52 protein-coding genes and 1 pseudogene (2 of these 53 only partly in view) are annotated in these 57,671 nt (G+C 47.6%); 23 read left to right on the top strand and 30 right to left on the bottom strand.

Annotated features, from left to right (window positions below; all coding sequences use genetic code 11):
• From aroQ to JFT56_RS02760, 3 genes are all read left to right on the top strand, one after another.
• On the top strand, window positions 1–212 hold the end of the coding sequence (aroQ, locus tag JFT56_RS02770) for a type II 3-dehydroquinate dehydratase (protein WP_198782200.1). It extends 229 nt beyond the left edge of the window; 212 of the gene's 441 nt are visible here — the last part of the coding sequence; its start codon lies off the left edge, out of view; its stop codon occupies window positions 210–212.
• A gap of 38 nt (window positions 213–250) precedes the next feature.
• On the top strand, window positions 251–721 hold the full coding sequence (accB, locus tag JFT56_RS02765) for an acetyl-CoA carboxylase biotin carboxyl carrier protein (RefSeq protein WP_198782199.1): 471 nt from the start codon (window positions 251–253) through the stop codon (window positions 719–721).
• Between the two features lie 70 nt (window positions 722–791).
• A complete protein-coding gene (locus JFT56_RS02760; protein WP_198782198.1) occupies window positions 792–1,469 on the top strand; it encodes an SDR family NAD(P)-dependent oxidoreductase in 678 nt (225 codons plus the stop codon).
• A gap of 191 nt (window positions 1,470–1,660) precedes the next feature.
• On the opposite strand, the gene JFT56_RS02755 is transcribed toward JFT56_RS02760, so the two are convergent.
• Window positions 1,661–2,317 carry a hypothetical protein gene (locus JFT56_RS02755; RefSeq protein WP_198782197.1) on the bottom strand — a complete coding sequence of 219 codons (657 nt, stop codon included), beginning with the start codon at window positions 2,315–2,317 and terminating at the stop codon, window positions 1,661–1,663.
• 159 nt (window positions 2,318–2,476) lie between these two features.
• Here JFT56_RS02755 and ubiD point away from each other — a divergent pair, with 159 nt between their 5' ends.
• From ubiD to JFT56_RS02740, 3 genes and pseudogenes are all read left to right on the top strand, one after another.
• Window positions 2,477–3,958, top strand: a complete 1,482-nt coding sequence (gene ubiD / locus JFT56_RS02750; RefSeq protein ID WP_198782196.1) for a 4-hydroxy-3-polyprenylbenzoate decarboxylase — start codon at window positions 2,477–2,479, stop codon at window positions 3,956–3,958.
• A 114-nt stretch (window positions 3,959–4,072) separates the two neighbouring features.
• The gene (gene fre, locus JFT56_RS02745) at window positions 4,073–4,771 is read left to right on the top strand and encodes an NAD(P)H-flavin reductase (RefSeq protein ID WP_198782195.1); all 699 of its coding nucleotides are present in this window, start codon (window positions 4,073–4,075) and stop codon (window positions 4,769–4,771) included.
• A 728-nt stretch (window positions 4,772–5,499) separates the two neighbouring features.
• Window positions 5,500–5,637: pseudogene (locus JFT56_RS02740) on the top strand (IS110 family transposase); the annotation flags it as partial.
• 428 nt (window positions 5,638–6,065) lie between these two features.
• Here JFT56_RS02740 and JFT56_RS02735 read toward each other — a convergent pair.
• The 3 genes from JFT56_RS02735 to JFT56_RS02725 all read right to left on the bottom strand — a co-directional run bounded on the left by JFT56_RS02735 (window position 6,066) and on the right by JFT56_RS02725 (window position 9,807).
• The gene (locus tag JFT56_RS02735) at window positions 6,066–6,683 is read right to left on the bottom strand and encodes a hypothetical protein (RefSeq protein ID WP_198782194.1); all 618 of its coding nucleotides are present in this window, start codon (window positions 6,681–6,683) and stop codon (window positions 6,066–6,068) included.
• A 937-nt stretch (window positions 6,684–7,620) separates the two neighbouring features.
• Window positions 7,621–8,331 carry a single-stranded DNA-binding protein gene (gene ssb, locus JFT56_RS02730; protein ID WP_198782193.1) on the bottom strand — a complete coding sequence of 237 codons (711 nt, stop codon included), beginning with the start codon at window positions 8,329–8,331 and terminating at the stop codon, window positions 7,621–7,623.
• A gap of 108 nt (window positions 8,332–8,439) precedes the next feature.
• Window positions 8,440–9,807: an MFS transporter gene (locus tag JFT56_RS02725; RefSeq protein ID WP_198782192.1), complete on the bottom strand. Its 1,368-nt coding sequence runs from the start codon at window positions 9,805–9,807 to the stop codon at window positions 8,440–8,442.
• 357 nt (window positions 9,808–10,164) lie between these two features.
• Between JFT56_RS02725 and uvrA the strand changes: the two genes are divergently transcribed.
• The 4 genes from uvrA to JFT56_RS02705 all read left to right on the top strand — a co-directional run bounded on the left by uvrA (window position 10,165) and on the right by JFT56_RS02705 (window position 16,794).
• Window positions 10,165–13,035: an excinuclease ABC subunit UvrA gene (gene uvrA / locus JFT56_RS02720; protein WP_198782191.1), complete on the top strand. Its 2,871-nt coding sequence runs from the start codon at window positions 10,165–10,167 to the stop codon at window positions 13,033–13,035.
• Window positions 13,036–13,105: 70 nt separating this feature from the next.
• Window positions 13,106–14,152: a M28 family peptidase gene (locus JFT56_RS02715; RefSeq protein ID WP_198782190.1), complete on the top strand. Its 1,047-nt coding sequence runs from the start codon at window positions 13,106–13,108 to the stop codon at window positions 14,150–14,152.
• A gap of 194 nt (window positions 14,153–14,346) precedes the next feature.
• Window positions 14,347–16,266 (top strand): DEAD/DEAH box helicase, encoded by a 1,920-nt coding sequence (locus JFT56_RS02710; RefSeq protein ID WP_198782189.1) that lies wholly within the window; start codon window positions 14,347–14,349, stop codon window positions 16,264–16,266.
• 159 nt (window positions 16,267–16,425) lie between these two features.
• Window positions 16,426–16,794, top strand: coding sequence for a hypothetical protein (locus JFT56_RS02705; RefSeq protein WP_198782188.1), 369 nt, complete (start codon window positions 16,426–16,428; stop codon window positions 16,792–16,794).
• A 105-nt stretch (window positions 16,795–16,899) separates the two neighbouring features.
• On the opposite strand, the gene JFT56_RS02700 is transcribed toward JFT56_RS02705, so the two are convergent.
• Window positions 16,900–18,090, bottom strand: a complete 1,191-nt coding sequence (locus JFT56_RS02700; protein ID WP_198782187.1) for an MFS transporter — start codon at window positions 18,088–18,090, stop codon at window positions 16,900–16,902.
• Window positions 18,091–18,268: 178 nt separating this feature from the next.
• On the opposite strand from JFT56_RS02700, the gene JFT56_RS02695 reads away from it, so the two are divergent.
• Together JFT56_RS02695 and dkgB are read left to right on the top strand one after the other, a co-directional pair.
• Complete coding sequence (locus JFT56_RS02695) at window positions 18,269–19,150, top strand: LysR family transcriptional regulator (protein ID WP_198782186.1); 882 nt, start codon at window positions 18,269–18,271, stop codon at window positions 19,148–19,150.
• Window positions 19,151–19,293: 143 nt separating this feature from the next.
• Window positions 19,294–20,139 (top strand): 2,5-didehydrogluconate reductase DkgB, encoded by an 846-nt coding sequence (gene dkgB, locus JFT56_RS02690; protein WP_198782185.1) that lies wholly within the window; start codon window positions 19,294–19,296, stop codon window positions 20,137–20,139.
• Window positions 20,140–20,162: 23 nt separating this feature from the next.
• On the opposite strand, the gene JFT56_RS02685 is transcribed toward dkgB, so the two are convergent.
• Both JFT56_RS02685 and JFT56_RS02680 read right to left on the bottom strand, forming a co-directional pair.
• Window positions 20,163–20,777, bottom strand: coding sequence for an HAD family hydrolase (locus tag JFT56_RS02685; protein WP_198782184.1), 615 nt, complete (start codon window positions 20,775–20,777; stop codon window positions 20,163–20,165).
• Between the two features lie 30 nt (window positions 20,778–20,807).
• The gene (locus JFT56_RS02680) at window positions 20,808–21,782 is read right to left on the bottom strand and encodes a DMT family transporter (RefSeq protein WP_198782183.1); all 975 of its coding nucleotides are present in this window, start codon (window positions 21,780–21,782) and stop codon (window positions 20,808–20,810) included.
• Between the two features lie 271 nt (window positions 21,783–22,053).
• On the opposite strand from JFT56_RS02680, the gene JFT56_RS02675 reads away from it, so the two are divergent.
• Together JFT56_RS02675 and JFT56_RS02670 are read left to right on the top strand one after the other, a co-directional pair.
• Window positions 22,054–22,875 (top strand): hydratase, encoded by an 822-nt coding sequence (locus tag JFT56_RS02675; RefSeq protein ID WP_198782182.1) that lies wholly within the window; start codon window positions 22,054–22,056, stop codon window positions 22,873–22,875.
• 177 nt (window positions 22,876–23,052) lie between these two features.
• Window positions 23,053–24,165: an energy transducer TonB gene (locus JFT56_RS02670; protein ID WP_198782181.1), complete on the top strand. Its 1,113-nt coding sequence runs from the start codon at window positions 23,053–23,055 to the stop codon at window positions 24,163–24,165.
• Between the two features lie 4 nt (window positions 24,166–24,169).
• Here JFT56_RS02670 and JFT56_RS02665 read toward each other — a convergent pair whose 3' ends face one another.
• The 13 genes from JFT56_RS02665 to slyA form a co-directional block, all read right to left on the bottom strand.
• Complete coding sequence (locus tag JFT56_RS02665; protein ID WP_198783483.1) at window positions 24,170–24,466, bottom strand: cysteine-rich CWC family protein; 297 nt, start codon at window positions 24,464–24,466, stop codon at window positions 24,170–24,172.
• 29 nt (window positions 24,467–24,495) lie between these two features.
• The gene (locus tag JFT56_RS02660) at window positions 24,496–25,713 is read right to left on the bottom strand and encodes a class I SAM-dependent methyltransferase (RefSeq protein WP_198782180.1); all 1,218 of its coding nucleotides are present in this window, start codon (window positions 25,711–25,713) and stop codon (window positions 24,496–24,498) included.
• Between the two features lie 792 nt (window positions 25,714–26,505).
• The gene (locus tag JFT56_RS02655) at window positions 26,506–26,766 is read right to left on the bottom strand and encodes a PspC domain-containing protein (protein ID WP_198782179.1); all 261 of its coding nucleotides are present in this window, start codon (window positions 26,764–26,766) and stop codon (window positions 26,506–26,508) included.
• A gap of 244 nt (window positions 26,767–27,010) precedes the next feature.
• The gene (locus JFT56_RS02650; RefSeq protein WP_198782178.1) at window positions 27,011–27,211 is read right to left on the bottom strand and encodes a hypothetical protein; all 201 of its coding nucleotides are present in this window, start codon (window positions 27,209–27,211) and stop codon (window positions 27,011–27,013) included.
• Window positions 27,212–27,384: 173 nt separating this feature from the next.
• Complete coding sequence (locus tag JFT56_RS02645; protein WP_198782177.1) at window positions 27,385–27,996, bottom strand: hypothetical protein; 612 nt, start codon at window positions 27,994–27,996, stop codon at window positions 27,385–27,387.
• Between the two features lie 481 nt (window positions 27,997–28,477).
• On the bottom strand, window positions 28,478–28,825 hold the full coding sequence (locus JFT56_RS02640) for an Imm8 family immunity protein (protein WP_198782176.1): 348 nt from the start codon (window positions 28,823–28,825) through the stop codon (window positions 28,478–28,480).
• A gap of 111 nt (window positions 28,826–28,936) precedes the next feature.
• The gene (locus JFT56_RS02635) at window positions 28,937–29,224 is read right to left on the bottom strand and encodes a hypothetical protein (RefSeq protein ID WP_198782175.1); all 288 of its coding nucleotides are present in this window, start codon (window positions 29,222–29,224) and stop codon (window positions 28,937–28,939) included.
• An 84-nt stretch (window positions 29,225–29,308) separates the two neighbouring features.
• Window positions 29,309–29,722: a hypothetical protein gene (locus JFT56_RS02630; RefSeq protein WP_233095561.1), complete on the bottom strand. Its 414-nt coding sequence runs from the start codon at window positions 29,720–29,722 to the stop codon at window positions 29,309–29,311.
• Window positions 29,723–30,366: 644 nt separating this feature from the next.
• A complete protein-coding gene (locus JFT56_RS02625; protein WP_198782174.1) occupies window positions 30,367–31,434 on the bottom strand; it encodes a c-type cytochrome in 1,068 nt (355 codons plus the stop codon).
• A gap of 10 nt (window positions 31,435–31,444) precedes the next feature.
• The gene (locus JFT56_RS02620; RefSeq protein ID WP_420136010.1) at window positions 31,445–32,071 is read right to left on the bottom strand and encodes a c-type cytochrome; all 627 of its coding nucleotides are present in this window, start codon (window positions 32,069–32,071) and stop codon (window positions 31,445–31,447) included.
• A 149-nt stretch (window positions 32,072–32,220) separates the two neighbouring features.
• Complete coding sequence (locus JFT56_RS02615; RefSeq protein ID WP_198782173.1) at window positions 32,221–33,249, bottom strand: DUF2955 domain-containing protein; 1,029 nt, start codon at window positions 33,247–33,249, stop codon at window positions 32,221–32,223.
• A gap of 15 nt (window positions 33,250–33,264) precedes the next feature.
• Entirely contained in the window at window positions 33,265–34,323 is a 1,059-nt protein-coding gene (locus JFT56_RS02610) for an HlyD family secretion protein (protein ID WP_198782172.1), read from the bottom strand.
• A gap of 1 nt (window position 34,324) precedes the next feature.
• Entirely contained in the window at window positions 34,325–34,804 is a 480-nt protein-coding gene (gene slyA / locus JFT56_RS02605) for a transcriptional regulator SlyA (protein WP_198782171.1), read from the bottom strand.
• A 219-nt stretch (window positions 34,805–35,023) separates the two neighbouring features.
• Here slyA and JFT56_RS02600 point away from each other — a divergent pair, with 219 nt between their 5' ends.
• Window positions 35,024–36,928: a methyl-accepting chemotaxis protein gene (locus JFT56_RS02600; protein WP_198782170.1), complete on the top strand. Its 1,905-nt coding sequence runs from the start codon at window positions 35,024–35,026 to the stop codon at window positions 36,926–36,928.
• 72 nt (window positions 36,929–37,000) lie between these two features.
• Here JFT56_RS02600 and metF read toward each other — a convergent pair whose 3' ends face one another.
• The 3 genes from metF to metB form a co-directional block, all read right to left on the bottom strand.
• Entirely contained in the window at window positions 37,001–37,894 is an 894-nt protein-coding gene (metF, locus tag JFT56_RS02595) for a methylenetetrahydrofolate reductase (RefSeq protein WP_198782169.1), read from the bottom strand.
• Between the two features lie 236 nt (window positions 37,895–38,130).
• Window positions 38,131–40,524, bottom strand: coding sequence for a bifunctional aspartate kinase/homoserine dehydrogenase II (locus tag JFT56_RS02590; RefSeq protein ID WP_198782168.1), 2,394 nt, complete (start codon window positions 40,522–40,524; stop codon window positions 38,131–38,133).
• Window positions 40,525–40,535: 11 nt separating this feature from the next.
• On the bottom strand, window positions 40,536–41,699 hold the full coding sequence (gene metB, locus JFT56_RS02585; RefSeq protein WP_198782167.1) for a cystathionine gamma-synthase: 1,164 nt from the start codon (window positions 41,697–41,699) through the stop codon (window positions 40,536–40,538).
• Window positions 41,700–41,911: 212 nt separating this feature from the next.
• On the opposite strand from metB, the gene metJ reads away from it, so the two are divergent.
• Window positions 41,912–42,226, top strand: a complete 315-nt coding sequence (gene metJ, locus JFT56_RS02580) for a met regulon transcriptional regulator MetJ (protein WP_198782166.1) — start codon at window positions 41,912–41,914, stop codon at window positions 42,224–42,226.
• A 107-nt stretch (window positions 42,227–42,333) separates the two neighbouring features.
• Window positions 42,334–43,077, top strand: a complete 744-nt coding sequence (locus JFT56_RS02575) for a sulfite exporter TauE/SafE family protein (protein ID WP_198782165.1) — start codon at window positions 42,334–42,336, stop codon at window positions 43,075–43,077.
• A 91-nt stretch (window positions 43,078–43,168) separates the two neighbouring features.
• Here JFT56_RS02575 and nrfD read toward each other — a convergent pair whose 3' ends face one another.
• The 4 genes from nrfD to JFT56_RS02555 form a co-directional block, all read right to left on the bottom strand.
• A complete protein-coding gene (nrfD, locus tag JFT56_RS02570; protein WP_198782164.1) occupies window positions 43,169–44,116 on the bottom strand; it encodes an NrfD/PsrC family molybdoenzyme membrane anchor subunit in 948 nt (315 codons plus the stop codon).
• Between the two features lie 2 nt (window positions 44,117–44,118).
• Window positions 44,119–44,685, bottom strand: a complete 567-nt coding sequence (locus tag JFT56_RS02565) for a 4Fe-4S dicluster domain-containing protein (RefSeq protein WP_198782163.1) — start codon at window positions 44,683–44,685, stop codon at window positions 44,119–44,121.
• A gap of 12 nt (window positions 44,686–44,697) precedes the next feature.
• A complete protein-coding gene (phsA, locus tag JFT56_RS02560; protein WP_198782162.1) occupies window positions 44,698–46,980 on the bottom strand; it encodes a thiosulfate reductase PhsA in 2,283 nt (760 codons plus the stop codon).
• A 386-nt stretch (window positions 46,981–47,366) separates the two neighbouring features.
• Window positions 47,367–47,984, bottom strand: coding sequence for a pentapeptide repeat-containing protein (locus tag JFT56_RS02555; RefSeq protein WP_198782161.1), 618 nt, complete (start codon window positions 47,982–47,984; stop codon window positions 47,367–47,369).
• 520 nt (window positions 47,985–48,504) lie between these two features.
• On the opposite strand from JFT56_RS02555, the gene JFT56_RS02550 reads away from it, so the two are divergent.
• The 5 genes from JFT56_RS02550 (at window position 48,505) to JFT56_RS02530 (ending at window position 54,331) form a co-directional block, all read left to right on the top strand.
• Window positions 48,505–49,608, top strand: coding sequence for a phosphoribosylaminoimidazolesuccinocarboxamide synthase (locus JFT56_RS02550; protein WP_198782160.1), 1,104 nt, complete (start codon window positions 48,505–48,507; stop codon window positions 49,606–49,608).
• A 415-nt stretch (window positions 49,609–50,023) separates the two neighbouring features.
• Window positions 50,024–51,214 carry a hypothetical protein gene (locus JFT56_RS02545; RefSeq protein ID WP_198782159.1) on the top strand — a complete coding sequence of 397 codons (1,191 nt, stop codon included), beginning with the start codon at window positions 50,024–50,026 and terminating at the stop codon, window positions 51,212–51,214.
• 402 nt (window positions 51,215–51,616) lie between these two features.
• Window positions 51,617–52,594 (top strand): transposase, encoded by a 978-nt coding sequence (locus JFT56_RS02540; RefSeq protein ID WP_198782158.1) that lies wholly within the window; start codon window positions 51,617–51,619, stop codon window positions 52,592–52,594.
• 390 nt (window positions 52,595–52,984) lie between these two features.
• Window positions 52,985–53,392 (top strand): hypothetical protein, encoded by a 408-nt coding sequence (locus tag JFT56_RS02535; protein ID WP_198782157.1) that lies wholly within the window; start codon window positions 52,985–52,987, stop codon window positions 53,390–53,392.
• An 81-nt stretch (window positions 53,393–53,473) separates the two neighbouring features.
• Window positions 53,474–54,331, top strand: coding sequence for a hypothetical protein (locus JFT56_RS02530; protein ID WP_198782156.1), 858 nt, complete (start codon window positions 53,474–53,476; stop codon window positions 54,329–54,331).
• 49 nt (window positions 54,332–54,380) lie between these two features.
• Here JFT56_RS02530 and JFT56_RS02525 read toward each other — a convergent pair whose 3' ends face one another.
• The 3 genes from JFT56_RS02525 to JFT56_RS02515 form a co-directional block, all read right to left on the bottom strand.
• On the bottom strand, window positions 54,381–55,172 hold the full coding sequence (locus JFT56_RS02525; RefSeq protein ID WP_198782155.1) for a class I SAM-dependent DNA methyltransferase: 792 nt from the start codon (window positions 55,170–55,172) through the stop codon (window positions 54,381–54,383).
• A gap of 223 nt (window positions 55,173–55,395) precedes the next feature.
• Window positions 55,396–56,169, bottom strand: coding sequence for an EAL domain-containing protein (locus JFT56_RS02520; RefSeq protein WP_198782154.1), 774 nt, complete (start codon window positions 56,167–56,169; stop codon window positions 55,396–55,398).
• A gap of 204 nt (window positions 56,170–56,373) precedes the next feature.
• Window positions 56,374–57,090, bottom strand: a complete 717-nt coding sequence (locus tag JFT56_RS02515; protein ID WP_198782153.1) for an oxidative stress defense protein — start codon at window positions 57,088–57,090, stop codon at window positions 56,374–56,376.
• Window positions 57,091–57,462: 372 nt separating this feature from the next.
• Here JFT56_RS02515 and rimO point away from each other — a divergent pair, with 372 nt between their 5' ends.
• A protein-coding gene (rimO, locus tag JFT56_RS02510; RefSeq protein ID WP_198782152.1) for a 30S ribosomal protein S12 methylthiotransferase RimO crosses the window boundary here: on the top strand, window positions 57,463–57,671 show its start. Its footprint extends 1,210 nt past the window's final position; 209 of the gene's 1,419 nt are visible here — the first part of the coding sequence; its start codon is at window positions 57,463–57,465; its stop codon lies off the right edge, out of view.

Genomic DNA, 57,671 nt, shown 5'->3' with positions numbered 1-57,671 from the left:
TTACCCATACCAGCGTTGCCCTGCGTGATGCCCTGCTTGGGGTCGATATTCCCTTCTTTGAAGTGCATTTATCCAATGTGCACGCCCGCGAGCCCTTTCGCCATCATTCCTATTTATCCGATAAAGCCATTGGGGTCATTTGCGGCTTTGGGGCACAGGGCTATGAATTTGCGCTGGCAGCGGCCATAAAGCGCCTTAAGCAAACTGCTTAGGTTTTATCACTTTATCGTGCTTTCGAGGGCTGGGATTGATGGCAATGGATCTTCGTAAAATTAAGAAACTCATCGAATTAGTCAATGAATCTGGCATTGCAGAACTCGCCATTAGCGAGGGAAGTGATTCGATCCGCATCACCCGCTATCGCCCTGTGCCGCAGGAACAAGCCCTCGCAAGCGCCCAAGCCATGCCTACAGCACCTCGCCCTAGGGCCACTGAAATACCGCAGGCAATTGAAGGAACAGTACAAATCTCCCCTATGGTGGGCACCTTTTACGCCGCCGCAGAGGTAGACGAAGCGCCCCTTGTCAAGGTCGGCCAGAGAGTGAGCCAAGGTGAGGTGATTTGCATTATCGAAGCCATGGGCATGACAAACCCCATAGAAGCTGAGCGGGATGGTGTGATTCGTGCCATTTGGGTAAAAGACGGTGATGAAGTCGCATTCGATCAACCGCTCTTTACCATCGACTCACTGCCCAGCAGCGAGACCCAAAGCTCAACTTAGGTATTAAACTTAAGTATTGAACTAGGGCCCTAAACCTAGGAATAAACAGAGAAAGACTCACGAGGTCAATATGATACTCATTACTGGCGCAAGCAGTGGATTAGGCGCCGCATTAGCCGCACGCTATGCCAAAGAAAACACCCCACTGACACTCACGGGCCGCGATAGCAAGCGCCTACAAACAGTGGCCAATGCCTTAAGCCCCTTTTCAAGCCAAGGTATCACCGCGATCACCGCCGATTTAACCCGTGAGCAAAGCATTACAGCCCTCTTCGATGGCTTAACGCAAGCCCCAAAAACCGTGTTCCACTGCGCGGGCAGCGGCTACTTTGGTGCGATCGAAACCCAAAGGGCGAGCGATATCCAAAGCCTGCTAGATAACAATGTCACTTCGACAATCCTGTTAGTGCGCGAGTTAGTGCAACGCTATAAAGAGAGCCAGGTGACTGTGGTGATTGTGATGTCCACCGCCGCACTTGCCGCCAAGGCGGGAGAATCCACCTACTGCGCGGCCAAATGGGCGGTGAGAGGCTTTGTTGAATCGGTGCGTTTAGAGCTAAAAAATAGCCCCATGAAGTTAATTGCCGTGTATCCCGGCGGCATGGATACCGGTTTTTGGCCCAGTAGCGGTAAAACGCTAGATACCTCAGACTTTATGTCCGCCGATGAAGCCGCTGGCATGCTCAAACAAGCCCTTATCGCCACAGAGCATGGTTATATCGCCGATATCACCATACAACGTCGCTAGCAATAAATAGGGGGGCCTGATATGGCCCCCTTGTTCTAAATAACTGATCCTAATTATGCTACATAGCAGGGTATCGCACGCAGGCACGCCATTAACTCTTCCCTGAGGGCTCCACCGCGCCATCCATGGCGCAGAGGGCCTGCTTACCGATACCCTGCTAGCCCTAATAAGTGATCTACAATTCGAAATGGCTATTTAACGAGCTGTTCTTGATAGGTTTGGCTGTTCCAATCGTAGGCATAGAGCACGCCCTGCCACTCATATAGAGTACGGCCATCCTGCTGCACGATTCTGGCATTACTCGGTAAACTCGACACACTGCGAGCCCGCGGCACCTTAGGTGCAAGTGCCCCCGTCGCATTCGCTGTTTGGCCGTTTGCGCCGCTAGGCATACTCGACACCATACGGCCTTCATTCGGAGCATACTGCATACTCGTCGTCACCCGTACTGGGGCTGAAACGGCAACGGATTCCTCTTCATAGTCCATTGGAATCGATAGGCCGATGCTAGAGTAAGGTGAGTTCCAATAACCACGGGAACCCAAGCCATAGCCAAGATTCCACCCCGAATACCAGCGGCTACCCCAAGGGTAATACGGGCGATAGTAAGGACGATAATAAGGGCGATAGCCATTATAACTATGGGTATTGTTATAGTGGTTGTTGTACTGATTCGCACTATTATGTTCTGAGTAGCCACGCTGACTGGCAAAGGTTGCCGTTGGAGCCCCCAACACAAATATCCCCAGAGCCAAGGATAAAACTAAGCCCTTTAGCTGCCACCTATGGGCAACATATGGCTCACTTGGGGTGCACTTTTGTTGGGCAAACAGCTGGGAGATATGCATATAAACCTCGAGATACAGGGCGTAAGCGAGATAAACCGCGGCCTACTGCTGCTCATTTTACGCTTCAAAAGCTTGAAGATCACTGAATAGGTTAACCCTAAAACAGAAAAATGCTATAGTGCGCGCCACATGGATTTTCACCGCAGAGGCTATTTCCACATGAGTTTTAAGGATTTACGCAGCTTTATTGATCACTTAGAAGCCAATGGCGAACTCAAACGCATTAGCTACCCAGTTGATCCTCATTTAGAAATGACAGAGATCGCCGATCGCGTCCTGCGCGCCAAAGGCCCTGCACTCTTGTTTGAAAATCCCAAAGATCATCACATGCCAGTGTTGGCAAACCTGTTCGGCACTCCAAAACGTGTGGCTATGGCGCTCGGTAAAGACGACCCATTAGCCCTGCGCGAAGTGGGCGAACTACTGGCCTTTTTAAAGGAACCCGAACCACCACGGGGCTTTAAAGACGCGATCGCTAAGATCCCTATGTTCAAGCAAGCCTTGAATATGCCGCCAAAGACAGTGCGTAATCCGCCTTGCCAACAAATCATCAAAACCGGCGATGAAGTCGATTTAACCCAATTGCCTATTCAGCATTGCTGGCCGGGTGATGTTGCGCCACTGGTGACCTGGGGCTTAACCATCACCAAAGGGCCGCGTAAGAGTCGCCAGAATTTAGGCATTTATCGCCAACAGTTACTGGGTAAAAACAAGCTGATCATGCGCTGGTTATCCCACCGTGGCGGCGCGTTAGACTTTGCTGATTTTAAACAACAATTCCCCGGTGAGCGTTATCCGGTTGTGGTCGCACTTGGCGCCGATCCTGTGACCATTTTAGGCGCCGTCACCCCAGTCCCCGATTCCATGAGCGAATACGCTTTTGCCGGTTTGCTGCGCGGTGAACGCACCGAAGTCTGCAAGGCATTAAGCTGCGACTTAGAAGTGCCCGCCACCAGTGAAATCATCCTCGAAGGCTATATCGACCCTGAGGAACTGGCGGAAGAAGGCCCCTACGGCGATCACACGGGTTACTACAACGAAACCGATAAGTTTCCCGTGTTTACCGTTACCCACATCACGCAACGTAAAGATGCCATCTACCACAGCACTTACACTGGCCGTCCACCGGATGAGCCCGCCATGCTGGGGGTGGCATTAAACGAAGTGTTTGTGCCGATTTTGCGTAAGCAATACCCTGAGATCGTTGATTTTTATCTGCCGCCTGAGGGTTGTTCGTACCGCATGGCTGTGATCTCCATTCGCAAACAATATCCGGGGCACGCCAAACGGGTGATGATGGGCGCTTGGTCTTTCCTGCGCCAATTTATGTATACCAAGTTTATTGTCATCGTCGATGAGGATGTGAATTGCCGCGACTGGCAGGACGTGATCTGGGCGATCACCACCCGCATGGATCCTAAACGCGATACCGTGATGATCGAAAACACCCCGATCGACTACCTCGATTTTGCCTCTCCCGTCGCGGGCTTAGGCTCAAAAATGGGACTCGATGCCACCAATAAGTGGGAAGGTGAAACCAACCGTGAATGGGGCACGCCAATCGTGATGGACCCAAAGGTTAAACAAAAGATCGACTCAATTTGGGATGAGTTAGGCATAGACGACAGCCCAACCCTATAATTCAGCTTAAGCACATACTCAAGTACCCACTTAAGCCAAGAGAATAGGCCAATAATCGGCCGCTAAAGCGACACCTAAACACATAACGTTGATCAAAGGTGCAAAGGAAGTTTGATGAAAACCATACGCTGTAAGATAGAGAAAGTTAGCCCATTTAACGACGCCGTTTATCAAGTGTTGTTAAAGCCAGAAACCGCCTTCGATTTTCAAGCGGGACAATACTTATGTGTTGTTATGGGTGAAAAAGATAAACGCCCCTTCTCTATCGCGTCAGCGCCCAATGCCGAGTTTATTGAGTTACACATTGGCGCCGCCGTCAGCGAAAGCTACCCAATGCAAGTGGTCGAGCGTTTAAAAACCAGCAGCCATATCGATATCGAAGCCCCAGGCGGCGAAGCCCACCTACGTCACGAGAGCATCCGCCCTCGCCTGTTAATCGCCGGCGGCACTGGTTTCTCTTACATTAAGAGTATCGTCGAGCAGCAAATCGCCCTAGGTCAACAGGTTGAAACCACTCTGTATTGGGGTTGTCGCACCCAAGATGCCATGTATTTTGAGACCATCGCCCGCCAATGGCACGACGCTTACCCTTGGCTACACTTTGTCCCAGTCATCGAAGAAGCCCCCGCCAACTGGCAGGGTAAAACTGCCAATTTGTTAGCCCAAATCAAACAGGATTTTGTCAGCTTAAACGGCTACGACATCTATATCGCCGGCCGTTTCGATATGGTAGGTGCCGCAAGGGAAATCTTCCGTGAGATTGGCGTTGAGGAAGCGCATCTCTACGGAGATGCGTTCGCGTTTATCAAATAACGCGTTGATTTGTTTGTATTTATCAGTCTATATCGTTAGCCATCAGTCTAATACAGCCAGCCACTCATTCAGCGTCATTCCCGCAATGCTGTTAAGCGGGAATCCAGCTTTGAGCTAACTGGCTGTTGTTTAATCATTTAACCAACTGGCTTTAGCATCAAATTAAGCCATTAAATTTACACTAGCGAACACTAGGAATATCGAATTTAAAGCTTTCCAAACTTCGTTTGGATCAAAGTCGTGGGGCTTCACCCCCTGATTTTTTAATAAAGAGTCGACCAAGGAGGACTGCTCGTCCTATCAAAAACGTCCATGTTAAATCGCCAGCTCGATATCCCTATCTCGCGCTCAAAGCGGCCGTAGGCCTTCGCCCTTGGATTCTCCAAGACGCCCCTATCGGAGTTGAAAGCCCCTTGGGCATTAAGCGTCCTTATGCTATCGCGTCAGACGCTCGTCCCTGATTCGACTGACACTATCTCGGCATCCATGCCTCGCTCACGCAACGAACGCAAATGCCCTGCGGCAACTCCGAGGGGAGGTGTATTCTGTCACTTCGGCTTTGGCTGTTAATACCTATAACCATCAGCATTGCAAAATTTAACAATGGGTGTCTCGATAAATGCAGTACGGCAACTCCGAGGGATGGTGTATTCCATAAGATATGATGCTATCGGTAAATCATTAAGGCATAAAAGTTATGCCTGCCCGCTCTTTTTGTGCTCTTTTTGCTACAACGGCTTAAACAACGTCAACACACCTGCAAAGTGACGGTCGCCTTGGCAAATAAGATGGCTCGGATGGTGTTTGTGGTGATGAGCCGCGGACAAGTATTTGATATGAATAAGGCGTGTAAAATGGCGGCCTAAGGTCATAAATTTAAAGCATGAATAAAAAGTAGCTAACGTCCATCCAAGCACAACAGCGGTAATGGTATTAATGAGTTAAACGGTTTGTCTTACCCAAAACCTGACCGAGACAGTGGCCTTCGAGGTTATATGGCTGTCAAGGAGGGTAAGACGTCAATTTGGATCTCATTAGGGCGGAACTGACGCCGGCCCTTTATTTTTAACATCAGGTCGCAAGACCGCGAATCATTAACGACTGATACTCCGTTGTGAAAGGTGAATTATCGATTAACGTAAATGTAGTTTGAACAAAATAGGACATTCGCCTTGCTAAACCCGAGGTAACCATATATGTCCTAGCAAAATATGCTACTTACCTTCAAGCGAACAGTGACTAAAATTGTCTAATAGGCCAGACACTTAGGGGTTATTGCGTTCTACGAAATGATTTAATCAACAATGCTCTTTAATTCTATAGAAAGACTACCAATCGGTGACTTCTCTAGTTGTATGGTGTTTCCCCCCACAGGCATCACATTTACAGTATTCCCCACCATATATGTAGAAACCGAAGGAGATGTTTCAGCTACTGGCGCTTCAATTCCTAAATCTGCCGTTAAAACCAAAAGGTACCGAGCTTCGGCATTGGGTTTGAACACTCCTGCCATATGTGCATTTGAATCATCAAAAATATTTGCATCTATAAATTCCATTTTTAAAGAAAATGCTTCCAACAATTCAAATTTTTCGTTTAGCTCAAAAAATATTGGGTCGAAATATTGCCCAATAAACATACCATTAAAATAGCTCTTAATGTAAAAGTACTTTCCTGATGTATCTGGCAAACTAAAACCTTTGAAATAACTTTTATCTTTACCAAGGGCAAATACTGGCGATTTGTCATTTAGGTCAAATTTCTGATTCTTTAGACCAAAAGGAACGTAATCAATATCTGAGTATTTTGTGCAACAGGGCGTTTTGTTTTTTAAAGTATCATATTGCTGACTTAGTGGTGCTGCACATGAAGTCAAAAACAAAGAAAGAGAAAAAAACATCAATAATTTCATAGTAATTCCTAACATCTGAATATTTATGTGCTGTTTACAAGGCATAAATCGCTTGTTGGACTTAGCCTCTGCCACATCCGTGTCAATTGGTATAAATGATGCTATAGGAATTTGCTTTTTTGCGGTAGCGGTTTTTTATACAGTTTGGTGGGTAATCACTTGATATTGTTTTAGCTTTATCATTCTTTTAAGCTCGAGGAAAAGCGGGGACACCCACTACTCTTTTTTGCTTTTAATGACCAGGTAAAAGCGGGATACCCACAACTCTTTTTACTTTTAATAACTCAAAACTAAAAGAATACCATCCCCAGGGAAGTTGCTGTAGGTCGTTCAAAAGAGCCTTACCGAGCCCTCATTCTTAAATTGAACGACAGATATACTCAAGGATTAACGAGATTAAACACTTGCATGGAAGTGACCGTTGGCGGCATGGATGCCGCCGTCGAGCCCTCATGGATGAGTTAACGGCGTGTCACTGGAATGTAAGTGGTTAATCCTTTGCCGAATCATCTGTAAAATGATCTTTGCGAGAACAAAGATAGCGCTCACCGTCCTACCGAAACACCCATTCTTAAATTGAGCTACAGGTATACTCAAGGATTAACGAGATTAAGCACTTGCATGGAAGTGACCGTTGGCGGCATGGATGCCGCCGTCGAGTTCTCATGGATGACTCTTTTGTAAAACCAAAGTCGGCGTGTCACTGGAGTGCAAGTAGTTAATCCTTTGCTGAATTATCTGCAAAATGAGCTTTGCGAGAACAAAGATAGTGCTCACAACTCTTTTGCTTGCGATAGCTATCTCACATCCCCAAAAGCAAAAGCCCCGCAAATTATTGCAGGGCTTTGATAATGTTAGACAATAGCTGTATTTACACTTTACCGACTACGCGTATCTAAAATAACGGCTAAATCTACATTATTAGATTTACTGTAAATTAAAAGGGAATATCGTCATCCCAGCCATCATCCAAATCTGGAGTGAAGTTTTGCTGTGGCTGTGGTGCTGGACGTTGTGCTGGAGCTGCTGGCGCTTGATAAGCTGGTGCAGCCTGTGGCTTAGGCGCATAACCACCTTGCTGTGGCTGAGCGTGAGGCTGTGCCTGTTGCTGACCATAGGTTTGCTGGGCAGGTGCTGGCGCAGCATATTGTTGCTGAGCTGGCGCTTGGTAAGCAGGTGCCGCTTGAGGCGCTGGCGCATATTGATTTTGTGCAGGAGCCGCCTGTTGTGGTGCAGATTGGTAACCTGTGTTTTGTGGCATGCCGCCGCCCATTGGCGCGCCTTGTGCTTGACCACCTTGACCACGGCTACCTAGCATTTGCATGCTACCGCTTTGATCTATAACCACTTCAGTGCTATAGCGATCTTGACCGCTTTGGTCTTTCCACTTACGGGTTTGTAATTTACCTTCGAGGTAAACCTGTGAACCTTTACGTAAATATTCGCCGGTAATCTCAGCTAATTTACCGAACAGAACCACACGGTGCCATTCAGTACGCTCCTGCTGCTGACCCTGTTGGTCCTTCCACGATTCGCTGGTCGCCACTGTGATGTTAGCGACTGCGTTACCGTTTGGCATATAACGTACTTCTGGATCTTGTCCCAAATTGCCAACCAAAATTACCTTGTTAACACCACGACTGGCCATTGAAATCTCCTGCGATTCTTTAAATAATCTATTAATTCAGTATGTTGTTTATCTTTATCGCCATAGAGGAAAATCAGCTTCCCCAAAACCCACACGGCGGACCAGATATTATTGAGCAGAGCCTAACACAGCTCGTGCTTCTCTTAAATCGAAATGCTCGTCCACCTTAAGATAAGCCACTTTCTCGTCCAGCACGACTATGGCTTCAACCACGCCCATCAGTTGCGATAGCTGAGTCGCCATATCCCGCGCTTGCGCCTTGTCTTTCACTTCGGCTTCTAACGTGTAACTCTTTAACAGCACTGGGTTTTGCATGCCTAATGTCAGGAATAACCAAATAGACATTAAGATCACGGCAACAATAAAGACCCCGACAGCGCCCACAAGCTGGAATGCGCCGCCACCGAGCATACCACCACAAAAAGCCCCTAAAAACTGGCTGGTAGAATACACACCCATGGCCGAGCCCTTTTCGCCGACAGGGCAAAATTTGGCGATCAAACTGGGCAGTGAGGCTTCTAAATAGTTAAACCCTGTGAAGAACAGCACCACGGCAAAACTCAATACCCAGAGATTGCTCGCAAATGCGGCCATCGCCAGCAATGACACTATCATGATCACTAAAGCAATTTGGAACATCGCCTTAGTATTTTTGCGCTTAACCCCTATGATGATTAACGGCACCATCAAAATAAATGCGCCCACAAAGGCGGGGAAATACAGCATCCAATGCTTTTCTTTCACGAGTCCCGCATCCACCAGATCCAGCGGCAGTGCCACAAATACTGCGGTTAAGACTAAATGCAGGATAAAAATCCCAGCGTTAAGCCTAAATAATTGCGGCTCAAGGAACATACGTTTGAGCTTAGCGGGCGTCGCTAGAGTGTCTCCCTTCGGCGCCTGAGTGATGGGATTAGGCACTAAAAACTGGATCAACAGCATACCGACAATGGCAAATACCGCAGTTAACCAAAACAATCCAGTCAACCCAAGATGCTGCGCGACTATCGGCCCCATTAGCAAAGACAGGGCAAAAGATAACCCGATACACATGCCAATAATCGCCATGACTTTAGTACGCTGTTCATCGCGGGTTAAATCCGCGGCAAGCGCCAGCACAGCGGCGGCAATGGCTCCCATACCCTGCACGGCACGGCCAAAAACCACACCATAGATAGTCTCTGCGTTCGCGGCGATAACACTACCAATAGCAAACAACACTAAGCCACCGAGAATAATCGGCTTACGACCATATTTGTCAGATAAAATCCCCATAGGGATTTGCAGCACGGCTTGAGTCAGACCATAGGCGCCAATAGCAATACCCACCCACAGGGGCGAAAAGCCTTCGAGGTGCTGACCATAAAGCGCAAAGACGGGCATGATCATAAACAAGCCCATCATACGCAAACCAAATACACTGGCTAAAGAAAACGCGACTTTTTTCTCAGTACTCGAAAGTCCGTTGTTACCCATGATTTTGCCCTGGATTGAAGTCTTTTAAGGGGCGCATGTTACCACACCCAAAAGGATTTGCTCAAAAGGAAATCGTGGCCTAAGCCACAGTGTTGACACTGGTTATTAATTTCTAAAAATCTGCAATCGCCTACTAATATGTCGCGCCAAATATGCAAACCCAAACTAAGCCCAAGGGCTCACATGCAAAAAGCCCATGGCGCAAAGGGCAAAGCCATTGGGATAAGCTTGCACCAATTGAGGCGCACCGAGGAACGCTTATCGGACTCGGGGTGAGATCACAGAATCAACTAAACTCAGCGGCGGAACTGTGCGATACTTGTGCTCATTTTTTTAAGCATAAGACTTGAGCGATAGATGGATAAGATTGAAATACGCGGCGCACGCACCCACAATCTCAAAAATATCAACCTGACTATCCCAAGGGATAAACTGATTGTTATCACAGGGTTATCAGGTTCAGGCAAATCTTCCCTTGCATTTGATACTTTATACGCCGAAGGCCAGCGACGTTATGTCGAGTCCCTGTCAGCCTATGCTCGCCAATTTTTAAGTTTGATGGAAAAGCCCGATGTCGACCATATCGAAGGCTTAAGCCCGGCTATCTCCATCGAACAAAAATCCACCTCCCATAACCCACGCTCAACCGTGGGCACTATTACCGAAATCTACGACTACCTGCGCTTGCTATTTGCCCGCGTGGGTGAGCCGCGTTGCCCCACCCACGGCCAACCACTGGCGGCACAAACGGTTAGCCAGATGGTGGACAAAGTACTCGAAATGCCCCAAGACAGCCGTTTGATGCTATTAGCTCCGGTCGTCAATGGTCGCAAGGGTGAGCACGTTAAATTACTCGAAGGTTTAGCCGCGCAAGGCTATATCCGCGCCCGCATCGATGGGGAAGTCTGTGATTTAACCGATCCACCAACCTTAGATCTACACGTAAAACACACCATTGAAGTCGTAGTCGACCGCTTTAAGGTGCGCGACGATATTGCCCAGCGCCTCGCCGAATCCTTTGAAACCGCACTCGAGCTTTCCGGCGGGATTGCGGTCGTCGCCAGTATGGACGATGCCAACAATGGAGCTAAGCCGGAGGAACTGATCTTCTCCGCCAACTTCGCCTGCCCCCACTGTGGTTATTCGATGGCAGAGCTAGAGCCACGGATTTTCTCCTTTAACAATCCCGCCGGCGCCTGCCCAACCTGTGATGGTTTAGGGGTGCAGCAATTTTTCGACCCGGAACGTGTCATTACCAACACTGAACTGTCACTGGCGGGCGGTGCGATTCGCGGCTGGGATAGACGTAACTTCTATTACTTCCAGATGCTAAGCTCACTCGCCGAGCACTATAAGTTTGACGTCGAAGTGCCCTTCGAACAACTGAGCGATAATGTGCGCAAAATCGTACTTTATGGCTCGGGAAAAGACAGTATTGCCTTTAAATATATGAATGACCGCGGCGATGTGGTGGTGCGTAACCATCCCTTCGAAGGCATTCTCAACAATATGGACAGGCGCTACCGTGAGACAGAAAGCAACTCGGTTCGGGATGAATTAGCCAAGTTTATCAACACTCAAGCTTGTCAAAGCTGTGGCGGTTCCCGTCTGCGAGAAGAAGCGCGCCATGTGTTTATTGGCGACCTTAACCTACCTAAATTGACCACTTGGTCGATTGGTGAAGCCCTAGACTATTTCGATAAGCTCGAATTTAGCGGCCAAAAGGCACAAATTGCCGAAAAAATCCTTAAGGAAGTGCGCGACCGTTTAGGTTTCTTGGTCAATGTGGGGCTCAATTATTTAAGCCTGTCACGCTCCGCCGAAACCCTTTCGGGCGGTGAAGCCCAGCGTATCCGTCTCGCCAGCCAAATTGGCGCGGGATTGGTCGGGGTAATGTATGTGCTCGATGAACCTTCCATTGGTCTACACCAAAGGGATAACGAACGTCTGCTGCAGACGCTTATCCACCTGCGGGATTTAGGCAACACTGTGATTGTGGTCGAGCACGATGAAGATGCAATCCGCATGGCGGATCACGTGATCGATATCGGCCCCGGCGCTGGTGTACACGGCGGCGAAGTGATTTGCGACGGCCCGATTGAAAAAATTATCGCCTGTGAAGAATCAGTTACTGGGCAATATATTTCTGGCAAACGCAATATTCACATCGATATCCCCCGCACCCCCTTCGATGCGAGCCAAGTGATCGAACTCTTTGGCGCCCGCGGCAATAACCTGCGCAATGTGGATTTAACCATTCCCATTGGCCTATTCACCTGCGTGACGGGCGTGTCAGGCTCGGGGAAATCGACGCTAATCAACGATACCTTCTTTAAAATCGCCCACAGGGAATTGAACGGCGCGACCGTAGATGAACCCTCCCCATATGACCGCATTGTCGGTATGGATCAGTGCGATAAAGTCGTCGATATCGACCAGAGCCCGATTGGCCGCACGCCACGCTCAAACCCGGCAACCTACACGGGCATATTCACCCCGATCCGTGAAATTTTTGCCGGCACCCAAGAGTCGCGTACCCGTGGTTATCAGGTCGGCCGTTTCTCCTTTAACGTTAAAGGTGGACGCTGCGAGGCATGTCAGGGTGATGGCTTAATCAAGGTTGAAATGCACTTCCTCCCCGATGTGTATGTGCCCTGCGATGCCTGTAAGGGCAAACGCTATAACCGCGAAACCTTAGAAGTGCGCTATAAAGGTAAAAACATCCACGAAGTGCTGCAAATGACGGTTGAGGATGCGCGGGAATTTTTCGATGCCGTGCCTGCGATTGCCCGTAAATTGCAAACCCTGATGGATGTAGGTTTGTCCTATGTGCGGTTAGGCCAAAGTGCGACCACACTGTCGGGCGGTGAGGCTCAAAGGGTCAAACTCGCCAAGGAGCTCTCCAAACGGGATACGGGTAAAACCTTATATATCTTGGATGAACCGACCACGGGCTTACACTTTGCCGATATTCAACTGCTGCTCGACGTATTACATCGCCTGAAATCCCACGGCAATACTATAGTGGTGATTGAGCATAATCTGGATGTGATCAAAACTGCGGACTGGATTATCGACTTAGGCCCAGAGGGCGGCGGTGGCGGCGGGATGATTTTAGCCACAGGCACTCCCGAAGAAGTTGCCCAGCACCCAAGCTCCCACACGGCGCGTTTCCTAAAGCCGCTACTGGAGCGAGATGCCCAGCTTGCAAACGCAGCCAAGCAGTAAGCATGCGATACGCCCGAGGTGATCCGCAGGGGTCACTCAGGGCGTTAATTCAACATAGATAAGGATAAGGATGGATAAACTGGCACTAGCCTTCACATTCCTTTGCCTGCGCGCACCCACCTTGCGTGCTGAGCCGCGCCTACTCTGGGCGATTTGCTTGTTTGCCGCCTTAAATGGCTGCGCCACCCGTCCCCCCGAATCCTGTTCACGCCAAGATATTCGCCTCAATTGGGCCAATCCTGTGGCATTGGAACAAACAGTAAGAGTACTAAGCTCCGCTGAATTTGAAGGCCGCAAAACCCAAAGCCAAGGGGCCGCCAAAAGCCGCGACTATCTCAATCAGCAATTTAAAGACCTAGGCCTCACCCCTTGGGGGGAACGCTTTGAAATTCCCTTCGAATACCAAACGCTATTCACTCGGGAAACCGGGGCGAATATGGTAGCCATAGCCCCCGCCCAGAGCCCCACTACTGCATGGCGAATTATCGTGGCCCACTATGATCATTTGGGGATGAGTGGCGGCAAGATTTACCACGGCGCCGATGATAATGCCTCTGGGGTCGCCGCGATGCTCGCCATCGCCCAATATTGGCAGGCGCAGTTAACGCAACAAACAAAAGATGCAGCTATAACCCTGCCCAATATCAATCTGATGTTTGTGGCAACCGACGCCGAGGAGCCAGGGCTCTATGGCAGCATAGCCCTAGTGGAGCAGCTGAAAACACGTATGCCCGAGGCCAATATTCAATTGATGCTCAATTTGGATATGGTAAGCCACCCCGGACGCCCCTACGGCATTTACCTAGAAGGCAGCCGTAACTTCAATCAATTTCAAGCCTTTAAACCGCAACTGAATGCACACAATCGCCTGTGTATCAAACTCAGCCACCCAAGGCCTGTAGGCCGCAGTATCCAACATACCGATTGGCTAAGAGCCTCAGATCATTACCCCTTCCACAAGGCAAACATCCCTTGGTTGTATTTTGGGGTGCCGACCCATCCGCAATATCACACTCCCCAAGATACCGCCGATACGGTGGACTTTATTTTTCTCGCAGCGGTCACTGAGTCGGCCTTTGAATTAATACGATTAAATGGCGACTTTTTGAAAAATTAACAGGAAGTGGCGCGTTTCTTGCTCTGTTTTAGCGAAAAAAATGCAGAAAACAGGTTAAATAGCGTGACTCTGATTGGTAAAGTGGCGTCCATGCTGCTATAATCCGTCGTTCGCGGGAAATCGACACGGGGTTGATTTTCTGTCTGTGAAACTTTAGCGCCATTTCGCGCGCGCATCCACAAGGCTACAACCCAATGTCATCCGATGAAAGAACTTTCCGTGAACTCGGCCTATCCGAGAATTTGTTGCGTGCTCTTGACGAGCTAGGTTATGAAAAACCGACGCCAATCCAATCAGCCAGTATCGATCCCCTTATGGCTGGCAAAGATATTTTAGGTCAAGCGCAAACAGGTACAGGTAAAACTGGCGCCTTCGCGCTGCCGCTACTAAACAAAGTCACCAGCCAAACAACACCGCAAATTTTAGTATTAGCGCCAACGCGTGAATTAGCGGTTCAGGTTGCTGAAGCATTCAGTAGCTATGCCAAATTTATGAAGAATTTCCACGTACTGCCTATTTATGGTGGTCAAAGCATGCAACAACAGTTGAATGCCCTGAAACGTGGTCCACAGGTTATCGTTGGTACGCCAGGTCGTGTTATGGACCATATGCGTCGCGGTACCTTGAAACTCGACTCATTAAAAGCACTCGTGCTCGATGAAGCCGATGAAATGTTAAAAATGGGCTTCATCGATGATATCGAATGGATCCTTGAGCACACGCCAAGCGAGCGCCAACTGGCGTTGTTCTCTGCCACTATGCCAGAGCAAATTAAGCGCGTTGCTAACCAGCATTTACGTAGCCCTGTGCATGTGCGTATCGAGTCTAGCCAAACGACGGTTGAGTCAATTGAACAGCGTTTCGTACAAGTATCACAACACAATAAATTAGAAGCCCTAGTTCGCGTGTTAGAAGTTGAAAATACTGAAGGTATTATCATCTTCGTACGTACTCGTAACTCATGTGTTGAGTTAGCCGAGAAACTCGAAGCCCGCGGTTATGCATCATCACCACTGCACGGTGATATGAACCAGCAGGCCCGTGAGCGCGCGGTTGAGCAACTTAAACGTGGCAAGTTAGACATTCTGATCGCCACTGATGTTGCGGCCCGTGGTCTTGACGTTGAGCGTATTGGCCACGTCGTTAACTACGACATTCCGTATGATGCCGAAGCCTATGTTCACCGTATTGGCCGTACTGGCCGCGCCGGTCGTACTGGTATGGCAATTCTGTTTGTGACTAGCCGTGAAATGCGCATGCTGCGCACTATCGAGCGCTCAACCAACAGCCGCATTTCACCAATGAAGATCCCAAGCCCAGAGACAGTTGCAGAACGTCGTCTGTCACGCTTAGGTGAACAATTGGCTGAAACCATCAACGGCGATTTAGATTTTATGAAAGAAGCTGTTGCTCAATTATGCCAACAGTTAGAAGTTGATACCGATCTTCTGGCCGCAGCATTACTGCAGCAAGTTCAACAAGAACGTCCTTTGCAATTGCCAGCAATTCAAGAACGTGTTCGTGATGAACGCAGTGAGCGCACTGAACGTAGCGACCGCGGAAGTGATCGTAATGACCGTGGTGGTGACCGTGGTGAACGCAGAAGCCGCGAACCGCGTCCAATGCCAGCCAGCTTAGGCTCAGCTGAAGCGTTGAAAGACAACCCAGATTTAAAAATGTGCCGTTATGTTATCGACGTAGGTCGTGAAAATGGTGTGGGTGTGGGTAATATCGTTGGCGCTATCGCGAACGAAGCTAACATCGACAGCCGTTACATTGGCGCGATCCAACTGTACGATGCAGTGACCACTGTTGATCTGCCAGACGGCATGCCAAAAGACGTGTTGCAGCACCTGAAGAAAGTTCGTGTTTGTGGCAAGCCATTGAACATCCGCGAAGCTGGCGATCAAGTCTTTGTTGACTCAGGCCGTGGTGCTCGTTCAGAGCGTCCATCGGGTGACCGCAAACCACGTGGTGATCGTCCAATGGGTGATCGCCCTGCCGGTGACCGTAAGCCTCGCGCTGCCTCTGGTGACAAGCCATTTGCCGATCGCAAACCTCGCGCAGATAAACCTGCCGGTGAGCGTAAGCCACGTAAACCACGTGAAGAGTAATCTGACGATCTTCTAGCTTAGCTAGACACTAAAAAAGGAGCCTAGGCTCCTTTTTTGTTGGCTCAAATTTGCCTTTGTTGACCTCGGTTTGTTTGCCTTTACTCAGGATAAGGCTTAGTGTCTAATCCCCTAACTGTTTAACCCATTAAACACAATACAATGAAAAAAGCCTTCACCGCCGGACTGTTATCCGCCTTTATCGCCCCCGGCAGCGGCCATTTTTACCTCAAACATAAACGCACGGCACTGGTCTTTTTTGCCTTAGCTATCGTGAGTCTTGTGCTGTTGCTATCGCAGATCTATCAAGTGGCGCAAGTCATCGCCTTAGATATTCAAAACGGCATCTTACCGCTAGATATCGGCGTGATTTCTGCCGAAATCACCCATCAAACCCAGACCACAATCGCCAATGCCAATGAATTGCTCTATGGCTTTATCCTCTGCTGGCTAATAGCCTTATTAGATAGCGTACGCTTAGGGCTCAAACAAGATAAGCAAGATGCCCTCAGAGCAAAAAATGCGGCATAGCTATAAAACCACTTGGGCTCGAACCTAGAGATAAAAGAGTAAAATGGCTTTCATTGAAAGCCATTTTTTCTTTTATAACATTTTGTTAATAAATTAAATTTCTAATTATTGAGTGATTACAGGGCAATCGACTTGGCTTGATTGGGTATCTAAATAGCCACTCACACGGGTAAGTAGCAGCGCACTTAACACCACCAGCGCACCAATCCAAGGTGTGTGCATCAAGCCTAGGTTAGTTACTATTATCCCACCGCCCCACGCACCTAAGGCAATACCTACGTTAAAGGCGGCAATATTCAAACCCGAAGCCACATCAACCGCATCGGGCGCATAGGTCTCGGCGAGTTTCACCACATAAACCTGTAAACCCGGGACATTACCAAAGGCAAACGCGCCCCAGACTAAGATAGTCAACACAGCCGCAATCGGGTGGACCGCGGTAAAGTTAAACAGCAACAACACAGCGGCGAGGCCAGCAAAAATATAGCTCAGGGCTTTTACTGGGCCCATTTTATCGGCCATCTTTCCGCCCCAGATATTACCAAAGGCCACAGAGACACCATAAACCAACATGATGGCGCCAATAGCACTGGCATCAAAACCTGTAACTTGCTGCAAAATCGGCGCTAGGTAAGTGAACGCCACAAAAGTGCCACCGTAACCCACGGCGGTAATCGCAAACACTAATAGCAATCTCGGCTCGGCCAGCACTTTAGCTTGAGTGAGTATTCGCGCCGCCTTAGCTTGCTTTAAGCTATTAGGCACTAAAAATGCGCTGCCGACTAAGGCGATAAACCCAAGTAAGGCAACGGCTAAAAAGGTCGATTGCCAACCAAAGGTCTGGCCGATATACGTGCCTAATGGTACGCCGGTGACTAAGGCAACGGTTAAGCCCGTAAACATAATGGCAATCGCGCTCGCAGCTTTTTCTTTGGGGACTAAGCCAGTGGCGATCGTCGAGCCAATCGAGAAGAACACCCCATGGGCGAGTCCCGTCAGGAGCCGCGCGGCTATTAAGGTTTCATAACTCGGCGCCTGCCACGCCAACAAGTTACCCGCCACAAACAGCGACATCACCGACAGCAACACGGTTTTACGATTCCAGTTACCCGTTAATGCCGTCAGCACAGGTGCGCCAATGGCCACACCTAGGGCATACAAACTCACCAATAATCCCGCCGAGGGCAGTGAGACATTTAAATCCTGCGCCATAGTTGGGATCAACCCCACTATGACAAATTCAGTGGTTCCAATGGCAAAGGCGCTAAGCGTCAATGCGAGTAAAGCTAAGGGCATGATAGTGTCCATCCAGTTAAGTTAATGGGTCAGTGGGCGAGTTTTTGATACGCTAAAACTCGCCTCAACTTCAGATGGGGCTATCATGGCGGCAAAGGTTATTGCTAAAAAGAGTGATTCTTACAAATGATTTTTGCTATAAATGAAGTTAATCATAGTTAAACTTGGGGACGACTGAGTGCTTACACGGTCCGATGATTTGCAGATTTTACTCACAGTTGTGGATACAGGAGGGTTTTCGGCGGCTGCCGAGGCGCTGGATATTCAAGTGGCACGGGTATCGCGGGCGGTCACTCGCCTTGAAAGCCAACTGCAAGTCACACTACTCAACCGCACCACACGCCGAGTCGAACTCACTAACGAGGGACGACAATTTGTCGATACGGTGCGCATTGGTTTACAAACCCTGCAGCAGGCCGAAGAGGATCTTATCGGCCGCGGTGAACGCCCTAAAGGTCGGTTAAGGGTCGATGCCGCGAGCCCCTTCGTGCTGCATCAAATCGTGCCCTTAGTACAAGAATTTAAACAGGCCTATCCCGATATCGAGCTTGAACTCACCTCCAATGAAGGCTTTGTCGATTTGATAGAGAAACGCACCGATGTGGCGATCCGTATCGGCAAGCTGACCGACTCGACTCTGCACGCCAGACCGCTGGGTAAGAGTAAGCTGTATATCGTGGCCTCAAGCACATACTTAGCCCAGCGCGGACTGCCGAAAAACAGTAGCGATCTCACCCACCACTGCCTTATCGGCTTTACGGGTTCGAAAGTGCTCAATCAATGGCCCTTAAAAGGTATAGACCAAATCACGCCTAATGTGCGCGCCAGCAACGGCGAAACCGTGCGCCAATTAACCTTATCGGGCAATGGCATAGCTTGTCTGTCGGGCTTTATGGTCAAGGACGATATTGCCGCGGGGCGATTGGTCCCCTTGCTTGAAAGTGAACACGTGACCCACGTGGGGCGGGAGCAAGTGAATGCCGTCTATTATAAAACCTCGACCGTTGCGCGGCGGATCTCGGCTTTTATCGATTTTATCCAGCCCAGATTGAGCCTTTAAACTCGCGCAATTCCATGGGCTATCAGTCAAGTGCTCCAAGCATTATTGTGATATTGGCAAATATGATTTGTGCTTTATCGACTTTATTGGCAAAGCTTGATGGGCGAAAGTAGCGTCATCAAGCATTTAATATTGGAAACATTATGACTCAAGCACACACAGATGCGGCGGCATTTCGCCCTTTGACTATACCTATGCCAATGCTCGGCACTGGCACCTTTAGACTCAAAGACCAAGGGGCATTCGATGCAGTATTGATGGCACTCGAAGAAGGCTCACGCCATATTGATACAGCACAAATTTATGCTAATGAAGCCGCCGTTGGCGAAGCGATTAAGGCTTCAGGCATTCCCCGTGATGAACTCTTTATCACCACTAAAGTCTGGACAGAAAACCTAGCCGCAAACCGTTTCGAAGCCAGTGTTATCGACAGCTTAACGGCGCTACAAACTCAGTATGTCGATCTGCTATTAATCCATTGGCCGCTTAAGGGCGAACAAGTGCCTATGGCAGATTATCTCATGTCATTAAAAGCCATGCTGGATAAAGGTTTCACCCGCCGTATTGGAGTATCGAATTTCACTAACGCCCAGTTATCCCAAGCGATTGAAATATTAGGTGAAGGGGGGATTTTCACTAATCAAGTAGAAGTGCATCCATACCTAGTTAACGCCAAAGTGACTGAGTTTTGTAAGCAGCACAATATCTTAGTCACGGGCTACATGCCTTTTGCCTACGGCGCTGTATTACAAGATGAGTTAATTACTGAGATTGCTAAAAAACACGGCGTCACTACGGCTCAAATCATACTCGCTTGGTTAAGACAGCAAGGGTTCGCTACGATTCCCTCATCAACCAAACGTGAGAATGTTCGCAGCAACCTAGCTGCGGCAAAACTCAGGTTATCGGCCGCGGAAATCGAGGCGATCAGCGGGTTAGATCGCAATCATAGGGTGGCTAATCCAGACTTTGCCCCAAACTGGGACTAAGCTCTAGCACAGACGAATAGAGCCTAATCACCCATTGTCCAGGCTTGGATAAAGCTGTGGTAGCAAGTGACGAGCATATCGGCGCCCTTGGCATAATCGGGGATATCCTCAGGACAATAGAGGGCGCAGTGACTACCCGCATTGCGCGCAGTTTGCAGATCGAACAGGTAATCGCCCACATACAAGATATCTGCGGGCGCTAACTGCCACTGCAGGCAAATAAGGTGAATACCTTCGGGATGCGGTTTAGGCTCGGCATCGTAACGGGTCAGCACCAGCGCGATATCGATGCCGAGCTTATCGATAGTGATCTTTGCCGCCTCCGGCATATTGCGGGTCAAAATCGCCAAGGGCAGTGACTTAGCTCGCAGACATTCGATAAGCTCCCTCGCGCCATCAATCCAACGGGCATTGAGCGAGCTTTGTCTCTCGTACTCATGGACGATTTCCAGCGCCTGAGCCTGTGCTTCACCGATACTCAGACTATCGACATGGGCCAAGATATCCGTGCCAGAACTAATCCCCAACTCACGCCTTAGCCCTGCAAAATCAGGATTGGAATGTGCAAGCGTGCCGTCGAGATCGAAGATCACACCACGAATATCGCTCAGTTTGATATTGGTTAATCGAGTGATCACTGGCCATTCCCATAGGTAAAAATAGCGGTTTTAAATAGCCTGTAAGCGCTTCGCCTGACGATTACGGTACATTGGCAGCAATTGCACCACCATCACAGACACAATAATCACGCCAATCCCCAGCAAAGATAAACTATCTAATTCATCGGCATGGAACACTTCAGGCCACCATCCAAGGCTCACCACCAGTGCAGTGGCGCTAAAACTAAATACCGGCGTTAACGCTAACATGGCGCTCACTTGCGCCGTCGGCCAGTACTTCATCGACTGACCAAAACAGCCATAGGCGATCAAGGTATTGGCGGCGCAAAACAGGGCTATCTGCCAATCGAAACTGTCCATTTTGGCGAATTGGCTAAAGTCGCTAAAGGGCGCCATCGCAAAAATACCTAGGCCATAAATAACCAAGAGTACGTTGGCGGGGGATAAACGGTTCAATAGTGACTTTTGCAACAGGGCATAAGTAGTCCATGACAGGGCCGAGAACTGAATAATCATCACCCCAATCCAAACCTGATGATTACTCGCGGCCGAAAAATCCAAATAAGGATGGAAGAACATCAACATACCTAAGGCTAAGGTCGCAAAACAGCTGAGCTGCACCGCATTAAGCCGTTCCTTAAAAAACAGCACGCCACCGAAGGCGAGGAAAAAGGGCGAGGTTTGGAAGTTAAGCTGGGCGGCACCAGGGGCAAGATAGTCGAGGGAATAAACGAATGACACATAATTAAGCATCAAAAATAATCCAGCAAGACAAAGTCTTAGCCAGACTTTGGCATCGAGTGCCGCAAATTGTTTAAGGCTGCCCGCACTCCATTGGATCAGTATGCTGACCACTAGTGCGACCAGAAAACGAAACCAAGTTAGCGTCACAGGGTCGATAAAAGCGCCCGAGAGTTTTAAGGCGATTGGCAACATGCCCCAAAATAACACGGCAACAGAAATAAATAGCAGACCAAGTTGAGCATGGTTATTTGCCAAGTGGCCGTTATGGCTCTGGTTCACGGATAAGTCCCAGTAATACTGCAGAAAGGATCGCCATTCTGGCACCGAGTAAGGCCAAGATCTAGCCTAGGCGGTGATTAAAGCCTTTGATGGATTGGATACTTTAGCTGACACCTATTTACCACTCACTCGGCATAGGCGCAGCGCAGATATGCCTACAACTCAGTTTTTATAGAGCCAGTTTTATAAAGCCATTTTTAAGACAAAACGGTATATTTAGCCTACTTCGCCCCTAAGGCCATTTTGAGTCGCTATTTTTGTAGGATAAACCATGTCTAACTCAATGAATATTGAACAAGATCAATCCATTATTAATGACGCAGCCAAAGCGTTAGCCGAAAGACGCACCTCTGGCGCGGCGGGGGATTTACTGGCCGAAACATTAAGACCCAAGTGCTTTGAGCAGGCATTTGCTATCCAACAAACTGTGGCTGAAATATTTAAGACGACCCATAACAACCCTATTGCAGGTTGGAAATGCCTATTACCTACGGCCGATAAAACCGTTGTCGCCCCGATTTATCAACAAGATGTGTATCATCAAACCCCAGAGTGCCCACTCTATCCATCGACTAAAGGGCTCGCTCGAGTCGAACCCGAACTCGCCTTCGAGATAGGTGTCGATTTATCCCCGAGAACGGCCCCCTATACCGAAGCGGAAATCGATGCGGCCCTGGGTCAGACTCGCCTTGCACTCGAGTTAATTAAGAGTCGCTACCACACCCCAAGCGAAGCAAACCATTTTGATGCCCTCGCCGATGGCTTAGTCAATCAAGGGCTGTGGCTAGGGCCAGAACTTAATCCGCAGGAAGATTTAGAGACGAGCCGTTTTGAACTCAGCGTTGATATTGCCAATGGCGAGCACCAACAAAGCGGCACACTACAAAAATCCGCCATTCATCCCAATGGTTTCCCCAAAGCTGGGCTCTACTGGCTAGTTAACTTTTTATCCGCCCAAGGCATTGGTCTAACGCAAGGGCAATATGTGATCACAGGCTCCTATGCGGGCGTGCTCGACCTGCCACTGGCGCAAAATTGCCATTTTGAATACGGCGCGCTAGGGCTGTTTGACGTGACTTTTACTGCCAAATAATCCGGTCATTAAACGATAAAAACCAATAAAGTTAGCGACCCAGTTACGGCTGGGCTCGCTTGTTTTCCATCTAAGTGCTTAGCATCCCTTTCGCATCATTAACAAAAGCCCAGCCAACTTGTTTCATAACTGACATCTATGTATCATCTAAACTCGTTAATAATAAGGATATATAGAATGTCGCACGGAAAAATGCTGCCCATCGCCTGTCTTTTTGCCCTCACCTTAGGCTCTTCTCTTAATGTGCACGCCTCAGAAAATAGCTTTGCCAAAGCCTATAGCGACTATCAAGCCGCCGTAGAAAAAGGCGATGCTGCTAATATTGAAGCGAGCGCAAAAAATGCTTATCAGCTGGGCGAAACTCAATATGCCAAAGACAGTGTCGACTTAGCGAACCTTGCCTTAAACTGGGCCAGCGCCATAGAAACGCAGGTCGCACCTAATCCATTTGTGGAACAAAATCTGTCACAAACGGCTAAGGCACATGAGTTATACCAACTTGCACTCGCCAACTATAAGGCCCATTACGGCAAAGAAGCCATCGAGCTTATCGACCCTTTACTCGGCGCAGCGCAAACCGCCGTTGAAGCCAAAGCAGCAAAGGGCTATTTGCTTGATGCGATTGATCTCGCAGAAAAATCCGATAAAAAGAAACTGATCGCCGATGTGAAAATGGCCGCTTTTAATCGTTTATCCAATACAGAGCTATACACTCGAAGTGTAAGAAATTATGCCTTTGATGCATATGATATTTATAAAGAGATTTTGCCAGAGAATGCCATAGACAGAGTCAAGGCAACCTATATTGTTGGCGCCGTTGAATTTGCGGAAAAACATGATAAAAAAGCCGAACCTTTACTACAAGAAGTGGTTAAACAGTTCGAGGTACTTAATTACAGCCATCCCTATGCCTTGAGTGCCCACGCTTATTTAGTGGAACTCTATGAGCGTCAAGGTAAAAGAGAATTAGCTACAGCCCACTGTATTGCCATAGGTAGTATGCAACCCTGGACCGACGAACAAGAGCAAAAGCCACTTTTCCGTCAATATCCTAACTATCCAATGTCCTACGTCCAACAACGTAAAAGTGGCTGGGTTCAGCTTAAATTTACCGTTGATGAGCAAGGCTTTGTGAAAAATCCTGAAATTATTGCCTCTAAGGGCGGCGCTTTATTTGAAAAAGAAAGTATTGAGACTCTCAATAAATGGCGATACGCACCTAAGTTTGAAAATGGTAAAGCCGTTGCAGCGCAAACTAGTGTGCAGCTGGATTACACTATAGAGAATTAATCCATTATTTAACTTCATAACCTAGCCCATCGCTCACACTCGATGGGCTTTTTTCATCCTGCGCGCCAAGTTGGCTCAGACTAAGCCCCTGCTTAAGTTGGCTTAAACAAGCTTGGCAAATACACGCATCGCTAGACGGTAACATGCGGCTAAATGCTCCTTGCTGCGAACCTGATGTTTGCGCTTGCAACGCCGCCAAAGGTGGAAAGCTTTGCTGCGCGCACCAACAATCCTCAATGCCCTTACCTAGAATCACCGCACATTGATTCGCGCCTTGGCACAAAGGGCAAATTTGCTCCATCAAACCTTGTCTCGTACAGTTAATAGCACTTAAGTGCGATGGGGAATGAAGATAACTTCTTTTTGTAGCAAGCTGTCTATTAATTCATAGGCATGCTCCCTGCTGGCGCCATGCTGCGCCAGCACACTAAGCATATCTGCCCCACTAAAATGGCTACTTTGCTCACTAAGCAGAAGAAGCACAGCGCCTAGGATAGGATCCGTTTCCATAACGGCTTCACGCCCCCTCACCTTATAGGTGACAGACTCGATACGTTGGGCGTTGTTTAAATTCCGTTTGGTGACCTGAAATGAAACCTCGGGATTGACCGCAAATTCGCTAGCCTCAATCGCGGCTGCGGCTATGGGAGCGCGCGGCTGATTGGTGTTTTTACAGAGAATAAATTCGAGTTTAGGTATTTCAAATAGACGCTCTATTATCTGGTACTGCTCAAAGTCACTTAATGCTTTGAGCCTAGCCCTTAATTCAGGATTTTTAATGCGCTTGTCTACAGACCAGACATCGGGCTCGACCCAGCGGACAAACTTCATGCCTGCGTTTTCAATAAACTGCCATAAACCAGCCACATCAAAACTGGTCTCTTTGACATTTAAGCAAGTATCGACAAACTCGACATCTCGATTTAGGTGAGTGGATGACCAGTAATTATTCTTAAAGAGACTGTCTTCTGCGGCCTCGGCCAGTAAACGCCCCGGCACTATTCGCTCAGAAATCTGTGTCTGTCTGGGACTTAAAATATCGATGCAATCAATCAATCGATAGAGTGCCTGCCTGCCATAGGTGCCATAGAGCATGATTGACATCACTCCATGGGGAGCCAATATCTCAGCCAAGTTATTAAGCCCTAGCTGTGGATCCGCCGTGTGGTGCAATACCCCCGCAGAATGAATCACATCGAAACCGCCCTCAGGCACAGTGATATCCGTAAGATCCATTAAATCGGCCTGACGAAACGTGAGATTGTTTAGCCCCCGCTGCTCGGCATTGAGGCTAGCCTCTTTAAGGCCCACAGTATTGATATCAATAGCAGTAAAGGTCACTTCAGGTTGCAATGTTGCGGCGGCCAATACCGCAGGTCCCCGACCACAACCGGCCTCAAGGACATGATATGGCCGACTATGACGAGGGCCTTGCTCGACATAACTGAGCAGCAGGCGAATATCGAATCCCGCCGTCATATTGGGTAACCCCGATGGATAAGGGTATTGCTCATACATCTGCTGCACACTTTGAGTCACAGGATCCATTCGGCCTCTCCTTCTATTTTGCATACTGTGTGGTCTACGCTAACCCTTGGACCGGATTTAAGCTTAGATGCGACATTCATTTCTAGGGTTAAACGCGGCTACCATTTACTAGCCTAGGTTTGCGTACTGCTAGCTAACATTGTGCTTGGTGGCTACAAGATAACGGTTAGACCTGTACCTGTCTATCAAACATAATATTAACAATTATAAAAGCTTACAGCAGCTGCCGCCCAACCTCTCTGGATACACTTCTTTTAAAACCAAAGTCGGCCACTCATTCGGAACTTAACAAGAACGGAACTTAACGAATCACCATTGCTGGCTGTTAGTTTTTATCTTTGAACCTACAATTTGCGCTAATGCTCGAAAGGTAAGCCATGGTGATTTACCATATACCTCGACACTATAGTCATCGCTGTCATTATGGTATTTATCCAATTTAACAATGGATGTCGCAATAAAGTTCGGAAAACTCCTCTCTCAGAAAAACCTAAGCATTAACGAGCTGCTCGTAATTATCACTTCTTAAAGTACCAATAACCGCAGTAAATCCAACCACCAGGCGGAAATACAAAATTGAGTAGGAATGCATAAATGCTGACCAACGGTATGTTGTTTGCTTTGCCCCGTGCAAACCTTACTGTGAAAAATATAACTACTAGAGCTAAAACGAAGAAAATTTGTCCCCAGAGAGTTGCGTTTAAATCCATTAGAAAATTCCTTTTTTAAATTAGTACTTAACGACAGTCCCGCTGTGCCCGCCTGAGCTAGCAAAGTAACTTAAGCAACGAGTTAGCTGCCAACACCTTGCCTCTGTTTCGATTTACGCCTAAGTTGGCGGGCTACTGCTTGGCTAGTTGGATATTTGGGTAGCACCAGCCATAAAACAATATAGGCAAGAACCGGAATAGCAAAGAAAAAACTGGTAATAAGAAATGCTACACGGAGACCGTTTTTACGCAGCCCATAATATTCTGCTAGGCCAGAACACACCCCTGCAATAATTCCTGTTTCACCGCGTGTGAGTGTATTGGTGTTATCGATATTTTGCATACCTTCTCCCTTTGGTTGCTAATGCCCCGCGCATGCGCGCGAACTTGTGAGCGTCGCAGGGACTGCTGGCCCCGAATGACGCAGATTGTTAGGCGTGTGCACGAATCAGCGCCTCTAGCTCTTGTACATGCCGTGACCTAGCTATGCCTTCGCCGCCAGCTGTGGCACAAGAAGCGCACCACTCTGCACGGCCGAGAGCGAACTGAAGCATTGCCTTACCAACCTCTGGAACTGCTTGGTCTACTTAGTACTGCAAAGCGACAGCGGCATAATCACGATCTAGAGGCCAACCTAAATTATTGGCCTCTGGTTCAAGCGCACCGAGCAGAGCTTGTGTATTCTCAATAGTACTGGACAAGGCTATTTGAGCCACGAGACGGTCAACAGTCTCTGTGCTGCTACCTTGTTTACTCAAGGCTTCCCGGTAGTATCGGAGCTCATCCATTTTTTAACTCCTAACGTTTGGTTAAGCTGCGGGCTTTAGCCCATCCCAGAAGAAATTTATGCCTGCCCGATCTTTCTTCCATGCAAGTACTTGATCTCGTTAATTCCCGAGTATACCTGTCGCTAAATTTAACTATGGATGTCTCAATAAAGTCCTCAATAAAGTCCAATTTGTTAACCGCCGCCAGCCTCCATGACGGCGCTCCCTATAACAGCGCTCCCTATAACGGCAACTCCTATAAAGGCAGCTGGAACCACAACAACTGAATCGATGACGATTGTTGCGGGCGTAGCAATTATTTTACCCGCAGTTTCTGTAAAAGTAGGGGGTTGAGCAACAGCAATACTTTGGCTTTCTGCAAGCTTTTCCAATGGCAGGTCACCTTCTACAAGATATCGTTTTCCTTTAACTTTTTTAGTAAGTCTAAACCGTTTTAAGAATTCGTCTTTTTTAAAACCGAGAGACAAGAGTTGAGCTTCTAATTCTGAAGACGGTTTATCGCCCAGAAGAGTTAATGAAATAGCACCCTCAATAGTATTGTCTTTATTTAATTTGAAATCATTGAATGTGGGGTAAAAATCTACTTTTCTTGACAAAACAAGCGTCTCTCCGAAATTTTTATCTATGTCAAAAAGATAGGCTGAGTTCGAAGTGGTCACAAACAACTCATCTGTGTCACTTTTGACATAAAAGCCATCAACCAACTCCTGCTTGTAGGAGGGTATCCATAAGGAAGTCGTGCATCCTGAGATGAATAGAATTATTGATATTAAAAGTGCTTTCATAAAATTTTCCTTTTTCTTACAAAGCTTATTAAAGGCTTTACGGCAGCTAACAGTGTATTACCAGCACTTCTAATAAAACCCGAATTGTAACGAGTGATATTTTGAAATGGCACGAATAAATAATTCAAATTTGCCAGCAACTTAGCATCGAACCAGGTGAGTTATCAATATTTTTCATACTGAAAAATGAGGCGTTACGTACCGAGAAACATTTCAGTGCGGTATGTAATGTGGCATGTGGCAAGGTAGAACTGGCACTACTCTTTCAGGATGAACATCCCACACATTGACTACAAAGTTCACCTTTCCCGGCGAAGTTGCTGAGGGGAACGTTGAAGACTCTTTATTGAAGATTCCCAGCTCTTTAGACGAAAGATGGGGCAGACATAACTCTTTTGGGATTAACAACCAATACCGAGACTACAGAAGTTCCCCCTCCCCTCGGAGTTGCAAAGTTCTGTGCCTGTCAGATGTCCGACGACTATGCCCCTATATATGGTTGATAATTGTCGAACTCCCAGTACATAAGCTGAGATAATTGCTTGCTAATACCAACCCAGCTTGTACCTTGGCATTGCTCAAGAATTGCCTCTACAGCGGCAAGAACCTTTGGCCAACTGTACTCATTAAGAATGATTGCGTGCTTTGCTGAGTCTTTGCCTTGTAGATTATTTGGCGTGACGACACGAACTTGAAAATTGTCTCCACCTTTGCAGTCAGGACCAATTGTGAAATTCACCCAAACATCCACATCACAAAAGTCATCCGGCAGCCACTTATCAATTGGATCATGATCAGTGCAATCGTAGCTAGTGATGATTGGTTTCATCTTTTCTCTCTGAGCGCATAGCGCTTTGCTTTGGGGCCGTAGTGTAGGCGCGGAGGTCCCAGCCGTGCAGCGGCGACAACAGCAACTTGTTATAAGGCACATGCACCATAGCTATTTCTTTGGGTTCATTTTCTTTGCCCGGTCGTAGCAAGCACCACATAATAAAGTTACACCAGCGAATTCCTCGGATTCATCATTCCATTCTCCGCCAGTGCTATTAACTTTATCCTCGCAAGCACTACACCATGAATCTGGCCGCTGATCGTCTGGCTCTGGTTCAGCAGACCAAAAACCTCTGGGCTGGCCATCTCGAAGACTTTGCACAATATGTTGACATACATACGTCGCTTGTTGCTTTCCATGAGTGCAGCATTCAACAAATTGTTCTTCTTCGCTCATATCTCGAATGCCTTATGACGCCTCAATAACCGGGCGCGCGCTTTTTACGCATCCGGCGCCGAAGGCGCGAAGTTGATTGATTTGTTATGTTTTATAGCCATGGAATACGATACCGCTTTCTGTCTCTGTTATTGGGAAGCTACCGACTTTCTCCAAAGCTGCGAGGAACGCGTCAATATTTAGTGAGCGCTTCTGCAGAGGAGCATTTTCGTATGCGCGATATGAGTATGCATATGGAATTAGTATGGACTCGATATGCTTATACTCTACAGGCCCTCCGGCACCCTCAACTGGATCATCGATCGCTGACTCCCAGACTTGTTGCAATGATGGTGCGTGACCATAAAGGATATTCTCGGTGTCAGTGAAACGGTACTCAATGCCTGAGAGTTCTGAACCATGCTCCGCCATGACAGTAAAGAGTTTACGCCATTTGTGGTTTGACATTAATGCTGAGGAATATTTCTTCCTCAAAGCTTGATCTTTATGTGCGTCCATACTCTCTCGGAAACATAACAGTGTATTACCCACTCTTCTAATAAAACCCAACTCTAATAGAGTTGGACATTGGAATGATAAGAATAAATAATTCAATTATGCCAATAAGTTAGCATCAATCTCAGTGTGCTATCAACATTTTTCATCCAGAAACAAGTTTAATAAGCCACCCATGACTAAATTCTCTGTGTACTTTAGATCAACAGATCACACTAATGCTCGAAAGGCGAGTCATGGTGATTAGCGAGGCGACCGTCCGCCCCATGGCCGCTTTTTGGCATCCATGCCATCGAGGCATTTGTGAATCCTTTCACATCAGACGGGGTGGCCCTGCATCAACGGATGATGGACTTGAACAACATCCATATTTAACAGCCAGTTCGCCATCCATGGCTCTCGTTCATAATCGTAGAAACCCTAGATTTCTATTCACCGTGTCGACGAGCCAATGCCATGACAAGCCGATACTAGCGGGCTAAACCACTAAATATTAATACCCTGAAATCACAGAGCGCCCAGTACAATTGACCAACACATGTTTGACCAATAAAAAAGCCAGCAAGACTGTAGGCTTACTGGCTTTTCTGCTTTATTTATTAACTCGCTTTATTTCACCGCGAGAACAGTGAATCTCAGCGACTCAACTAGGACTTCTTAGGAAAAATCGGGTAGGCCTGAGTGCCTAACACTTTGCCATCGACCTCGACACCATAGTAATCGCTGTCATTATGGTATTTTTCCTGCGCCTGCTTCACATCACCCTTGTTACGAGGGTCCTGTGGGCGTTCGTGGGAGTTGATGTAAGCCGCTACATCCCAAGCCTGTTGGTTCGTTAGCTGCATACTCTTACCGAAGGGCATGTTTTCATAGATAAAAAATGCGGCGGTATTGACCCTGTGCATTCCTGCACCCCAGTTATAACTTTGAGGTCCCCACAAAGGCGGCAGAGCATACACACCCGCAATGGCTTGACCTTGACCATCAACACCGTGGCAGGTTTGGCAATGGGCGACATACACGGCTTTGCCACGTTCGGGTGAATAGGCTTGTTCGGGTTTAGGGATCTCAGGGTAAGCTCGGCCCGGCAGATTAGCACGCTGCTCAACTGTCATTGCCTTAGCCAAGGTTTCTGGGAGAGGGAAATCCTCCCGTTTACCACCTTTAACAAGCTCAGCATCGCTTAACTCTGGTACTGGACCATTAAGATTGGCTTCATCCATCAAGCCACCCATGCCTAACCAATAAGCGTAGGCAGAAAGCGCCACTAACTCAGGACTCCCCGCTGGCGGAGCTTTACCATTCATCGAATAGTTAAAGCAACCTTGGATGCGTTCTTCAAAGCTACTGACTTTATTGTCTTTTTTACGAAAGGCCGGATAAGCAAAATAAGCGCCCCAGAGGGGTGATGCATTGGCTTTACGGCCCGCATCCATATGGCAGTTAGCGCAGTTAAGCTCGTTACCCACATACTTATCACGCAACTGCTGGGTATTCACAAACAGTTGATAACCTAAACGCACTTTGTCACCAAAGGCACCTTCGGGGATAGCGCTCAAAGGCCTAGGGGTGAGATAGGTTTGATCGGCAACTTTAGGGAAAGCAGGCAGCGGAGCTTGCTTATCTGGGCGCTCTTGCACTGGCTCCGTTTCAGCTTGCGCCTGCACGGTTAACGGCCCCAGCGCGGCCAGTAATAACATTGCGGAATATTTCATGGCCAGCTCCTTATTTCAAATTAGCAAAGTAGTTCGCTAAGGCATCAACCTCGGCGGCGGTCAGCTTGTTGGCAACACTTGCCATCATGCCATCGACATCCCCCTTACGGGTGCCAGCCTGCCATGCCAATAATTGCGTTTTGATGTAACTCGCCTGTTGACCCGCTAAACGGGGGAATAGGCCGCCACCCAGCGCCGAAGGACCATGGCAGGTCACGCAGGCGGGTAAACCACGGGACCAATCACCTTGGTAGGCTAAACGGGCGGTATCATCGCTAAAAGTAACCTGCTCACCGCGGATAACGGGCTTGACGTCAGCGGTTGGCTTAGTGGAGAAATAACTGGCGACTTGTTCGATACCATCACCTTGAAGCATCATCGCCATCGGCATCATGGTCGCATTTTGGCGAACGCCCGCCTGAAAATGCTGCAATTGCGTCGTGATATAGTCTTTTGATAATCCGGCTAATCGAGGGCCGAGAGGTTCAATTCCCTGCCCCTCCACTCCGTGGCAAGTCACACAGATTTGTGCCGGTTGTGGGATTGCGGTTGCTTCTGCGGCGAGGGCAACCGATGCCATAGCGTAACCGCTTAATAGTGTTAAGCCTGTGGCTAATGTTTTAATTTTAATATTCATTTTCTATCCTTGAAGAGAGTTAGGCTCTAAGCATAGGAGGTTTTATTAAGTTAAGTGCTCACACGCCTAGCTGACGCTAAACGAATCCCGAGTACCTTACTACTCGAAGGGCCGAGGGACAAGCATTAAAAAAATCTAATATTAGTTTGTTAATAACCAAACCTTGTCGATTCAAAACTATTCAATAACTTATGGATCAAGTAACAGAGGAATAAGGTGCCGACTATCGCCACAAAAATACTGCTCACCCGATAAAGCGCGCTAAAAATTAAGTCATTACCCGGAGTCAGATATTGGCCAAATAGGATGCCGAGTGTGGTCATAGCCCCAAAACCGACACCAGAGCCATTGGCTTCCCTGACATGGGCTTGGCTAAAAATCATCAGCCCAATCCACAGCAGAGGCACGATTAATATCAATAAGCCTGACCAATCATAGAGCAGCAACTGCACTAATACCCCAAACGCCACCCCCAGCAGAGTCCCTATGGCACGCTTACGGGCATAGTCGAGTGCTCCATTCCAATGCATTGGGAATAGCAGCAACAGGGTCGTTGCCTGCGCCGACATCGAATCCCGCAGATCAAATATTTGAAACACCAAGAAGGATAAGGTCGCAATACTGGCACCGAGCAAAGCTTCGTGACGCATCCGATGTGGCGCCTTAGGCCCAGGTTTGTAAGCGGCCCTTGGCTCGACATCGGGCCAGAGTACCGTCATAGCGTAGGCGATAACCACCGACAGTGCGGTCGCCCAAAAATTACTGAAGATTAAATCGTTTAAATCAACCCCGGGATAACTGGCAAAGTGCAGCATGATACTTAAGCTGAGCACACCGTTGGCGCCAAAGAGGAACAAACTGCCGCGGGACATGGCCGCAAACCGATATAAAAACAGCAAAAACACTATGGGAGTCATCAAGCCGGGATGGCTGCCAAATAAACCGCCGAGCAACCCAACCTCTAATCCAGCCATCGCCGATGAGGCCAATAACTGGCGCATGGCGTGGCCACTCATCACAGGCACTAACCCGAGTAATAACATAGGGGTGACAGTGAAAAATACCCCGTTACTCCAACCAAAAATCTTACACAGGGTAAAACCTATCGTCCCCCCTGTCGCAATGCGTAAGCACTGGCGTAAGTCATTGGCCGTCAATGGGCTATGGCGTAGTAACATGCTCTTCGCCCTATATTAATAGATGTAATGCAACAGGCTAATCACCTTAATCTGCACCTTAGCGAGCAAGCCAAATAGGCTGTTCTCTGGTAGCAATTGCACTGTGGCGCGCGCGCCTGCGGGTAGGTCTTTCATCCCATCGCCATCTAAAATTAAGTGCAATCTGAGTCTTTGGGCATCACGGACCCAACGATCCGACTCCTGTGGCGCCGCTAAACGACCATTGGCATCAAATTGCCCCGCACTCACCCCAGCATCGACACTGCTCACCGTCGCTCGGTATAAACGGCCGGGGTCACCATCGAAGGCGATCAACGCGGTTGAAGAGGCATTAACACCCCTTAGGCTTTTTTCACGAAAATCGGCAATAATATCAAATTTATCAGAGACTAATGCGAGTAAAGGTTGGCCAACAGCGGCAAAACTTCCAACTTCGAGCTGCAGGTTGGTCACTATCCCATCCTGATCGGCACGAATTTGGGTATAGGATAAATTCAGCTCCGCTTGCTCTAATTGGTTGTTAGCCTGGCGCACCTTGAGGTTATTTTCACCATAAACGCCACGGCTAACCTTAAGTTTTTCGAGGCGGGCATTGGCCGCGAGTAGATTCGCTTCTGCCGCATCGGCATCACTATCGGCCTGATCCCGCTGTTGCAGCGATACGCCGTGGGTGGCATATAGGGCATCGAGGCGCTTTGCTTCTCGGCGTTTTTGTTCCGCAGTGGTTCGGCTGGCATTCACATCCGCCTTGGCCGCTAAGAGTGAAGCATCTAACTCGGCATTGTCTTGGCGAACTTGCTCTAGGGCCAATTTAGCCTGTGATACGGCCAACTCATAGGGGGTTGGATCGACTTGAAACAGCAAGTCTCCCTTGGCAACGGCTTGGTTATTCGTCACGGCTATGGTCTGGATTTTCCCGCTGATCTGCGGCGTCACTTTAGTGACAACTCGAGTCGCCATGGCTTGCGGCGTTAATGGCATCACAGTGTCGGCAAACATAAAATAGCCAAATACCAATGCAAAACCGAGCATGGCAATTTTGACTAAGCGGGCAAATTGTTGATCCGGTGTCATCTTATTTCTCGCTAAAGGTTTCGGTCGTTTTAGTCAGTTTGGCTAAGGCGTTATCACTGATCAGACTAATAATGCGCTCAAATTCGCTGAGTTCGCTGGCACTGATCCCTGAGAGCAACTCGCGCCGCACTTGAATAATTCGCGCTTCCATTTGCTTTAACACAGCCAAACCCGCGGGCGTCAGGCTCACAATTCTGGCCCGCTTGTCCTTGGCGCAGCAATGGCGCTCAACCAAACCTTGCTCCTCCATTTGACCTAAAGTCCGCATTAAAGAAGCCAGTTCAATCTCCAGCGCATCGGCCAACACTTTTTGGCTGATATTGTCGCCAAGGCGCAGCAGCTTCCACAGTGCCGTCCACCTAGGGTGGGTCAATCCCAGAGGCGCAAGTTCAGTATCTGCGACCGTACGCCACAGTCGATGGAGACGCCCTAAATGTTCCGCGAGGGATAACTCCTTTAAACGCTCTAATTCTGTTTGCATCACGCTCACCAGTTTACTTAGCCTGCTAAGCATTATACTTAGTTAGCAGGCTAAGTAAATATTTTCTGATCCAAAAAGATCTGTGCACACTGCCACGAAATCCGCAAAAAACTGAAAAACAACTAAAAAAGGTTCACGCGCTCGCAAATATAAAAACTGGTATATCTATACTATTTAAAAAGATAATCAGGCAGACATACGGATACTGGGAGGTTCGCTGTGAAGAATTTAAACATTAGCACTCGGATAGTGTTAGGCATTAGCCTACTGCTATTTGCGGTGATGAGCTTTATCATGCCGCTGGTGCTATCGGAATTCAGCCGCCAAATAAGGGAATCTGAACAACGAGAATTGCATAAGCTCTACGAAACCGCCGTGGCGAATATCGTCTCATCGGGACAAAGAGCGCAGGCAATGGCAACCTTAATCTCATTAACACCTGAGATCCAAAGCAATTTTGCCGAGCGCGACCGTGAAGCACTACAACAACGCACCCAAGCGTTATTTACACGCCTAAAACAAGATTTTGCCGTGCAGCAATTTCAGTTTCACACCCCACCTGCTACCTCTTTTTTGCGCCTGCATCGCCCTGAAAAATTTGGCGATGACCTCACCGCGATCCGTAAAACCATTGTCGAAACTAACACCCAAAAACACCCCCTCAGCGGCTTAGAATACGGTGTTGAAGGCTTAGGCATCCGCGGTCTCGTGCCGATGAATTACCAAGGGCAACATACGGGTTCGGTGGAGTTTGGCATGTCATTTGGCCAGCCCTTCTTCGATAATTTTAAAAATGCCTACCAAGCTGAGATAACTCTTTTGCTCCCTAAGGACGGCAACTTTGTTCCCTTTGGCGGCACCTTTACCACAGACACCCACGCTTCTAGCGAACTCAATAAGGTGATGCAAGGTACTGAAGTGATTCGCACAATCGATTTAGACGGCAAAAGCTACGCCCTGTATCGCCACGGGATGAAAGACTACTCGGGCAAAACCTTTGGTGTGCTAGATATTGCATTGGACAGAAGCCACTCTGAACAAGCTATGTCCGATATTCGTTTAAAACTTATTTTAATAGGCTTTATTGCCTTCTTAATCGGTACCGCGATTGCCTGGTTTATCGCCAAGAGCATTACCCGTCCAATTGCCGAAACAACCAATGCACTCAATGACATTGCCGAAGGTGAAGGCGATTTAACCCGCCGGATTGAAGTCAAGAGTAAAGACGAAATCGCGCAGCTTGCACTCGCCTTTAATCGCTTTGCAGAGAAGATCCACGCGACTGTCGCTCAAGTATCTGACTCAACTAGCTTACTGGCGACATCGGCCGAAGAAATGTCCGCCATTACCCATGAAACCCAGCAAATGGCAAAACGGCAACACCTTGAGACAGAACAAGTGGCAACCGCGATGAATGAAATGGCGGCAACGGTGCAAGAAGTTGCCCATAATGCGACTGATGCCGCCGATGCCGCAACCCATGCCAGCGAATCGACTGAACATGGCAAGTTGCTGGTTGAAAAGGTCATTTCGACCATTAGCCTACTTGCGGATGAAATAGCCCATGCCGCCACAGCTATCAACGAACTGGAGCGCAATACCGCGCAGATTGACTCGGTATTAGTAGTGATCCGCAATATTGCCGACCAAACTAACTTACTCGCCCTCAATGCCGCCATTGAGGCCGCCCGTGCGGGGGAACAAGGCCGTGGTTTTGCAGTGGTGGCGGATGAAGTGCGGACACTCGCGAGTCGTACTCAAACCTCAACCACCGAAATTCAGCAGATGATTGAAACGCTGCAACATAGCGCCAAATCGACCGTCAGCACCATGAATACCAGTACCGCCACCACGCAAAACTGTGTTTCGCTGGTACACGAGGCGGGTGAAGCGCTCGAGGCCATTACCCAAGCAGTGTCCACCATTAGCCAAATGAACATTCAAATTGCCAGCGCCGCCAACGAGCAGTGCGCTGTCTCGGCAGAAATTAATAAAAACATCAATAATATTAATGATATTACGACCAATGCCACCGAGAGTGCCGTGCAAACCGCACGGGCGGGAGACGAGTTAGCACAGCTGTCGATGCGCTTAACCACACTCCTTGCTCAGTTTAGGATTTAGGAATTAAGGTTGAGGGTTGAGCAAAACAAAACACCGCTATCTTAGCGGCGTTTTTATGGGAGTTTGATTCGGTTATACCACCTTTGGGCGCACCCCTAAGGTGTGGCAAATCGCATAGGTCAATTCGGCGCGGTTTAAGGTGTAGAAGTGGAAATCCTTCACCCCTTCACGGGATAACACCTTCACCATATCGATAGCCACGTTGGCCCCAACTAACTGGCGGGTTCCGGCATCGTTTTCTAGGCCATCGAATTGCTTATGTAGCCAGCTCGGCAAACTCACATTGGTCATGCCCGCGAAGCGTTTTAGCTGGGTAAAGTTAGTTACGGGCAGAATGCCGGGCACAATTTCCACATCGATACCGGCGGCAACGCAGCGGTCACGAAAACGCAGGTAAGACTCGACATCGAAGAAGAATTGAGTAATCGCACGGCTCGCGCCCGCATCGATTTTACGTTTAAGGTTGATCAAATCCGCCTGTGCATTAGCAGCATCTGGGTGCACTTCTGGATAAGCGGCAACCGAAATATCAAAGTCCGCCACCGAGCGCAGCAGGCGCACTAAATCCACCGCAAATCGAGTTGGCTTTGGGCTACCCGCGGGTAAGTCACCACGCAGTGCCACTATGTCACGGATGCCCGATTTCCAATAATGTTTCGCCAGTTCTAATAGCTCTTCATCGCTGGCATCCACTAAGGTTAAGTGCGGCGCGGCAACGAGGTCGGTTTCCTGCTGGATACGTTCAATCACGCCGTGGGTGCGGTCGCGCACACCTGAGTTAGCGCCATAGGTCACAGACACAAACTTTGGATTCAGCGGCTCTAAACGACGGATAGAATTCCACAGTATCTGTTCCATTTCGGGGGTCGATGGCGGAAAAAACTCAAAAGAAACATTAATATCGCCATTAAGCTCAGACAAACTCTGGTTTAGCGAATGTGAATGTTGTGCGTGATGAAAAGCCATGTGTATTTCCTCAACCGCCCTTGGCACGACTAACCGCCCATGGCACGACTCTATAGTTCAGTGGTTCTAATCAAATGGACGTTTGGACGTCTATATGTCCATATACTAGAGAAACTGAGGTGTAAGTCAAGCCAAAAAATCCCCATTTTGGGTAATTTCTGCCCCATAGATGAGTCTATTTATTCTAGACAATAAAAAAGGACTCGAATGAGTCCTTTAAGCTTTTGAATTTAAATCTATTCTTGTAATAGATCGCGGCAGATCTGAGTCAGATCCGACTGCACCGCCGCCGCTGTCACTTCGCGTCCTGCACCCGGACCACGGATAATCAAAGGGTTACCTTGATAGAAGGCAGAGCGGATCACAAACACGTTATCCCCCGGGGTTAAATTAGCATAGGGATGATCGATATCAATCCACTGCAAACCCACCTCGGCTTTAAGGACTGCGCCGCTATTATCCAAGGAGGCGACATATCTCAGCACCTTATTTTGCTCCGCCGCCGCACCATATTGCTGCTGTAATTCATCGTCTAATTCAGCGATCCGCCCAAGGAATTGCTCCAGAGGAATATCCGCTAAGTGAGCAGGCACTAATGAGCGCAGCTCAATATCTTCAAGCTCAATTTCTAGACCGATCTCGCGGGCCAGAATCAACAACTTGCGCTGCATATCGCGACCAGAAAGATCGTCGCGGGGATCGGGTTCAGTAATACCTAAGCCTCTGGCTTCAATCACTAATTCGGAGAAGGGCTTGCTAGTATCGTATTTCTCAAATAACCAGCACAGGGTGCCGGAGAAAATCCCGCCGACGGCTTCAACGCTATCACCGCTGTTACGCAAATCATTTAGCGCATGTTGGATAGGCAAACCCGCGCCGCAGCTAGCATTGTAACGCCAAAATAAACGACGATTACCCAGTTGCTGTTTTAACTCACGGTAGAAAGGCAGTGGCCCCGAGCCTGCGAGTTTATTCGCGCTCACCACATGGATGCCGCGCTCGAATAGTTCAGGGTATTGCAGGGTTAAACTGGCGCTGGCACTGATATCTAAGGCCACCAGCTCATCACAGTTAACTTGTTCTAATTTCTCGAATAAATGTTCATATTGCCAAGGGGTTGCTTGCGTATCGAACTCAGCCTGCCAATTGGCTAAATTAATGCCGGCGGATTTGATCAACGCCTTGCTCGAGCTAACTAACCCCACTAACTCAACCTTAGCCTCCAATTCATGATCAAGGGAGGGCGATACCGACTTAAACAGATTGACCCAAGCCTCACCAATATTGCCCACACCGAGCAGCAGGACGCCAATGCGTTTACGCGGACCCGCGCAGCGGCGGTGCACCTTTTGGGTTAACAGATTCACCTGCGACTGGGGCACTAGCGTTACTAAACTTAAATCGCCACTAAACAAAGGTTTAGCATCGCGGCTCAGTAAACGGGCAAAACCGCGACGGTAGTGTTCGGCATCGGCGCTGACTAACGCGACTAGGCCGAGATCGGTATTAATCTGCTGATCGCTTATGCCTAGCTCTTCAGCCTCGGCATCGAGCAATCTTTGAACTTGTTTTTGATTTTCAGCGGTATAGGCAAGCTCAACCCTTTGGTGAGCCGATACCCAGTGGGCCAATGGCGTTAAACCCGCGGCGATCAATAGATCTAATAAACGGCTTAACTCACCCGTGAGTTTAAAGCCAAACAGGACGACCGCATTGAGGTTAGTCACCACGGGCGCACTCGCCGACGAACTGTGGGGCGCGATTAAGGTAAAGTCGGTGTGAGACGCATAACTTGAACGCACCGCTAAGCTCACTTCGGTATTGAATAACGGCTGCAAAGTGCGCGAATGCAATACTGGCGAGCCTAAACGCGCTAGGCGATCGGCTTCGGCAAGTGACATGCTTTTCAGTAATTTAGCATCGTTGATCTTATTCGGATCGGCATTGAACACCCCTTCCACATCGGTCCAAATGGTCACGCGCTCGATATCGGCGAGGCTAGCAATTAAGCTGGCGCTAAAATCTGAACCATTACGACCGAGTAACAAGGTATCGCCACGCTCGTTAGCGCAGATAAAACCAGTGATCACTAAGCGTTCATTGGGATGGGCGGCCAATAGGGCTTGCACCTTAGCGCGGGATTCCTGCACCCGAATTTGCGGCACAGCGGCTTCATCGGCCACTAAAATTGAACAGGCATCCACATGGCTTGCCGCCACGCCAGATTCACGCAGCAGCGCCGCCATTAAACGTGCCGACCAACGCTCGCCAAAGCTCACCACCTGGTTAACTTGGTAATCATTACGCTCGTCTAAGGACAATAAACTGATGAGCTGCGCTTTATCTGTGGCCAAACGCTCACGCAGATCCCGGGCCTGTTCGTTCGACAATAACTGCTCAATCAAGCCCTGCTGGTAACTGATCAGCACTTGCAATTCTTCCTGCCAAAGTTCGCAAGCATCACGCAGCGCTAATAATTTATACAGGAAATTGGTGCTCTTACCCGCCGCAGAAACCACCACGAGATCATCACTATGACCGTGGGTTAACAGGATATGGGCGACTCGGCGATAACAATCGGCATCCGCTAAACTGGAGCCACCAAATTTATGTAAATGACAACGTGCCATCTGGTAATCCTCTACTGACAAGCCGCTGCGGCGGCTAATCCGGCTTGAATATCTGCAACTAAGTCGTCGGCATCTTCAATACCAACCGACAAACGTAACAGGGTATCTTTTATGCCCGCCTCACTGCGCGCCTGCGGCTCCATCGCCCTGTGGGTCATAGTGGCGGGCACGGCCACTAAACTTTCGACGCCACCTAAACTCTCGGCTACGCTAAATAATCTCAGTGCCGCTAAAAAGGCCACAACCTCGGCCTCGCCGCCCTTAAGCTCAAAACTTAGCATAGCGCCAAAGCCCTTCTGCTGTTTGGCGGCAATGGTGTGCCCTGGGTGATCCGCAAGCCCAGGGTAGTAGACTTTGCTCACTTGGCGGCTTTGGGTTAACACCTCAAGAATGCGCTGGGCATTGGCTTGATGCTCGCGAATGCGCACCGCTAGCGTACGTAGGCCGCGCAGGGTCAGATAACTGTCGAAGGCCGACCCCGTTAAGCCTAGAGTGTTCGACCACCAATGTAAGCTTTCGCCGATTTGTGCATCTTTAGCAACCACAGCGCCGCCGACCACATCGCTGTGACCATTAATATATTTAGTGGTGGAATGGATAACGATATCTGCACCTAACAATAGGGGTTGTTGCAATATCGGCGATAAAAAAGTGTTATCGACCACCACCAGCGCGCCGACACTATGGCTCGCCTTAGCGATAGCCTCAATATCCACCACTCGCAATAGCGGGTTAGACGGGGTTTCGAGCCACACCATCTTAGGATTCTGCGCAATAGCGGCGGCTAACGCTTGGCTATCGGTTTGATCGACCACCAGCAATTTAAATTGGCCTTTTTTCGCGAGGTTGGTGAATAAACGGTAGGAACCGCCGTAGCAATCATGGGGCACAACCAAGAGATCATCTGGGCCGAGCAAGGTAGTCACTAAGGTGATAGCCGCCATGCCCGTGCAGGTCACCACGGCGGTGGCACCTTGCTCTAACTTGGCCAGTGCTTCGCCTAAAATGCAGCGCGTTGGGTTACCTGAACGGCTGTAATCAAACTCACGGGGATTTTTATGACCATCGAAGGCGTAATTAGTCGACAAATAAATCGGTGGCACAACGGCACCATATTGGGTATCGCTCTCGATCCCCTGACGCACGGCCAGTGTGGCTAATTGACGCTCTGTCATAGGTGAACTCCTAAATTCGGTAGACCAGTAGAGATGTCTGGACGTCTAAATGTACCTAAGCCCGTCCCTATCGTCAATAGGCGTTAAGACGTTTAGACGTCTAAACATAAAGAAATCTGTTTGCAATCCCCAAGAAATAGTAGCAATAATTTGACTGTTGTTTGTAAGGGTTTAAAATCTGCCCCGAATTTAGCGTTATAACAGGTGAGTCAATGACTGAATGGAATGGGGAATACATTAGCCCCTATGCTGAACATGGCAAGAAGAATGAACAAGTAAAAAAAATTACTGTGTCTATTCCGCTCAAGGTGCTTAAGGTCCTCACGGACGAACGTACTCGTCGTCAGGTCAATAATTTGCGTCACGCCACCAACAGCGAGCTGTTGTGTGAGGCATTCTTGCATGCCTATACAGGCCAGCCTTTGCCTGATGATGCCGACCTCTCAAAGGACTGCCCCGACAGTATTCCAGCAGAAGCTAAACGCCTGATGGACGAAATGGGGATAGAGTGGGAAGACATGGAATAACGCTCAGGCGTCCATAATCCTGCTGTAACTAATTATTAGGGATCGTTAATGCTCATCCAGTGTGGTGGGCTAATGTAACGATCCCTATTTTGTTTTGATGGAATCCTATGTTTTCCTTGATAGATCCACAAACGCTTGCCATCGCGTCTGTGATTGTGTTTTTAGGGGCCCTCACCCAGAGTCTGATTGGCTTTGGCCTTGCCGTGGTTGCCAGCCCTTTACTCTATATTGTCGATCCCCAATTAGTGCCCGCCCCCGTAATTGTGATGGGATTTTCCATCGCGCTACTCACCCTATTACGTGAGCGCGGCCATTTAGAATTCAATGGCTTGCAATATGCGCTCCTAGGCAGAGTGCCCGGCGGTTTTATCGGCGCGAGCCTGTTGCTGTTTGCGCCTCAAGCTATCCTTGGCCTTGCGATTGCCGCCATTGTGGCGGCCGCGGTTATCCTTAGCCTGTATAAATTCAGCCTGCCAGTAAATAAGAAAACCCTCTTCGGAGCGGGGGTGATTTCGGGGATTTTCGGTAATATTGCCGCGATTGGTGGCCCGCCGATGGCAATTTTATTATCGGGTAAAGATGCCTCACAATTTCGCGCGGCACTGTCGGCATTTTTTATTTTTAGCTCCACTATAGCCATAGCGATTCTCGCCGTGACTGGCCTGCTCGAAATCAAACATTTATGGTTATCCCTGCTGTTATTACCCTCGGTGCTCCTTGGTTATCTGGTGGCGGGGAAACTGGTTGGCAGAGTCGATAAGCATAAAACCAAAATGGCGACCTTAGTGCTATGTACGATAAGCGCGTTAGTGTTAACGATAAAGTCGGTTATCGAGCTATTGCCCCAGTAATCACAAGCCCAATAATCACAAGCACTGTAATCACAAGCCCAATAAAAAAGCACCAATAACATTGGTGCTTTTTACTTTATCAATCAGTTGACTAGCTTAAATAGCTTTGCCCTGCGTACACAATAAAGTGTCTTAAGGCGAGTACGCCCGTTAAGCTCGCGCAGGCCACCATGATCATCGCGCCCTTAGTGTGGCGAGCCGAAGCAGGTAGCAGCATAAACAGCAGTGGAACACCAAAGCCGATACCGACAACGCCTATCCAGAACACGCTTGCCCATAGTCCAGAGGTTAACGATGCCAGCGCCGCAGCCGCCGCGCCGCCCTTGAAGTACAAGGCGCAGAACAACATGAACAGGAACAGGATTTCAATCGCCATCACAGGCAATTCTAAACCGTGCATCTTCACTAAAGTTTTATCGTGGCTGTCAGTCTTAAACATCAGCAACGCCAGTACCGCATTTGCCGCAGCGCCCGCCGATAGACCTGACACTAAAAACAGCGCAGGCAGTACCGCAGTGTTGAGCATAGGATAGGCATTCATCGCCGAAATTAAGAAGCCAGTGTAAGCCCCTACGCCAATGGCGAGGACAAACAACAATACTTCAATCAGCTTTCGAAATGGCATAAGTAACTTAGCGATAGGTGTTAGGAAAACCAAACCCCATTTTGGTAAGTCATCCCGCAGCACAATAATGGCGTACGCAAAAGCTAAGGGAGAATACGCCAGCAGCGCCAGCACCCCGATTGCCATCACAGACTGGAAGTTATAGTGAATTAAGATCAACCAAAAGTGGAATGGTTTAGTTAAGTCAAACACTAAACAAGCTAGACCTAAGCTAATTGCTACAGGCCCAATAATGGCTGCCGCCTTAAGAATGCTGCTTTCAGCTCCCGCGCTGAGTTCCTTATTCGCCCAGCGCAAACCAATGCCAATCAGTAAACTGCCCGCGGATAACCCCGCCATAAACAGGTAAACGGCGATGACCCAGTGCCAAGTGACAGGATCATATTGCGCCATGTCGCCCCAAGTATTGTTCATAATCAAATCCCCCCTCTTTTGGTAGGAACGCGATATACCCTAGGTTTAGTGCCCAAATGGGTTTTATCTTGGTAAGTGATTTTAGTGTTGAGCATGATGGCGACTTCACTCTTAGGATCATTAGCATCGCCAAACACTAAGGCATCGGTCGGGCATACAGTCACACAGGCAGGCTCTTCACCCCGGGCTAAACGCGTATCCTTACAGAAGTTACACTTATCCGCCGCCTTGGTTTCTGGGTTCATAAAGCGCACTTTATAGGGGCACGCCGCCACACAGTACATACAGCCGACACACTTCTCAGCATGGATAGAGATAATGCCGTCTTCACCCACATAGGCCGCGCCCGTTGGGCACACCTTAACGCAGGGTGCATCTTCACATTGCTGGCAAGATACCCTGTGATATTTGAAATGCAGATTAGGCATCTCACCAAAGGGGCCTTCCACACGCACTTGCAGACGAGTTACGCCTTCGGGTACGCCATTTTCACTGCGACACGCCACGTTACAGGCTTGGCAGCCGATGCACTTATTCTCGTCGTGCACCATTACATATCGTTTATTCATTTAAGCCTCCGATTAGCGCTTTGCCAGCGTGACGCCCGTGGTGTGCACTGTCATGCCACACACAGGAGCAGTAACGTGGGGCAGTAAGTTACCGCAGTGGATACCTTTGCCCGTTGCTCTGACCAACTCTTTGTTTTTAGAACCAAAGCCCATGTAAGCAAACACAGAATCTTGGCGAATGCCCGGCGTGACTAAGGCATGGCCTTCTTCTGTGCCAACACTGCTGGTGAGGCGGATTGGGTCGCCATTGCTGATCCCTAATTTGCCCGCAGTAACAGGGTGAACCCACACAGCGTTATCCGACATCAGGTTCGCGAGCATAGGCACGTTGTGGGTGGCGCCATTGGTGTGCACCGCCACTTTGCCTTGGATAAAGTAGAGTTCATTCGGCTTTTTAAGCTGCACTTCGCGGAACTTGATCACCCCACGGCCCGGTGCCATGGCTTCGACTCTCGCGGAAGTGAGTTCAATCTTGCCACTCGGGGTTTTAAAGGTCAGTGCGCTGGCATAAGTGCCATCCTCATCCATTGGCCGCGCGCCAGGATAGGCTTTAATAAAGTCAGCGACCATCTTAGGCTCGCGCAGCATCAGCGGTTTACCGAAGCTCACAAAACCTTCGTCTTTGATCCGGCGCAGCAGATCAGTGTCGCGGTTCACCTGCAGCATTTGCAGGGTTTCCATGTTTTCCCATGGATAGAACTCGCCAAGGCCCATAGCCACACCCACATCCTTAAAGATCTGCCAAGAAGGCTTAGTATCACCTAAGGTTTCAACCACCCGTTGGCGCACATAGTAAGCGGGGTTTTTACCTGACTTGTCAGCGATTTCTTCATCACGTTCAAGATAAGTCGACTCAGGTAAAATCACGTCCGCATAGGCGGCGGTTTCGCTGATATACACATCACACACGGCGATAAAGTCGAGCTTTTTCAAGGCTTCAACGACGCGCGCTCGGTCTGTCATGGTTTGCATTGGGTTAGTGCGTGACATCACCCAGCCGTGTAACTGGTAAGGAACAGCGCTTAATGTGGCATCGAGAATAGTTTGGTAAACGCCGCCCGATGTCCACATCATGGCGTACTGTTCTTCCACCTGATCGATACGTTTCGCTGCTGGTTTTGGCATGTCTTTCACGCCAGGTTTTGCCAATACGGGCGCCACCGCTTCACCGGCAAGCTTGTTGTAATCACCGGGTTTCTGGCCGATATAAATCCCGCCCTTACGCTCAATATTACCAATCAAGACGTTGGCGGCGTAAAGGGCGCGGCGCATCTCAAACTCTTCGGTGGTAAAGGTGGCTCTGTGACCAAAATCGACCACAGCATGGGGCGCTTTAGCGGCATATTCGTGGGCGATACGACGAATGTCTTTGGCAGGCACATCGGAGATGGTTTCGGCCCATTCAGGGGTATAGGCTTTCACTTCGGCGGCAAAGGCTTCGAAGCCTTCCACATAACGCGCGACAAAGGCCTTGTCGTAAAGATTATCTTCAATCAATACATGGCATAACGCCAAAGCGACGGCCACGTCGGTTCCGGGACGAATGGCATACCATTCATCGGCCTTGTCGGCCACAACGGAGAATCTTGGCTCGAACACCACCAGCTTGGCACCTTTGTCCATTTGCGCCGCCATCATGCCGCGGGTTTCGGACATATTGATGCCTTCGTACAGGTTATGGCCGAAGTTAATGATGTATTTTGAATTGCCTAAATCACGTTTTAACTTAGTGCCAAAAATGGCCTTAGCGGCAATTTCATAACCACCGGGACAAGTCGACGCGTGGGTAAAGGTATTGGGACTACCAAAGGCGGTCGCTAGATGGAATAGATGCTTTTCCTGTGAGCCCGATTTTGACGAGAATGCCACTGCCTCAGGGCCATGTTCTTTTTTGATTTTATTGAGGTTTTCAGCGATTAATTTATACGCCTCATCCCAACTGATCTCGGCCCACTTACCCTCGCCGCGCTCACCGACCCGCTTTAGGGGTTTAACGATACGCTGTGGATCGTACAGTAAGCTATGGCCTGCGCCTCCACGGGCACAGACTTTACCGCCAAAGGACTTGGCGACCTTGTTGCCACTAATGAAGACGTTTTTGCCCTCAATCACCCGCGCCGAAATCGGGCAACGGGTCGAACACATTTCGCAAATACTGGCAATTTCCTTGCCCATGCCCTTTAGCTGCTTATTCTCTAATGCCGCTAAGCTGCCCGGCAGCAGACTGGCTAAGGCGCAGGTTGCCCCGCTCGCCCCTGCTCCCTTTAAAAAGGTTCGCCTATTAAGCTCAATCATGGTTACCTCCATCACGCTCATCCCACCCGCAGCGGCCACTTTTGGCGCCATCGAGCAGAGGATTGCTCACTGATTTGATTACTTTTTTAGTTATAAAAGCATTAAAACAGCGTCGCCATATCTTCAAAATACAGGCATCCGCTGGATCCGCTGCTTATCGACTAAGATTGTTATCCCGAAAGAGGTAGGCGGATATTGTGGTAAACCACATAGGCAAGTTGAGTGTGATCTACGGCAACTAAAAGTTAAAAATGTTCTAAAAAATCGTGAATAGGATCAATAGAATTGGCGAGCCATTTGGGGATAAACCCGCCTAAATTTTGAGATAAAAAACGATCTAAAAAAAATCTAAAAAGTTATCAAAGAGAGGTAGGCCATATCACAGCTTAATCGACTAGCGTGATATCTAAGCCGTTAAGCAGCCGAATGGCTTCGTCACGGCTAAACTTAGCGCCCTTGATTTTATTATTAAAAATATCGATATCGTAATTTGAGGCCTCGCTGAAATCCGCCTCCAATAATTGAGTTCGTCCAAACAGGCTATGACTAAAATCCGTGTAGGTGAAATTGGCTTGATTAAAACTACCCTCGCGAAAATCGACATCGTGGGCCTTGCACTCTTCGATGATGATTTCATCGAGCAACAGGCCCATAAATGAGCTGTCATTGAGTATGCATTGCTTAAAGGAAAAGGGCGCAGCAAAGGATAAACGCGGCCATGCGGCGCGGGTCCAGTCGATACCGACTAACTTACATTCGGCAAATTCAACGGCGTTAAACTGGCATTGAGGGACTTTCACTAAGCTCAAGTTACAACGCACAAAGCTGCACTCGATAAACTTGCATTTACGGAAAGTGCTCTCGCTAAAATGACAATCGACAAACTCGCAATCCTCGAACTCGATCCCCTGCCACTCCTGCGCATTCTCGGATAAGCCACTAAACTGCTCAGATAAAAAATGGCTACCCTGTGGTGCCGCCCTTTGGCCAATCCTAAATGCCATTACCTACCCCTTGATAAAATGATCCCAATGCCATAATTCCACAGACATTATTCAACGGCCAATTGCGCCATCATCAATAAACCTTAGGATTTTGTCCACTGCGTCGCACAAATAGCCATGGTAAATTTCGTCAAAAACGGTAGAATGTCGGCACTTTTTCGCGGCAGTCTAGAACAAGGTTCTCTCGGATTAATGGTTAGCATTTTCGAGCAAAATGACACGGGCCCAGCCCGCTTTAGCAGACCACTTTCACTGTGGTGCCAACCTTGCCCTGCGTTTGTTCCATCCCTTGCCTTATCTCCAACAAACACCATTCAAACACCGCCCGAAAACAAATTTTTTGCTGTTCAGGATTTAACATCAAATCCTACCAATGGACTTCCCCAGTTAAATGGTAAGCCTTTGGTAAATAATAAAAAGGTTGTACTAAACAAAGCGCTCGCTCGAAGCATGGCCCTAGTGCAAACCGACACTTATAAAAACCTTATCCCTACACTCTCTATCCTAAGGAATACTCGTCATGAGTCTTGCTGATTCCGTATTAGCCGTAAACAACGATTTACCAATCCGCACCGACGGCCCAGTCCACAGCGGCAAGGTTCGCAGCGTTTACTGGCTAACCGATGCCGACAGCCGCCGTTTAATCAAAACCAAGGGTTATAACGTTCCCGAAGATACCCCGCTCGCCATCATGGTGATCAGCGACCGTATCTCGGCCTTCGACTGTATCTTCCACGGTGAAGGTGGCCTCAAAGGCATTCCCGGTAAAGGCGCGGCATTGAATACCATTTCTAATCATTGGTTTAAGCTATTTGCCGAAAACGGCCTAGCCGACAGCCATATTTTGGATATCCCGCACCCGTTCGTATGGATAGTCCAAAAAGCCCGCCCCATTAAAGTCGAAGCCATTTGCCGCCAATACATTACCGGCTCCATGTGGCGCGCTTACTCTAAGGGCGAGCGCGTATTCTGTGGTATCACACTACCTGAAGGCTTAGAGAAAGATCAAAAGCTACCAGATTTGCTGATCACCCCATCAACCAAAGGTATTTTAACCGGTATTCCGGGTGTGCCCGCCCAAGATGACGTGAACATCAGCCGCAGCGATATCGAAGCCAATTACCAAGCCTTCGGCTTTGAAAAGTTAGAAGATATCGATCTGTACGAAAAGCTGTTAAAAGATGGCTTTAAAGTGATTTCAAAAGCACTGGCCGACATTGACCAAGTGTTTGTGGATACTAAATTTGAGTTCGGTTATGTGACCGACAAAGATGGCAATTCAAAACTGATTTATATGGATGAAGTGGGCACCCCAGACTCATCACGTATTTGGGACGGCGCCGCCTACCGCGATGGCAAGATCCTTGAAAACTCTAAGGAAGGTTTCCGCCAGTTCCTGCTAAATCATTTCCCAGACCCTGATGTGCTGCTCAACAAAGACAGAATGCCAGAGCGTGAAGCCCTCGCCCGCGATAATGACCTGCCACTTGAGGCCATGATGCAAGTGTCACGCACTTACACCGGCATTGCCGAGAAGGTGACTAGCGCGGCGATTCCGCTGCCAGCGAATCCAAAGGCAGATATTATTAAGATCCTACGGGAAGAGTATGATTTGATTGTTTAATCAGATTTTGGTTTTTATCAAAAACTTAAATAGAAAAGGCGCTTAGGCGCCTTTTTGTTTGCTTTGCAAAAGCAGATTTTCCAAACTTCGTTTGGATCAAAGTCGTGGGGCTTCACCCCACACCCGACCAAGAGGGGATCAACAGCAATTCCCTCTTGGATCTCCCTTGCCGCCCCTAACGAAGTTACATGCGTTAGGTACTAGCTTCGTGCTTATTCGAAAATAGCTAATGCTTCCGATGGGTGGCTCGTTTAAATTCTGGGATGGTGAATTCTTTAAGCTTCAGTGTTATTTGTGATTATGAAAATAAAGTATTGGATGCAGGTAATTTCTATAGCTTTATGAATGTAGATCACTGAGAATAAAAATAGAATAGCCGTAAATTTGATAGCGAATTATTTATAGAAGGTGTTAAATGGAACCGATAGAAACAGATATTCAAGATAATAACTTTATTAAATGGTCGTCTTGGCTAAAGTATGCAGCAATTATAGGTATAGCTATTTTTATTGTAGTAATGGTGTGGTACTTTTTTCAATTTAGTCCATTGATGAGTGATAGAAATATCATATCTGAAGTGCCGGATGACTGGGGAGCATTTGGTTCACTGCTAGGTGGGGCATCCTCATTTCTAGCTGCAATTGGCACAGTTGGTGTAATGTTATTAGGTATTCAACAATTTATTATCCAACAAAAACAAATTGAAAAACAAAACAACCAAATTGAAAAGCAAACAAAATTAATAGAGAAACAAGAAAATAGACAAGAAGCTTTAGAAAAAAAACAATCTGAAATATGGGATGTGCAGAGAAAATTACTAATTCAAGAGGAAAACAAACTTATTCTAGATTATTTTACTAAATCTTTAGATTCTGTAGAGGCTGAAAATAAAAATCATAGCTTTAATAACAAATTCTTACTACACAAAAAACTAAACACTGCTTTAAACATCACTGAATTTACATCTAAACTAGTACAGCACATCAACAATTTCAACTCAAAGCTAGAAAAGGTTAGTGAAACAGAGCCACTGGTTATTGGCTTACATGATTTAACAAGTAAATTAATTATAATAACCTCACATTTGGGAATAGTTTTTTGTGGTAACAAAAAGTCTGGAGATCTCTGCTATTTAAAGGATAGAATAGGATTTAACATCTATATGATTGAATCATCAATTAACAGCTTAAATAGTGTTATTGAATCGCTAAGTGCACATCTTTTGCTTAGTGATGTAAATATCCCACCAATAAATAGTCAATTTAAATTGAGACATAACGATTGTGTCAATCTAATTGTAAAAAATAAAAATTATTCAGATCTGAGCATGATTAGCACTTTTGATGGGAGTGATTTTCTATTTGAATTTTACACTTACGCCAAGTTCGTCCCCTCTCTTTTTAATGGTTTAAAAAAATACTTGTACGACCTAGAGGTTAGTATGTTTGGAGTTGAAGACTTCAACAACGAAGAATATCGAAAAAAATTCATAAAAGATGCAACTTGCATAATTAAAGCCGTCGAGAATAACCAAATGGGAAGTGAAATAAAAAGTAAATTTGATAGTGCAGTACAATCTTTTAATCAATTTAAAGCGTGTAAATAAATCAGGCCAACACCGCGGTGACAGAAGTTCACCTCCCCTCGGAGTTGCCGCAGGGCATTAGCGTTCGTTGCGTGATCGAGGCATGGATGCCGAGATAGCGTCAGTCGAATCAGGGACGAGCGTCTGACGCGATAGCATAAGAGCACTAATTGCCCAAGGGGCTTTCAACTCCGTTGGGGGCGTCATGGAGCATCCAAGGAGGATAGGACGAGCAGTCCTCCTTGGTCGGGTGTGGGGTGAAACCCCACGACTTTGATTCACCTCGGCCGTAAGGCCGCAATGACAGACAAAGATAGGACATGCATAACTCTCTTGGGATTAACTAAATGGACATCCATCGTTAATGGCGAGGTAGTTAACCTCCGACTATGCTTTGGTTAAGCATTAAACAAGGAGGTTTGTATGCCGCGCCCTCGCAGAACTCAGATTAGTGTTGAAGACACCCCTTTTTATCACTGTTGCAGTCGTGTCGTTCGACGTGCTTTTTTGTGTGGCGATGATGATTACTCAGGTAAAAACTATGACCACCGCCGCGCTTGGGTAGAGTCGCTACTGTTTGAACTCGAAGCCGCTTTTGCCATAGATGTGGCGGCCTTTGCGGTGATGTCCAATCATCTACATGTGGTTTTACGCATTGATGTAGAGACAGCAAACCGCTGGAGCGACAGAGAGGTGCTTGAGCAATGGCATAAGCTATTTAAAGGCGATGAATTAACGCAAAAATTTGCTAAAGGCGAGTTGGTTGAGGCCTATGAGGTCAACAGATTAAAGCATTCCATAGCGATATATCGCAGCCGTTTATGTGATATCAGTTGGTTCATGCGTTGCTTAAACGAGCCGATAGCAAGACAAGCAAATCAAGAAGATAACTGTACAGGTCGTTTTTGGGAAGGTCGCTTTAAATCACAGGCTCTACTTGATGAAGCCGCCGTTTTAGCCTGTATGACCTATGTTGATTTGAATCCTATCAGAGCCAAAATGGCTGGTACGCTGGAACAATCCGACCATACCAGTATTCAACTGCGTATTCGGGCGGCATTGAAAGGTGAACAGCCCAACAATCTACTGCCTTTTATCGGCAATGAACGCGATAACCAACCCAATGGAATCGCGTTTGAGCTCAATGATTATCTGGAGTTAGTTGAGGATACAGGACGGCTCATCCGCAACGACAAGCGTGGTGCCATCAGTGAAAATAGCACCAAGTTACTGACTAGGTTAAATATATCCCAAGACAATTGGCTTAAGCTTACCACCGAGTTTGGCAAGCTATTTCATGGCCCAGTCGGTACGCTGCAAGAACTGACTGATTACTGCGAACACTTAGAAAAGCGACGACGGCACTTTGCTAAATGCTGTCAGCACCTCAACGCTGGCTGATTTCAAGCCTGTTTCATTGACCGTTCCTTTCAAGACCGCCAACAAGATAATGGGTTGGGCTTTTTTTACTAAAAATCTTCGTTTTTCAGCCAAATAGGTTAATTGAGTCAGTCATCATCCCTTGAAGCCATACCTTGCTCGCTTTTTAGCTGCGAAGTGACTTTTAGTCACTTAAATGCTAACCGAAAGTGCCTAATGTTCTTGTTTTATAATGGGTGGCCTGATTTATACCGCCAAACAGACACCAACATTTCATTTACAAAAACAACAAATAGTGGAAAACTACTTCACCTGTGGTCTACGGCTTTTATGATTTGAGGTGTGTAGCCACTCGCTTTTCAAGATAGGACTTGAAAACAGTTTAATGTTACTTATACATGGAAGAATAAAATGAAAAGAGTTAGTTTTATCCTATTAACCCTTAGTCTATTTGGCTGCCAAGCTACAGCTCCCGAGATAGTACCCGAGTTCACTTCAGAAGTTATAGAAATTAAACCAGATGAGTTAAATCAGTATTGGATTCATAGTAGCAATATAAAAATGTTGAAAAAACGTCCTACATGGTTACCTCAAGGCAAAGGGGAATGGACGGTTATGACTGTTATTGACTCAAATGGCCAAGAAGTTGAAAGGACTTTAATTAGTTCAACACCTGAAGGTTTTATGACACAAGCCAAAATTGACTCAATGCCAAAACAAAGTTTTACACCATCACCTTCAAATAAAAATAGAGTGCCAGTAAAATTCTACGGCACAGCTAAAATAGCGCCCAAAGATGAGCTACTAAAAAATAATTAATCTTTTAAAAAAACCACCTGACTATTATTTTTAAATAATAGTCAGAAATATCAACTCAATTTAATACATAATTAGAAATTTATGATTAAAAAATACTATATTATCGCTCTGTTATTTCTAGCTGGTTGTAAATCTACACCATATGCCATCGTTGATGGTAGCCAAAGCTTAGCTTCTGACACTAATAACTATGATGTTGAAATAGTTGCGATTGATGGATCTTTCGAGTCTAACATTCGCCAGAAAAACATCAAACCTGGGTATCATTCGATACATGTAATAACAACCGGCCCGAGTAGAGGTAAAGGCTCAGAGTCAAAGGTTTACCCTTTGGTCGCACAGGAATGCATGCGATATGAAATTTCAGCACAACATAGAACGAGCATATCAAGCGATTGGGAAATTAGAGTATTAAATGAACGCCCCATTCCGTCTTGCACTCCAAGTGAAGTTAAACATGAAGATAAAGTCATAGTTCCCGAATATGCAAGCCCCAAAAGCACCATCTCTTGCCTAAATACTGACGCTATATCAAATGAAACGACCCCAGTGGTTTTATATCACTCACTAAAATCATGTGTTGATAAACAACAATATGACTTAGCGATATATAACTATTTCTCTGCGAGTGCATATGCTTATTTCGATACATTAAGAGTCAGCGATAAGACTGCCCATGGAATAGTTAATATTGTGATGAAAGATTCTATCTGGACATTAAGTCCTTTGGAACAGCAAAATTTTGAGCAACACTTAGCTCAGTTTATCGATTCGGAAAATAAATTAAAAGCTTGCTCTTACCTTATGGATAAGGGAATGCCTACCTATCAACCTGACTATATGCTTAAACATGGGCAACACAAACAACAATTAAATACTGAACATAATGAAAAGTTATGGAAATCAACTTTGACAGACTATTTAAAATGCAATGTATAAATTAAAAATCATACATAATAAAAAGGGGAAGAAGCGCTTCCCCTTTTGGTCAAATCTTCACGCAGACAAATAACGCATTGCCGGAGGCTAAATCCCACGGGACGATTCGTTCATAATCGTGTTCAAAAACATGCACATCAAAATAGGGCGCTAATAATGCCTGTAGCTCAGTAAAGCTAGTCGCAACCATGGCATGTTGGTCTTGCCATAACTCGGTTTGGCGCAGGCTATCTTCGGCATAAAGCGCTAAATCAGTGAGCCGACTGAAGGGCTGGTTACTCTTCTCAATACTGAGATTTAGCGACTGTTCCTCCCCCTGTCCACTGTAATGCCAACCAGATTCGAAGGCGAAGTGATGCCCATCAAACTCGGCAAAATGCTTAATCGAAGCGGTGTTATCGATCCTGTGTTTATCGACCGTATTAAAGCAAAACAATCCACCCTCATTAAGGGCACGGTGCACACTCGCAATGCAGCTTTTAAGGCGTTCGATGCCCGCACTGTAATGGATGGAATATAAAAAACAGGTAATTAAATCAATGGGCTGCTCTACATAAAAGGCCGTCATATCCTGCAGTACAAACTGAGCCTCAGGGCAGCGGCGCATGGCCATATCGAGCATAGGCTGATTGATATCGAGGCCGCTACACTGATAACCAAGATCGATAAAATGCCGCACATGGGGGCCAGTACCACAGGCTAAATCGAGGTGCTGTTTGCCATTATTACCCAAAAATTGATGCAATCTATGGATGCTAGCACTCTGTTGTTGGTAGTTGATATCGGAGCACATTAAATCGTAATAGCCGGAGAGATCGGTATAAAGCGCGTTGGAAGACATAGCTGCGAATAGGTGGCATGGGCAATTAAGGGTGGCGCATGATATCTCAGTTAGCCGATATCAGAAACAAACAATTGCCACAAGGCAGTGCTACTGCCATTTCCCACAGGGGCGCCACAGCAAGAGCGCTAAGCCTGCAAGGACAAAAGCCGCAATTTCCAATTCGATGAGAAACGCAAAACAAAAGAATAGCCAGATAGTGCAATACGTCGAACCATCTGGGCTATAGCACACAAAAACTCAACTCTTCATAGGTAGTTAAATGTTCGAGCCTAGGTTTGGCAAAGTAATAACCCTGAAAATACTCAATCCCTATTCCAGCGAGATAATTGAGTTCAGCTTCAGTCTCAATGCCTTCGGCCAAGACTCTTGTATTAAATTCTCGACAAATGCGCAGTATTTCAGCCACCGCTAGCTGTTTCTCGTTATCTAGATCGATATCACGGATTAAGGTCATATCGAGTTTTAATACTTGAGGGCGCAGGGCATCTAGCCAACTTAAATCGGCAAAGCCACTGCCAAAATCATCAATAGCCGTGATAAAGCCACGTTTGGCATAGCTCTCGAAGATACGGACTAATTTAGCCCTATCAACAATTTGCTCGCCTTCGGTCACTTCGAACATGATTTTACGGATATCAAATCCATAGATGTCGGCGGCTTCAATCGTCGCGCGGATACAGGTTTCGGGGTTATATACGGCATTAGGTAAAAAGTTGATACTGAGCATCTTATCGAGTCCCAGCTTTGAAGCGGTTTCTATCGCTTTAACCCGGCAAGCCTGATCAAAATAGTATTTATTATTTTCATTAATCCGCTCAAACACCCATGCAGCACCTTCACCTTCAGGGCCCCTGACGAGGGCTTCATAACCGCTAATCTGACGACTTGGCCAATGGATAATAGGTTGAAATGCCATTCGAATTTCAAATCCTAATGACTTACCACTTAAACAATCCATACAAGTTTGCTGCTTTATTCGAGCGGGAAAATCCATAAACGGCCTCCTAAACATTGACCTTACTAGTGTGAGGATAAATGCTTAACTTTGCCAGTTTTTACTGTCCACCATCCTGATAAGTTCAATCACATAAGTGTGAAGATTGCTATTTCCAATAATAAAAGGATTGCAAGCGGCATAAAAATATCAATGGATGAACCCCAATAGGCGCTCACCCATCAACACATGCTTCTGATTGATTTACTTCAGTTTATAAACCACTTCAACTCTATCCTCTATGCTCACTTGGCCGTATTGATAGCTCTCGGCAACGGCGCCCGCATAATCGGCTTTGGCGTTCATACGCAACATGACAGGTTGCACAGGGCGTTGATCGTAGTAGCGGATCTGCCAGATCTTACCGAGATTCTCCCCAAAGCCCTGGGCCAGAGATTCAGCTTTTTGCTTGGCATCCGCTATCGCAGCCTGGCGGGCCTTGGCGATATATTCAGCCTCTTTGCTCGACTTAAAGGCGATATTGTTTACCCGATTCATCCCCTCTTCTAGGGCCGAATCTAAAATGGTATTTAATCGGGCCAGATCCTTAACCGTCACGGTAATTTGGCGGCTAGCGGTATAACCCGTGAGTTCCGGTGCCTTATCCTGCACATAGGTGTATTGCGGTTGCAGATTTAAATTGGCGCTCTGGATTTGATCCTTAGCTACGCCCGCAGCCGTTAAGCGGGCGATAAACTTAGCGACGGCGGCATCGGAATTATCTTTGGCGGCCTTGGCGGTTTTTTCAGTCACGGCCACTTCTACATTCACATCCGCCATATCGGGCTCGACTTGAATTTGGCTCATACCCATAGTTTCGATATGCGGGAAATCCACCTCGGCCGCGAGCGCTTGGGGCGCCATCAATGCGCTAGAAAAGAGACCCGCCGCAACCAATACCGCTAAAAGAGAATTTTTCATAACTTACTCCAAAAATGAAATCTTAAGATCATTGCCAACTTAAGCTATCAGCTAAAGGGGCAAAAACCAGTGTCAATATGTAACGGCCCTAGAACCTAGAACCTAGAACCTCAGATAGTGACTCTACAAACGGGCGAAAATTTAAAAGGGGTTAATTTTTCTGAAAAATTTTTAGCGCTTTTTATCCCGATGGGATCAACTGCGAATCTCTAGCGGATATATCTATATCCACACCCAGAATAGGTCATAGGGTTAACTGGCATATTCAGCGCCCCAGTTGTACACTTTTCAGCCAAACATACTGTACCTTTTAATCACTTCAGGTATAATCCGCCAACTTTTTTAAGGCAGCTTATACCCCAGCGAGAAACCATGACTGTTGAAACTTTTAAACCCAAGCAAACCACTACGCTTGATATCCCAGTAAAAACATTAGAAGCCGCCAGCTCTGATACAGTTACCTCTGGAAATCGCATCGGTTTCGTGTCCTTGGGCTGCCCAAAAAACCTCGTGGATTCGGAGCGTATTCTGACCCAACTCCGTATCGACGGCTACGAAGTGACTAACAGCTATGACAATGC

Origin of the sequence: Shewanella putrefaciens (assembly GCF_016406305.1) — a bacterium.
Lineage (GTDB): Bacteria > Pseudomonadota > Gammaproteobacteria > Enterobacterales > Shewanellaceae > Shewanella > Shewanella putrefaciens_C.
This window is presented reverse-complemented; position numbering and strand designations above follow the sequence as displayed.

Excerpts from the sequence above, each read along its gene's own strand:
- accB (WP_198782199.1), top strand. The coding sequence starts at position 251 with ATGGCAATGGATCTTCGTAAAATTAAGAAACTCATCGAATTAGTCAAT.
- JFT56_RS02760 (WP_198782198.1), top strand. The coding sequence starts at position 792 with ATGATACTCATTACTGGCGCAAGCAGTGGATTAGGCGCCGCATTAGCC.
- JFT56_RS02755 (WP_198782197.1), bottom strand. The coding sequence starts at position 2,317 with ATGCATATCTCCCAGCTGTTTGCCCAACAAAAGTGCACCCCAAGTGAG.
- ubiD (WP_198782196.1), top strand. The coding sequence starts at position 2,477 with ATGAGTTTTAAGGATTTACGCAGCTTTATTGATCACTTAGAAGCCAAT.
- fre (WP_198782195.1), top strand. The coding sequence starts at position 4,073 with ATGAAAACCATACGCTGTAAGATAGAGAAAGTTAGCCCATTTAACGAC.
- JFT56_RS02735 (WP_198782194.1), bottom strand. The coding sequence starts at position 6,683 with ATGAAATTATTGATGTTTTTTTCTCTTTCTTTGTTTTTGACTTCATGT.
- ssb (WP_198782193.1), bottom strand. The coding sequence starts at position 8,331 with ATGGCCAGTCGTGGTGTTAACAAGGTAATTTTGGTTGGCAATTTGGGA.
- JFT56_RS02725 (WP_198782192.1), bottom strand. The coding sequence starts at position 9,807 with ATGGGTAACAACGGACTTTCGAGTACTGAGAAAAAAGTCGCGTTTTCT.
- uvrA (WP_198782191.1), top strand. The coding sequence starts at position 10,165 with ATGGATAAGATTGAAATACGCGGCGCACGCACCCACAATCTCAAAAAT.
- JFT56_RS02715 (WP_198782190.1), top strand. The coding sequence starts at position 13,106 with ATGGATAAACTGGCACTAGCCTTCACATTCCTTTGCCTGCGCGCACCC.
- JFT56_RS02710 (WP_198782189.1), top strand. The coding sequence starts at position 14,347 with ATGTCATCCGATGAAAGAACTTTCCGTGAACTCGGCCTATCCGAGAAT.
- JFT56_RS02705 (WP_198782188.1), top strand. The coding sequence starts at position 16,426 with ATGAAAAAAGCCTTCACCGCCGGACTGTTATCCGCCTTTATCGCCCCC.
- JFT56_RS02700 (WP_198782187.1), bottom strand. The coding sequence starts at position 18,090 with ATGCCCTTAGCTTTACTCGCATTGACGCTTAGCGCCTTTGCCATTGGA.
- dkgB (WP_198782185.1), top strand. The coding sequence starts at position 19,294 with ATGACTCAAGCACACACAGATGCGGCGGCATTTCGCCCTTTGACTATA.
- JFT56_RS02675 (WP_198782182.1), top strand. The coding sequence starts at position 22,054 with ATGTCTAACTCAATGAATATTGAACAAGATCAATCCATTATTAATGAC.
- JFT56_RS02670 (WP_198782181.1), top strand. The coding sequence starts at position 23,053 with ATGTCGCACGGAAAAATGCTGCCCATCGCCTGTCTTTTTGCCCTCACC.
- JFT56_RS02665 (WP_198783483.1), bottom strand. The coding sequence starts at position 24,466 with ATGGAGCAAATTTGCCCTTTGTGCCAAGGCGCGAATCAATGTGCGGTG.
- JFT56_RS02660 (WP_198782180.1), bottom strand. The coding sequence starts at position 25,713 with ATGGATCCTGTGACTCAAAGTGTGCAGCAGATGTATGAGCAATACCCT.
- JFT56_RS02655 (WP_198782179.1), bottom strand. The coding sequence starts at position 26,766 with ATGCAAAATATCGATAACACCAATACACTCACACGCGGTGAAACAGGA.
- JFT56_RS02650 (WP_198782178.1), bottom strand. The coding sequence starts at position 27,211 with ATGGATGAGCTCCGATACTACCGGGAAGCCTTGAGTAAACAAGGTAGC.
- JFT56_RS02645 (WP_198782177.1), bottom strand. The coding sequence starts at position 27,996 with ATGAAAGCACTTTTAATATCAATAATTCTATTCATCTCAGGATGCACG.
- JFT56_RS02640 (WP_198782176.1), bottom strand. The coding sequence starts at position 28,825 with ATGAAACCAATCATCACTAGCTACGATTGCACTGATCATGATCCAATT.
- JFT56_RS02635 (WP_198782175.1), bottom strand. The coding sequence starts at position 29,224 with ATGAGCGAAGAAGAACAATTTGTTGAATGCTGCACTCATGGAAAGCAA.
- JFT56_RS02630 (WP_233095561.1), bottom strand. The coding sequence starts at position 29,722 with ATGGACGCACATAAAGATCAAGCTTTGAGGAAGAAATATTCCTCAGCA.
- JFT56_RS02625 (WP_198782174.1), bottom strand. The coding sequence starts at position 31,434 with ATGAAATATTCCGCAATGTTATTACTGGCCGCGCTGGGGCCGTTAACC.
- JFT56_RS02620 (WP_420136010.1), bottom strand. The coding sequence starts at position 32,071 with ATGAATATTAAAATTAAAACATTAGCCACAGGCTTAACACTATTAAGC.
- JFT56_RS02615 (WP_198782173.1), bottom strand. The coding sequence starts at position 33,249 with ATGTTACTACGCCATAGCCCATTGACGGCCAATGACTTACGCCAGTGC.
- JFT56_RS02610 (WP_198782172.1), bottom strand. The coding sequence starts at position 34,323 with ATGACACCGGATCAACAATTTGCCCGCTTAGTCAAAATTGCCATGCTC.
- slyA (WP_198782171.1), bottom strand. The coding sequence starts at position 34,804 with ATGCAAACAGAATTAGAGCGTTTAAAGGAGTTATCCCTCGCGGAACAT.
- metF (WP_198782169.1), bottom strand. The coding sequence starts at position 37,894 with ATGGCTTTTCATCACGCACAACATTCACATTCGCTAAACCAGAGTTTG.
- JFT56_RS02590 (WP_198782168.1), bottom strand. The coding sequence starts at position 40,524 with ATGGCACGTTGTCATTTACATAAATTTGGTGGCTCCAGTTTAGCGGAT.
- metB (WP_198782167.1), bottom strand. The coding sequence starts at position 41,699 with ATGACAGAGCGTCAATTAGCCACACTGGCCGTGCGTCAGGGGATCGAG.
- metJ (WP_198782166.1), top strand. The coding sequence starts at position 41,912 with ATGACTGAATGGAATGGGGAATACATTAGCCCCTATGCTGAACATGGC.
- JFT56_RS02575 (WP_198782165.1), top strand. The coding sequence starts at position 42,334 with ATGTTTTCCTTGATAGATCCACAAACGCTTGCCATCGCGTCTGTGATT.
- nrfD (WP_198782164.1), bottom strand. The coding sequence starts at position 44,116 with ATGAACAATACTTGGGGCGACATGGCGCAATATGATCCTGTCACTTGG.
- JFT56_RS02565 (WP_198782163.1), bottom strand. The coding sequence starts at position 44,685 with ATGAATAAACGATATGTAATGGTGCACGACGAGAATAAGTGCATCGGC.
- phsA (WP_198782162.1), bottom strand. The coding sequence starts at position 46,980 with ATGATTGAGCTTAATAGGCGAACCTTTTTAAAGGGAGCAGGGGCGAGC.
- JFT56_RS02555 (WP_198782161.1), bottom strand. The coding sequence starts at position 47,984 with ATGGCATTTAGGATTGGCCAAAGGGCGGCACCACAGGGTAGCCATTTT.
- JFT56_RS02550 (WP_198782160.1), top strand. The coding sequence starts at position 48,505 with ATGAGTCTTGCTGATTCCGTATTAGCCGTAAACAACGATTTACCAATC.
- JFT56_RS02545 (WP_198782159.1), top strand. The coding sequence starts at position 50,024 with ATGGAACCGATAGAAACAGATATTCAAGATAATAACTTTATTAAATGG.
- JFT56_RS02540 (WP_198782158.1), top strand. The coding sequence starts at position 51,617 with ATGCCGCGCCCTCGCAGAACTCAGATTAGTGTTGAAGACACCCCTTTT.
- JFT56_RS02535 (WP_198782157.1), top strand. The coding sequence starts at position 52,985 with ATGAAAAGAGTTAGTTTTATCCTATTAACCCTTAGTCTATTTGGCTGC.
- JFT56_RS02530 (WP_198782156.1), top strand. The coding sequence starts at position 53,474 with ATGATTAAAAAATACTATATTATCGCTCTGTTATTTCTAGCTGGTTGT.
- JFT56_RS02525 (WP_198782155.1), bottom strand. The coding sequence starts at position 55,172 with ATGTCTTCCAACGCGCTTTATACCGATCTCTCCGGCTATTACGATTTA.
- JFT56_RS02520 (WP_198782154.1), bottom strand. The coding sequence starts at position 56,169 with ATGGATTTTCCCGCTCGAATAAAGCAGCAAACTTGTATGGATTGTTTA.
- JFT56_RS02515 (WP_198782153.1), bottom strand. The coding sequence starts at position 57,090 with ATGAAAAATTCTCTTTTAGCGGTATTGGTTGCGGCGGGTCTCTTTTCT.